47 protein-coding genes and 1 tRNA gene are annotated in these 57671 nt (G+C 60.6%); 15 read left to right on the top strand and 33 right to left on the bottom strand.

What is annotated here, in order from left to right; genetic code table 11:
• Positions 1-107 precede the first annotated feature (107 nt).
• The 7 genes from BFP96_RS19790 (at position 108) to BFP96_RS19760 (ending at position 8124) form a co-directional block, all read left to right on the top strand.
• Positions 108-183, top strand: a tRNA-Lys gene (locus BFP96_RS19790).
• A gap of 373 nt (positions 184-556) precedes the next feature.
• Positions 557-2251: a 2-isopropylmalate synthase gene (gene leuA / locus BFP96_RS19785; protein ID WP_065896398.1), complete on the top strand. Its 1695-nt coding sequence runs from the start codon at positions 557-559 to the stop codon at positions 2249-2251.
• Position 2252: 1 nt separating this feature from the next.
• The gene (locus BFP96_RS19780; protein WP_065895076.1) at positions 2253-2993 is read left to right on the top strand and encodes an AraC family transcriptional regulator; all 741 of its coding nucleotides are present in this window, start codon (positions 2253-2255) and stop codon (positions 2991-2993) included.
• Positions 2994-3201: 208 nt separating this feature from the next.
• Positions 3202-4704, top strand: a complete 1503-nt coding sequence (locus BFP96_RS19775; RefSeq protein WP_065936869.1) for an efflux transporter outer membrane subunit — start codon at positions 3202-3204, stop codon at positions 4702-4704.
• A complete protein-coding gene (locus BFP96_RS19770) occupies positions 4701-5873 on the top strand; it encodes an HlyD family secretion protein (RefSeq protein WP_065936868.1) in 1173 nt (390 codons plus the stop codon). The genes BFP96_RS19775 and BFP96_RS19770 overlap by 4 nt, the downstream gene beginning before the upstream one ends.
• Positions 5866-7410 carry an MDR family MFS transporter gene (locus BFP96_RS19765; RefSeq protein ID WP_065936867.1) on the top strand — a complete coding sequence of 515 codons (1545 nt, stop codon included), beginning with the start codon at positions 5866-5868 and terminating at the stop codon, positions 7408-7410. The genes BFP96_RS19770 and BFP96_RS19765 overlap by 8 nt, the downstream gene beginning before the upstream one ends.
• A 246-nt stretch (positions 7411-7656) precedes the next feature.
• Positions 7657-8124: an SRPBCC family protein gene (locus tag BFP96_RS19760; RefSeq protein WP_065936866.1), complete on the top strand. Its 468-nt coding sequence runs from the start codon at positions 7657-7659 to the stop codon at positions 8122-8124.
• Positions 8125-8225: 101 nt separating this feature from the next.
• Here BFP96_RS19760 and thrS read toward each other — a convergent pair whose 3' ends face one another.
• The 15 genes from thrS to BFP96_RS19690 all read right to left on the bottom strand — a co-directional run bounded on the left by thrS (position 8226) and on the right by BFP96_RS19690 (position 29243).
• Positions 8226-10139 carry a threonine--tRNA ligase gene (gene thrS / locus BFP96_RS19755; RefSeq protein WP_065936865.1) on the bottom strand — a complete coding sequence of 638 codons (1914 nt, stop codon included), beginning with the start codon at positions 10137-10139 and terminating at the stop codon, positions 8226-8228.
• A gap of 126 nt (positions 10140-10265) precedes the next feature.
• Entirely contained in the window at positions 10266-11684 is a 1419-nt protein-coding gene (locus BFP96_RS19750) for a chorismate-binding protein (RefSeq protein WP_065936864.1), read from the bottom strand.
• Positions 11681-12856, bottom strand: a complete 1176-nt coding sequence (locus BFP96_RS19745; protein ID WP_083216667.1) for a 3-deoxy-7-phosphoheptulonate synthase — start codon at positions 12854-12856, stop codon at positions 11681-11683. Before BFP96_RS19745 ends, BFP96_RS19750 begins: the two co-directional genes overlap by 4 nt.
• 17 nt (positions 12857-12873) lie before the next feature.
• Positions 12874-13644 carry a 2,3-dihydro-2,3-dihydroxybenzoate dehydrogenase gene (locus tag BFP96_RS19740; protein WP_065936862.1) on the bottom strand — a complete coding sequence of 257 codons (771 nt, stop codon included), beginning with the start codon at positions 13642-13644 and terminating at the stop codon, positions 12874-12876.
• Positions 13641-13907, bottom strand: coding sequence for a phosphopantetheine-binding protein (locus tag BFP96_RS31025; RefSeq protein ID WP_065936861.1), 267 nt, complete (start codon positions 13905-13907; stop codon positions 13641-13643). The genes BFP96_RS19740 and BFP96_RS31025 overlap by 4 nt, the downstream gene beginning before the upstream one ends.
• Entirely contained in the window at positions 13904-14548 is a 645-nt protein-coding gene (locus BFP96_RS19730) for an isochorismatase family protein (protein WP_065936860.1), read from the bottom strand. The genes BFP96_RS31025 and BFP96_RS19730 overlap by 4 nt, the downstream gene beginning before the upstream one ends.
• A gap of 42 nt (positions 14549-14590) precedes the next feature.
• Complete coding sequence (locus BFP96_RS19725) at positions 14591-20323, bottom strand: non-ribosomal peptide synthetase (RefSeq protein WP_065936859.1); 5733 nt, start codon at positions 20321-20323, stop codon at positions 14591-14593.
• A 41-nt stretch (positions 20324-20364) separates the two neighbouring features.
• Positions 20365-22068 (bottom strand): thiamine pyrophosphate-binding protein, encoded by a 1704-nt coding sequence (locus BFP96_RS19720; protein WP_065936858.1) that lies wholly within the window; start codon positions 22066-22068, stop codon positions 20365-20367.
• Positions 22065-23387 (bottom strand): hypothetical protein, encoded by a 1323-nt coding sequence (locus BFP96_RS19715; RefSeq protein ID WP_065936857.1) that lies wholly within the window; start codon positions 23385-23387, stop codon positions 22065-22067. The genes BFP96_RS19720 and BFP96_RS19715 overlap by 4 nt, the downstream gene beginning before the upstream one ends.
• The gene (locus BFP96_RS19710) at positions 23384-24640 is read right to left on the bottom strand and encodes a chorismate mutase (protein WP_065936856.1); all 1257 of its coding nucleotides are present in this window, start codon (positions 24638-24640) and stop codon (positions 23384-23386) included. Before BFP96_RS19710 ends, BFP96_RS19715 begins: the two co-directional genes overlap by 4 nt.
• Positions 24637-26202, bottom strand: coding sequence for an aminodeoxychorismate synthase component I (pabB, locus tag BFP96_RS19705; protein ID WP_139113425.1), 1566 nt, complete (start codon positions 26200-26202; stop codon positions 24637-24639). The genes BFP96_RS19710 and pabB overlap by 4 nt, the downstream gene beginning before the upstream one ends.
• Positions 26138-26737: an anthranilate synthase component II gene (locus tag BFP96_RS29420; RefSeq protein ID WP_083216665.1), complete on the bottom strand. Its 600-nt coding sequence runs from the start codon at positions 26735-26737 to the stop codon at positions 26138-26140. The genes pabB and BFP96_RS29420 overlap by 65 nt, the downstream gene beginning before the upstream one ends.
• Before the next feature lie 25 nt (positions 26738-26762).
• A complete protein-coding gene (locus BFP96_RS19700) occupies positions 26763-27713 on the bottom strand; it encodes a diiron oxygenase (protein ID WP_065936855.1) in 951 nt (316 codons plus the stop codon).
• An 87-nt stretch (positions 27714-27800) separates the two neighbouring features.
• Positions 27801-28355 (bottom strand): acyl-homoserine-lactone synthase, encoded by a 555-nt coding sequence (locus BFP96_RS19695; RefSeq protein ID WP_240997037.1) that lies wholly within the window; start codon positions 28353-28355, stop codon positions 27801-27803.
• Positions 28356-28529: 174 nt separating this feature from the next.
• Positions 28530-29243: an autoinducer binding domain-containing protein gene (locus tag BFP96_RS19690; protein WP_065936853.1), complete on the bottom strand. Its 714-nt coding sequence runs from the start codon at positions 29241-29243 to the stop codon at positions 28530-28532.
• Between the two features lie 481 nt (positions 29244-29724).
• On the opposite strand from BFP96_RS19690, the gene nadA reads away from it, so the two are divergent.
• On the top strand, positions 29725-30783 hold the full coding sequence (gene nadA, locus BFP96_RS19685; RefSeq protein WP_065895069.1) for a quinolinate synthase NadA: 1059 nt from the start codon (positions 29725-29727) through the stop codon (positions 30781-30783).
• 504 nt (positions 30784-31287) lie between these two features.
• Here nadA and BFP96_RS19680 read toward each other — a convergent pair.
• The 11 genes from BFP96_RS19680 to arcD (BFP96_RS19630) form a co-directional block, all read right to left on the bottom strand.
• Positions 31288-31776, bottom strand: coding sequence for an RDD family protein (locus tag BFP96_RS19680; protein ID WP_065887617.1), 489 nt, complete (start codon positions 31774-31776; stop codon positions 31288-31290).
• Between the two features lie 94 nt (positions 31777-31870).
• Positions 31871-32083 (bottom strand): cold-shock protein, encoded by a 213-nt coding sequence (locus tag BFP96_RS19675; RefSeq protein ID WP_065887618.1) that lies wholly within the window; start codon positions 32081-32083, stop codon positions 31871-31873.
• Between the two features lie 393 nt (positions 32084-32476).
• On the bottom strand, positions 32477-33601 hold the full coding sequence (gcvT, locus tag BFP96_RS19670) for a glycine cleavage system aminomethyltransferase GcvT (RefSeq protein WP_065936852.1): 1125 nt from the start codon (positions 33599-33601) through the stop codon (positions 32477-32479).
• 97 nt (positions 33602-33698) lie between these two features.
• Complete coding sequence (gene gcvP / locus BFP96_RS19665) at positions 33699-36536, bottom strand: aminomethyl-transferring glycine dehydrogenase (protein ID WP_065936851.1); 2838 nt, start codon at positions 36534-36536, stop codon at positions 33699-33701.
• Between the two features lie 10 nt (positions 36537-36546).
• A complete protein-coding gene (gene gcvH, locus BFP96_RS19660; protein ID WP_005790845.1) occupies positions 36547-36930 on the bottom strand; it encodes a glycine cleavage system protein GcvH in 384 nt (127 codons plus the stop codon).
• A 428-nt stretch (positions 36931-37358) separates the two neighbouring features.
• A complete protein-coding gene (locus tag BFP96_RS19655; RefSeq protein WP_065887621.1) occupies positions 37359-38867 on the bottom strand; it encodes a sigma-54-dependent transcriptional regulator in 1509 nt (502 codons plus the stop codon).
• 221 nt (positions 38868-39088) lie between these two features.
• On the bottom strand, positions 39089-39451 hold the full coding sequence (locus tag BFP96_RS19650) for a DUF5064 family protein (RefSeq protein WP_065895065.1): 363 nt from the start codon (positions 39449-39451) through the stop codon (positions 39089-39091).
• An 18-nt stretch (positions 39452-39469) separates the two neighbouring features.
• Complete coding sequence (arcC, locus tag BFP96_RS19645) at positions 39470-40399, bottom strand: carbamate kinase (RefSeq protein ID WP_065936850.1); 930 nt, start codon at positions 40397-40399, stop codon at positions 39470-39472.
• Between the two features lie 148 nt (positions 40400-40547).
• Positions 40548-41558, bottom strand: a complete 1011-nt coding sequence (locus tag BFP96_RS19640; RefSeq protein ID WP_057723821.1) for an ornithine carbamoyltransferase — start codon at positions 41556-41558, stop codon at positions 40548-40550.
• A gap of 12 nt (positions 41559-41570) precedes the next feature.
• A complete protein-coding gene (gene arcA, locus BFP96_RS19635; RefSeq protein ID WP_065896406.1) occupies positions 41571-42827 on the bottom strand; it encodes an arginine deiminase in 1257 nt (418 codons plus the stop codon).
• 24 nt (positions 42828-42851) lie between these two features.
• Positions 42852-44279: an arginine-ornithine antiporter gene (gene arcD / locus BFP96_RS19630; RefSeq protein ID WP_065936849.1), complete on the bottom strand. Its 1428-nt coding sequence runs from the start codon at positions 44277-44279 to the stop codon at positions 42852-42854.
• Between the two features lie 395 nt (positions 44280-44674).
• On the opposite strand from arcD (BFP96_RS19630), the gene arcD (BFP96_RS19625) reads away from it, so the two are divergent.
• Positions 44675-46102 (top strand): arginine-ornithine antiporter, encoded by a 1428-nt coding sequence (gene arcD / locus BFP96_RS19625; protein WP_065936848.1) that lies wholly within the window; start codon positions 44675-44677, stop codon positions 46100-46102.
• A 634-nt stretch (positions 46103-46736) separates the two neighbouring features.
• Here the strand turns inward: arcD (BFP96_RS19625) and BFP96_RS19620 are convergent.
• The 7 genes from BFP96_RS19620 to BFP96_RS19590 form a co-directional block, all read right to left on the bottom strand.
• The gene (locus BFP96_RS19620) at positions 46737-48086 is read right to left on the bottom strand and encodes a CoA transferase (RefSeq protein WP_065935175.1); all 1350 of its coding nucleotides are present in this window, start codon (positions 48084-48086) and stop codon (positions 46737-46739) included.
• A gap of 40 nt (positions 48087-48126) precedes the next feature.
• Positions 48127-49470, bottom strand: coding sequence for a sensor histidine kinase (locus tag BFP96_RS19615; protein ID WP_065896409.1), 1344 nt, complete (start codon positions 49468-49470; stop codon positions 48127-48129).
• Positions 49471-49539: 69 nt separating this feature from the next.
• On the bottom strand, positions 49540-50013 hold the full coding sequence (locus BFP96_RS19610) for an LTXXQ domain protein (RefSeq protein WP_065887630.1): 474 nt from the start codon (positions 50011-50013) through the stop codon (positions 49540-49542).
• Between the two features lie 157 nt (positions 50014-50170).
• A complete protein-coding gene (locus tag BFP96_RS19605; protein WP_065887631.1) occupies positions 50171-50848 on the bottom strand; it encodes a response regulator transcription factor in 678 nt (225 codons plus the stop codon).
• A gap of 7 nt (positions 50849-50855) precedes the next feature.
• A complete protein-coding gene (locus BFP96_RS19600) occupies positions 50856-51263 on the bottom strand; it encodes a translation initiation factor 2 (RefSeq protein ID WP_065895059.1) in 408 nt (135 codons plus the stop codon).
• 106 nt (positions 51264-51369) lie between these two features.
• Positions 51370-51669, bottom strand: coding sequence for a YciI family protein (locus BFP96_RS19595; protein ID WP_065887633.1), 300 nt, complete (start codon positions 51667-51669; stop codon positions 51370-51372).
• A gap of 1 nt (position 51670) precedes the next feature.
• Complete coding sequence (locus tag BFP96_RS19590) at positions 51671-52267, bottom strand: septation protein A (RefSeq protein ID WP_065896412.1); 597 nt, start codon at positions 52265-52267, stop codon at positions 51671-51673.
• A gap of 87 nt (positions 52268-52354) precedes the next feature.
• On the opposite strand from BFP96_RS19590, the gene BFP96_RS19585 reads away from it, so the two are divergent.
• From BFP96_RS19585 to rluB, 6 genes are all read left to right on the top strand, one after another.
• Complete coding sequence (locus tag BFP96_RS19585; RefSeq protein WP_065936847.1) at positions 52355-53218, top strand: PHP domain-containing protein; 864 nt, start codon at positions 52355-52357, stop codon at positions 53216-53218.
• A 13-nt stretch (positions 53219-53231) separates the two neighbouring features.
• Positions 53232-53861, top strand: coding sequence for an L-threonylcarbamoyladenylate synthase (locus tag BFP96_RS19580; RefSeq protein WP_065887636.1), 630 nt, complete (start codon positions 53232-53234; stop codon positions 53859-53861).
• A gap of 120 nt (positions 53862-53981) precedes the next feature.
• Complete coding sequence (locus tag BFP96_RS19575; RefSeq protein WP_170827597.1) at positions 53982-54680, top strand: segregation and condensation protein A; 699 nt, start codon at positions 53982-53984, stop codon at positions 54678-54680.
• 12 nt (positions 54681-54692) lie between these two features.
• A complete protein-coding gene (scpB, locus tag BFP96_RS19570) occupies positions 54693-55607 on the top strand; it encodes an SMC-Scp complex subunit ScpB (RefSeq protein WP_065887638.1) in 915 nt (304 codons plus the stop codon).
• Positions 55608-55734: 127 nt separating this feature from the next.
• The gene (locus BFP96_RS19565) at positions 55735-55926 is read left to right on the top strand and encodes a DUF1289 domain-containing protein (RefSeq protein WP_065887639.1); all 192 of its coding nucleotides are present in this window, start codon (positions 55735-55737) and stop codon (positions 55924-55926) included.
• Between the two features lie 144 nt (positions 55927-56070).
• Entirely contained in the window at positions 56071-57282 is a 1212-nt protein-coding gene (gene rluB, locus BFP96_RS19560; RefSeq protein WP_065887640.1) for a 23S rRNA pseudouridine(2605) synthase RluB, read from the top strand.
• The last annotated feature ends 389 nt before the right edge of the window (positions 57283-57671 follow it).

Below are 57671 nucleotides of genomic sequence, written 5' to 3'. Positions count from 1 at the left end.
GCCTTCAAACCGCGCCATTTTTAGCTTCAATGGGTTTTTTCTGATTTATTTCAAATAAGGTGTTGAATAATCCTTAGAAATCAGTATTATACGCGCCACCACACAGCGGGTCGTTAGCTCAGTTGGTAGAGCAGTTGGCTTTTAACCAATTGGTCGTAGGTTCGAATCCCACACGACCCACCATTTTTGGCGGTTTAGAAAATCCGGAAGGCCCACGCAAGTGAGGATTTCCGGGTTTTTTTTTGCCTGTCATTCCGCGTCACCCAATCGATACGCATTGCGCCGTGATCGATTCATCTCGCTGGTCAGCCGATACACCATCTTTTGTCTCGCCTCCCTGCCGATCCATCCAAGTTATTGCTCTTAAAATAGACAAGTTGAACAAATTCACCAATATTTTTATAGATATTGGTTGTTTGTGTATTTTTCTTCACGTTGTCGACTCAAATACGCAATTCATGCCAAGCTTTCTTTGTTTAGTATTGGATCCAATGTCGAGCGCGGTCAGCGAGGCCGCCCAGGCAACCGACGATCAGTTCTAAAAAGGAGAAGCCGCATGATGCTCAAGGACCCTTCCAGCAAATACCGCCATTTCACCACCGTCGATCTGCCGGACCGCCAATGGCCCAGTGTCGTGCAGGCTGCGGCGCCGACCTGGTGCAGTGTCGATATGCGTGATGGCAACCAGGCGCTGATCGAACCCATGAATGCCGAGCGCAAGCGCCGCTTCTTCGAGCTGCTGGTGAAGGTGGGTTTCAAGGAGATCGAGGTGGGGTTTCCCGCTGCATCCCAGACCGATTTCGATTACGTGCGTGAACTGATCGACAGTGGCGCGATTCCCGACGATGTGACTATCCAGGTGATGACGCAGGCGCGCAGTCATTTGATCGAGCGCACCTTTGAGGCCTTGAAGGGCGCACCGCGAGCGATCGTGCACGTGTACAACGCCACCGCGCCGGTGTTTCGCGAAGTGGTGTTCGGCGTCGACCGCGCCGGCTGCATCGACATCGCCACCCAGGCGACGCGTGAAATCAAGCGTCACATGGACAACAATCCAGATACGCAATGGACGTTCCAGTATTCTCCCGAAACTTTCTGCTTTACCGAGTTGGACTTCGCGCTGGAGGTTTGCGAGGCGGTGACGGATGCGTTTGGGCCGACGCCGTCGAACAAAATGATCCTGAATCTGCCGACCACCGTGGAAGTCTCTACGGCGAACGTCTTCGCCGATCAGATCGAGTGGTTTTGCCGACATTTCAGCCGGCGCGACAGTGTGGTCATCAGTGTTCACCCGCATAACGATCGCGGCACCGGGGTGGCGACGGCCGAGCAGGCTTGTCTGGCCGGGGCCGAGCGTGTCGAGGGCACCTTGTTCGGCAACGGTGAGCGCACCGGCAACGTGGATATCCTGACGCTGGCAATGAACCTCTACACCAGCGGCATCGACCCGCAACTGGATTTCTCCGACATCATTCATGTGCAGCGTGAGGTCGAGTTCTGCAACCAGCTGCCCACGCACCCGCGCCATCCCTACGCCGGGGAGCTGGTGTTCACGGCGTTCTCGGGCTCGCACCAGGACGCGATCAAAAAAGGTTTTGCGGCGCGCCAGGCCAATCCCGACGGACGCTGGGAAGTGCCGTACCTGCCGATCGACCCGGCCGACATGGGGCGCAGCTATGAGGCGGTGATTCGCGTCAACAGCCAGTCGGGCAAAGGCGGCGTGGCGTACCTGCTGGAACAGCATGGCATTGTCATGCCACGCCGTTTGCAGATGGAATTCAGCAGCCTGGTCCAGCAGGAAGCCGATGCTTCCGGCCAGGAAGTCAGCGGCGAGATGATCCTGGCCTGCTTTACCCGGCACTACCTGGATCAGGGCAACCCTTACACGTTGTTGCAGCCCAAGTTGGTCAGCGAAGGCAACGTGACGTATCTGGAGGGTACGCTGACCGGCGGCGCGAGAGACATCGAACTGAGCGGCGAAGGCAACGGCCCGCTGGCGGCGCTGGTGGACGCATTCGCTCAACGCGGCGTGCACTTCGACATCGCCGATTACCATGAGCATGCCACCCGTGACGGTGCCCAGGCCGAGGCGCTGGCCTACGTAGAGATCCGTGTGAACAACCAGCTGCTGTTTGGTGCCGCCCGCGACGGCAGTATCCTGCTGGCGTCCCTCAAGGCGGTGACGAGTGCGGTCAACCGCGCATCGCGTCTGGGCCTGCTCAGCGTGGTGAGTGCTGCGGTGCCTTCCTGAGATGAATGCGCATACCGCATTGGCGGCGCTCACCGGTAACTTTGGTCACGGTGACATCGTTGCCTCGCATCGACATGAAGAAGGCCAGTTGGTCTATGCCATCAACGGCGTGATGCTGGTATCGGTGGTCGGCACCACGTGGGTGGTGCCTTCCGGACACGCGTTGTGGGTGCCCTCGGGGCAGGAGCATCAGATCCGCATGACCGGCGAGGTGCGCATGCGCACGTTGCTGATCACCCCCGGCGCCCACCGTGCCTTGACCGAGGAGTGCCACGTCATCCGCGTATCGCCACTGCTGCGCGAGTTGATCATCGCTGCGTCCGAGGTGCCTGACAGTGAGTCGGCCGCGGTGCGTCATGTGCAGATTGTCGACCTGATTTTCTCCGAACTCGACCGGGCACAAAGGGTTTTGGCCCATGTACCGATCCCGGACGAGCCGCGGCTCAAGTCGCTGTGTGCCGACTTTATCGACAACCCCTCCCAGGAGTCGAAACTGGAGAGCTGGGCGGTGCAACTCAATATGAGTTCGCGCACCCTGGCTCGGCTGTTCCAGAAAGAGTTGGGCATGAGTTACGGCGAGTGGCGCAAGCGCACGCGGCTGCTGCTGAGCATGCAGCGCCTGGCCTGCGGCGTGTCCATTCTGGAAGTGGCGCTGGAGCATGGTTATCAAAGCCCGAGCGCTTTTACCGCGATGTTCAAACGCACCATGGGTTATACACCGAGCAACTGCCGTCTGGTCTGAGCCGCACCCGGCGTTCACACCCCTCCCACTGGACATGGCCCGCGGCTGCGCAGGGCCATGTTTGCGTCTGCGCGGCCGACGGTTGCTCAGGATTCAACGGTGGCACGCAGGTTGTCCCAATCGAAACGATGGTTGTCTGGAACTCGGGAGATGCGCGACGCGGTGCTCTCTTAATCTGCGTCTCTACTTAGCACTCTGGATTTCTGCGATGGGTTCGCCTTCTTTTTCCGCGCGGCACTGCCGTCTTTCGCTCCTGGGCGTGGCGGTTGTCTGGTTGACGGGGTGTTCCTCCTGGGTCGCCCATACGCCGGCGCAACCCCACCCGCAGCGCATCGATGCCTTGAGTCGCCTGCCGCAAGGCGTATCGGCCCAGGCGTTACCCGACCGTTGGTGGCAGTTGTACAACGACCCCAGACTCGATGCGCTGGTGCAGCAAGCGTTGGCGCACAACCGTGACCTGGCGGCGGCGCAGGCTAATGTGCAGGCGATGCTGGCCGGGATCATGCAGGCCGACGCCGAGCGCTGGCCGTCCACGCAGGCCTCGCTGGGCGCCGTTTACGGCAAGACGGCCGACGATCAGACCCTGGCCAAGGCCACCGACAGCCACGCGCCGTCGCAGTGGGCGTTCAACCCGGGCTTCGAGTTGGCTTACCAGGTGGATGTGTGGGGCCAGGTCCAGCGCAGTATCGAGCGGGCGCAGGTGCAGGCGGCGGCGGCCCAGGACGCCGAAGACCTGCTGCGTATCACGGTCGCTGCGCAAACCACCCGCGCCTACGTGAATGCCTGTGCCCTGGGCGCACGCGCCAAGGTGCAGCGCCATTCACTGGAAGTGGTCGGGCACAGCCTGGCACTGACCGATCGCCAGCGTCAGGCAGGCGTGGTCACGGATCTTGAATACAGCCGCATGCAGGCATTGCAGGGCGAAACCCTGGCCTTGCTGCCGATGCTGGAGGCGCGTCGCCAGGCCGCGTTGTATGAGCTGGCGATGCTGACTGGCGTGGCGGACCTGGAGCAAGGCTCAGGCGCGGCGACCTGCGAAGCGGTGCCGCAGCTCGCCGCCGCACTGCCGGTGGGGGACGGCTGGCAATTACTGGCGCGCCGCCCGGATATTCGCCAGGCCGAGCGGGCATTGCAGGCAGCCACGTTACAAGTGGATATCGTCCAGGCCGACCTGTATCCGAAGGTGACCTTTGGTGCGTCAGTGTCTTCCTCAGCCAGCAAACCCCATGAACTGGGCGACAGCAGCGCGGTGATGTTCGGCATCGGCCCGCTGATCACCTGGCAGTTCCCCAACTGGCGTGCCAATCGCGCACGGGTCAACCAGGCCCGGGCGCTCGAGCAGGTGCAGGTCGCGCAATTCGAGGCCAGCGTGCTCAACGCCCTCAAGGACGTGCGCCAGGCACTGGCGTTGTACGACGGCGAGCGCCAGCGCCACGCCGCCCTGAGCCAGGCGCTGGAGAGCAGTCAGCACGCCTACAGACTCGCGCAGTTCAATTACAACGCCGGCTCCATCGACTTTCTCGACGTGCTCGACAGCGAGCGTGAGCTGATCCGCCTGCAAGCCACGCGCGCCGACGCCGATGGCCAGTTGCTGCAGCGCCAGATCAGTCTGTTTCGCGCCCTGGGCGGCGGTTGGCAGTCCGCTTCCAGCCAGGCCCCGACCGCTGCGCTCACCCATGCTTCCGTCAATTCTTCCGGTACCCAGCCATGAATATCGCTGTTGATGAAAAAAACACTGTGCAGGATGAGCAGGAGCAGGTGGTCGAGCAACTCATGCACGACCGCAAGCAACGCCGCAAACGCAACCTGATCCTGCTCGGTGGTGCTGTTTTATTGATCGCGGCAGTGGCGTTCTGCGTGTATTGGATGACCATCGGGCGCTACCTGGAACAGACCGATGATGCCTACGTGCGCGCCGACTGGATTCCCATCAGTCCGCGGGTATCGGGCTACGTGGCCCAGGTGCTGGTCGAGGATGACCAGCCCGTCAAGGCCGGCGATGTGCTGGTGCGCATCGAGGACCGTGACTACCAGGCGAGGTTGGCCCAGGCCCGTGCGGAGTTGGCTGAAACGCAAGCCTCGATTGCCGCCCAGCAGGCCAACCTGCAAGTCACCGACAGCCTGATCGCGCAACAAAAGGCCGGTATTGCCCAGGCTGAGGCGCACACGCGCAGTGTGGGAGCGGAGTTGCGCCGCGCCGGTCTGGATCAGCGTCGCTATGAAGGCCTGGTCCGTGAGCATGCCGCCAGCGCCCAGCGCCTGGAAAGCGCAGCCGCCAGTTACACCCAGGCCAGCGCTGCGGTGGAAATTGCCCGGGCGATGCAGCGCCAGCAGGAAACCCGGCTGAATGTCGCCATTACCCGGCGCCAATTGGCCGATGCCTCGCTCCAGCAGCAAATAGCCCGGCGCGGCCAGGCCGAGGCGCAGTTGAAACTGGCGACCAACGCGCTTGAAGACACCTTGATCCGCGCGCCGATCGACGGGGTGGTGGGGCAGCGCAAGGTGCGCACGCGCCAGTATGTCGCACCGGGCCTGCCGTTGCTGGCGGTAGTGCCTCTGCACCAGGCCTACGTGGTGGCCAACTACAAGGAAACCCAACTGCGCGACATGCGCGCCGGGCAACCGGTGGATATCAGTGTCGACAGCTATTCGGGACGCAAGCTCACGGGGCATGTGGTGAGTTTTTCGCCGGGCTCGGGAGCGGTGTTCGCGCTGCTGCCGTCGGACAACGCCACCGGCAATTTCACCAAGATCGTGCAGCGCTTCCCGGTGAAGATCGTGATCGATCAGCACGATGAAGGTGGCCCGATTCTGCCGGGCATGTCAGTGATTACCACGGTAGATACCCGTCCTGCCGTGCAGGACGCCAAGCATGACTGAGGTCGGCGAGAAAACCGTCTCCTTTCGCGCCTGGGTGGCGGTGATCGGCGGGCTGTTCGGCTGTTTCATGGCCGGCATGAACGTACACGTAACCAGCGCCGCGCTGCCTGAAATCGAAGGCTCGCTGGGCGCGACCTTTGAGGAGGGCTCGTGGATTTCCACGGCGTATCTGGTCGCCGAAATCGTCATGATCCCGCTGACCGCCTGGCTGGTGCAGGTGTTTTCCCTGCGCCGGGTGATGCTGGTGGGCTCGTTTGTATTTCTGGTGGCTTCCATCGCGTGTTCCTGGGCGCCCAACCTGGAAGTGATGATCATCATCCGGGTCATCCAGGGCGCTGCCGGCGCGGTGCTGATCCCGTTGTCGTTCCAACTGATCATCACCGAACTGCCACCGAGCAAGATCGCCATGGGCATGGCGTTGTTCGCCCTGTCCAACAGCGTGGCCCAGGCCGCCGGGCCGTCGATTGGCGGCTGGCTGACTGACGCCTATTCCTGGCGCTGGATTTTCTACCTGCAACTGGCCCCCGGCATTCTGCTGTTGCTGGCGGTGGCGTGGTCCATCGATGCCAAACCGATGCAGTTGAGTCTGCTCAAGCGCGGCGATTGGGGCGGTATTTTGGCCATGATCGTCGGCCTGGGCGGTTTGCAGATCGTGCTCGAAGAGGGTGGGCGCAAGGACTGGTTCGGCTCCGATTTCATCGTGTGGATGTCCTTGGTCGCAGGCATCGCCCTGGTGTATTTCGTGCTGTCACAGCTCTACGGCAGCCGCTCCTTCATCAACCTGCGCTTGCTCAAAAGCTACAACTTCGGCGTGGCGAGCGCGGCGATGTTCATTTTTGGCGGGGCCACGTTCGGCCTGGTCTTTCTGGTACCCAATTACCTGTCCCAGTTGCAGGGTTACAACGCGCGCGAAATCGGCATCAGCCTGATTGCCTACGGGATGGTGCAACTGGTGCTGGCACCGTCCATGCCGCGCCTGATGAAGTGGCTCAACCCCAAGCTGATGGTTGCCAGCGGATTTTTCATCATGGCCCTGGGGTGCTATCTCGGTGCGCATCTGGACGTGGACAGCGCCGCCAACGTGATCATCCCGTCCACCGTGGTACGGGGCATCGGGCAGCCATTGATCATGGTGGCGTTGTCGGTGTTGGCCGTGTCCGGGCTGGCCAAGGATGAGGCCGGTTCGGCTTCCGCCTTGTTCTCCATGCTGCGCAACCTGGGTGGCGCCGTGGGCACAGCCGGGTTGACGCAGATCGTTGCGATGCGCGAACGCTTTCATTCCGAGCGCGTCGGCGAGTCGATCACCCTGTTTTCCCCGTCATTGCAGGAGCGCCTGCGCGCCAGCATGGCAGACAGTGAAGCATTCATCTTCAACCAGCTATTGCCCGCCCAACAGCAAGTGATTGAAAGCCTGATGCATACGGTGCGTCGCGAGGCCTACCTGATGGCCTACAGCGATGCGTTCTACGTGTCCTGTATCGCGTTGATCCTGTGTGGTGTGGCGGCATTGGCATTGCGTCAACAAGCGAAGCATTGAATGCTCGCAGCTCGCGATATTCGCGACGGCTACAACCCTTGCAACCGGATGACAGAGCGCATCACTTGGTGGTGTTTCGCACTACTGGTCACGATTTCCAGCGGGAGCAGGTGACACAATGGTGGCGGCACCTGTCGACGATCGACGGTGACAATGCGTTATTCGTGTCTGTCGGCGTCTACCCCAAGGATGTTGAGGCACGCATCGGCGATATCGCTCTCATCCAAGCTAAAAAAGGAGCTGTTCATGCTACATCTGGAACCCGATACCCAGGTACGCAACCCCGTGGGCAACCCTGTGGTCGCCAGCGTCACGGTCAATGGCGACGCGCGCAGCGTGTGGAATATCGTCGGAGACTTTTCCGGTTTCGCCAAATTCATCCCGGCGTTGTCCCACATCGAAATGACCGGGGAGGGCGTGCGCTCGGTACGCAAGAAGCTGTTCAAGGACGGCAATGTGGTGATCGAGCAACTCAACAGCCATGACAACGAAGGCATGACCATGACCTGGTCGCTGATCTACACCTCGCTGAATATCGGCAATCTGTGGGCCGTCATGCAAGTGGAGCCGCAAGGTGCGAATCAAAGCCTGGCGACCTGGACCATCATTGGCCAGCCCTATACCGGCGGCCCGGAGGACGTGCCGGCGTTCGAGGCGTTCCTGCAAGGGTTTGCCGATGATGCGATGAAGAACGTGCAAGCGCTGTTTAACTGATGAACAACAGGTGCCAGGGCGCCCGACGCCCCGGCACTGTCGGGACTGTAAAATGCAAAAGGCCATTCGCAGGAATGGCCTTTTGCGTTGCGAACCGATAATCAGCCGCCTGCTGATTGCTCGTTCGACAGGAAGGCGTGCAGCGCCTCCATCGTCATGCTTCCCAAGTCTTCGCCTGCGCGCGAGCGAACGGTGACGGTACCGTTTTCTTTCTCTCGCTCACCGACTACGAGCAGGTAAGGAATACGCTGAAGGGTGCTTTCACGAATCTTGTAGCCGATTTTCTCATTGCGCAGATCGGCTTCCACCCTGAACCCCAGCTGGACCAAGTCATTGCGTGTCTGATCGGCATAATCATTCTGTGCATCAGTGACCGTCACGACAATAGCCTGCACCGGTGCAAGCCAGAGCGGGAATTGACCGGCGTGGTGTTCGATGAGAATACCAAGGAACCGCTCCAGGGAGCCCACGATTGCGCGATGCAGCATGACCGGCTTGCGTCGCTGGGAATGCTCATCGACGTATTCGGCGCCCAGGCGATCCGGCATGTGATAGTCGACCTGCATCGTGCCTACCTGCCATTCGCGGCCGATGGCGTCACGCAGGTGATATTCGATCTTTGGGCTGTAGAACGCGCCTTCGCCCGGCAGTTCCTCCCACTCGACATCACACTCGGACAGGGCCTCACGCAACAGGTTTTCGGCCTTGTCCCACACCTCGTCGCTGCCCAGGCGTTTGCCTGGCTCAGGACGCAAGGCGATTTTGACCGCAATGTCAGTGAAGCCGAAGTCGGTATAAACCTTGACTGCCTGGTAATGGAACGCCTTGATCTCTGCCGCGATTTGCTCTTCGGTGCAGAAAATGTGCCCGTCATCCTGGGTAAATGCGCGCACCCGCATAATGCCGTGCAAGGCGCCCGAAGGCTCGTTGCGGTGGCAGCCGCCGAACTCGCCGTAACGGATCGGCAGTTCACGGTGGCTGCGCAGGCCATGCTTGAAGATTTGGATGTGGCCGGGGCAGTTCATCGGCTTGAGTGCGTACTGGCGGTTTTCGGACTCGGTGACAAACATGTTTTCTTTGTAGTTGTCCCAGTGCCCTGATTTCTTCCACAGGGTGCTGTCGAGTACTTGCGGCGACTTGACTTCACGGTAGCCGCCATCGCGGTAAACCCGGCGCATGTACTGTTCGACCGTCTGCCACAACGACCAGCCCTTGGGGTGCCAAAAGACCATGCCTGGCGCTTCTTCTTGTTGGTGAAACAAGTCGAACTGTTTGGCCAGTTTGCGGTGATCACGCTTTTCAGCTTCTTGAAGTTGGTTCAAGTAGGCCTTGAGCTCTTTTTCGTTGCCCCAGGCAGTGCCGTAAATACGGCTGAGCATGATGTTGTTGGAGTCGCCGCGCCAGTAGGCGCCAGCCACTTTCATCAGTTTGAAGGCGCCAAGCTTTGCTGTGTTGGGGACATGTGGCCCACGGCACAGGTCGGTGAACTCGCCCTGGGTATAAAGCGAGAGGGTTTCCCCGGCGGGTATGGCGTCGATGATTTGCGTCTTGTAGCTTTCGCCCAGTTGTTCAAAAAACGCCAGTGCTTCATCCCGTGGTAATTGCGTACGGGTAACCGGTAGTTGTTCTTTGACGATCCTGGTCATTTCGGCTTCTATGAGCGGAAGATCGTCCATTGTGAAAGGACGAGGTGCCACGAAGTCGTAATAGAAGCCATTATCAATAACGGGGCCTATCGTTACTTGCGTGCCGGGGTACAGGCGCTGAACCGCCTGTGCCATCAAGTGGGCCGTCGAATGGCGTATCAGCTCCAGCGCTTGCGGGCTTTTGGTCGTGACAATCTCTACGGTAGCGTCTGTTTCCAGGAGGTAGCTGGCATCGACCAGCGTGCCGTCGACCTTGCCGCCAATCGTCGCGGCAGCGAGGCCTGCGCCAATGGATTGAGCCAGCTGTTGCACAGTCAAAGCTTCTGGAAAATCTCTGCGACTGCCGTCCGGTAGAGCGATAGTGACCATATGTAAGGGTGCTCGAATATTAATAGTTTCTAACGGGTGAATGCATCGTGTATAGGCACATGAGCTTATAAGCAACACATCCTGTGTATGCTGCCTGAGCGTCTGGAATTGCGGTGTGCAACCATATCACGATATGTTCCATACATATTCATTGGCGAGATAGGGTTTCATTTTGTTAGTGGTTTCCAACCATTCCCTGTAGGGGTCACTGGCCTTGACGATGCCGCTGCCGGCGTAGACATGAATGTGCGATTCGGTGAGCTTGACCGTGCGAATGGCCAGCGCGAAGTTGGCATCATCTCCCAGGGTGAAGTAACCAAGCCCACCGGTAAAAAAGCCGCGGTCGATTTGTTCATAGCGACGAATACGTTCGCCGCAGACGGCCAAGGGTTTCCCCCAGATCGTGGCGGGTGGATAGACCGCCGCCAAGGCATCGAATACGTTCAGCCCTGCTTTTACCGTGCCACTGATCAAGCTTTTGAGGTGTTGCACGTAACCCAGGTCGATTACGCTGCGCGACTCGCGCAAGTCCAATGAGCCGTTCTCGCAGACCGTTGCCAGCTGTTCAAGAAAGAGCCCGGCTGCGGTTTCATGCTCCTCGAGTTCCTTCAGGTCGCTGGTGAGTTCGTGCCGATAGCGGGCGTTTTTTTCACCCTCGCTCGAGCCTTTGCGGGTTCCCGCCAAGGGCTCGACAACCAGCAGGTCGTTGTCCTTGCGCAGCAGCGTCTCGGGTGAAATACCGACCCAGGCGACCTGGTCGGCCCATCGGAAGACGAACTCGTAATGCGGGTTGGGGCGCGGTGCCACCAGGCGCAGCAGCAGTGCGGGTGAAATTGGCCGTTCGAGGGTCAGTTTGACTTCACGGCCAATGACCACTTTGTCTGCATCGGTGCAGGCAAGCTCGTTCAACAAACCGACTAGATCGTTGACGTAGTCGGCACACGCAGGAATGTCTTCGCGTTGGGTGATGCGCGGGTTGGCCGTTGGCGTGAAGTCTGCCGCAGAGGCGATGAGGCGCTCGTCGATGGCGTACCAGATATCGTCGTGCAGACAGCTGAACGTCAGTTGCTCGTCGCTGATCCGGCAGAATAGCCGGGGCAGGGTGAAGACCAGTGGTTCACTCAAGTGTTCGGGATGGGTTGCGCAACGCCAGCCTCCGAGGAAAGTGGCAGAAGCGGGCAAGCCATGCTTTTGCATCAACCATGGGCATAGCTGCTCCACAAAGCGGGCCACCGCATCAAACAACTGTTCATGGAACAATCGCGAAGCGTCCAGTGCCAGCGTCTGCGCCAGACACACCGCCTGCTCGTGCTGCAACTGCAGGCACAGGTGTGCCCCATCATGGGTGACCACTACGCGAAACTCACTGCCCAGGCCGATCATCGACGTTCGCACGCCGTCGGTATTCTGGCTGAACAAGCCCATGAACTCACCGGTCAGCTTTGGAAAACGCCGCTCCAATACCGGCAGCAACGCGGCGCCCAGTTCATGTGCGTTCAGGCTTGGATAAGGATTGGCGTAGCTCGACTGTTTGAGGGTATTCATCGAGACTCCCGATAGGCATGGGCCAGATGACTGCATAGCTGCAAGGTTTTTTGAAAGTCGAAGAACGGCGCCGTGTCTTCATGACGCTCAGGCGCCGGAAGACTGGAGACATGGCTGCGAACCTCCAGCGCAATGCCACTCAACCGGCTGCCGAGGGTCCTGTGCAGATTCAGGGTCTGATCCCATTCCTGGGCGACGTTTTGGGTCAGGCTGCTGGTCGCTGGGTGAGCGGTGTGCCTATTCAGTGGGTCACATAACCAGATTACGGGCGATCGTTGTGTCTGCAGGGCGCGGATCGCTTCGCCCACTGCTTGGGTGCCATCTGCGGTATTGGCAATCAGGAGGATTTTGCCCGTTTGACGCTCAGGGTTTAGGCGCTCCACGATGTTGACCAGCGTGTGCGTATCCAATGGCCCCCCGAGGCGAAGGGCGATGGGGTTGTCCAGGCCACGGGCAAATTCCACGTAGCAACTGTCGCTGAACAGGTTGCACGCGTCGATCCACAGTAACGATGCGCTGGAGGCATAGAAACCCGAATGGCGCGTGCGACGTACCAAGGCTTCTTCATAGTCCAGATGCGCACACTCATGGCTGGTATGGATCGTCGACGCCTTGGCGCGCAGCCGTTGCATTGCCGCTTCAGTGGCCTCATAAGCCCACAGCAGACGATTGGCGTCCGGGCGCCTGGCCCACGGCGTTGCCGCTTGGCAGTTGACCATGTCGCCAAAGTAGCGATCCAGCGTGACGCCATTGACGAGTTCTGTGGCGTCAGCCCGGGTGCGCGCATAACTTCCTGCGACCGAGCCGATTGCCAGTACCGGCAGGCTCAACATCAAAGCGAGGTACCGGCTCAACGATTCAACCGTCTTGAAGCCTTGATCGAACGTGACGTGGGTAACATCGTTCAGGCTTTGTTCACGTTGGCCCATGAGCTGCACGAACGTGTGCCCGTCCGCTGCGTGCACGAGTGCTTGTCGCAGCCGGAGAATGTCGTCTTCACTGACCAGGCTGGGCAGCCGTGACAGTTGCTTGAGCACGGCGGGCAGCTGTTTGCCTTGATAGTCAGGCATGTGCCGGCGCTCTTTATCGCGCCAGCTTCCCGGTCGCCAGGATTGCGACGCGTATACCGAATCGAGATTCAACACTTCAAGCCTCCAGGCAATACTCGACATCAATGGCAATGGGCAACTCACTCAAAGGTGGCCCCACCATCAACGACCAGGTTTTGCAGGGTTATGTGGTTCGCATCGCCAGACAGCAGAAAGGCCACTACCGCAGCAATATCCTGCGGCTCGGCGATTTTTTGCAGCGGAATCCCGAGTCGATATTGCCCGGGGTCGCCCGCAATGATGCGCTGCTCGGTCTGCGGTCCTTCACCGGCAATGTTTGCCAGCATGGACGTGCGGGTCGAGCCGGGCGATACGACATTGCAACGAATTCCCTGAGCGGCGAACTCCAGGCCTATGCACCGGGTGAGCATGGCTGCCGCGGCCTTGGACGAACAGTAAGCACCCATGTTGATGCGCGGCGTGCTGCCGGCATTGGAGGCAACCGTAACGATTGCGCCTTGACCCCGTTCGGCCATACGAGTGGCCACGGCCTTGGAGACGAAGAAGGTACCGTGGACATTCACCTCAAAGGTCGTTTGCCATTCTTCGGCTGACGTAGTGGCAATGCTCTTGGCCACCAGCACACCGGCATTGTTGACCAGCCCGGTCAGCGGGTACTGGTTGTCAATGGCGGCAATGGCCAGTTCCACTTCGTGGGGCCGGGTGATATCGACCACCTTCGGATGCAGCCTGGGTGAGCGTTGTTCGTCTGCCAGCGCTGCCAATGCCTCGACGTTGTTGTCCAGGGCAAACACATCGGCGCCTTCCTGGAGCAGCAGGCGGGTGATGGCGGCACCGATACCCTGGGCCGCGCCGGTAACGACAATCGACTGATGTTCGAAACGGTTCATGGCTGCTCGCACTCCGTCACAGGCATCCGCGCGCTGAGCAGTTCCCACCAGGCGGTAAACCCGGGCCGTTCGGCAAGCTCCATGAAGCTCACGTCAATGCCGCGCTTGCGCCATTTCTCACTGAGCGTCAGCAGGCGAACCGAGTCGACTCCAGCCTCTTGAGGCGACTCGAGTTCGGCAAGCTCCTTCGTGGGGATGCGCAGTATCGCGGCAATCTCGGCATAAAAATCCGCTTTGTCGTAGATCAGCTTGCCCTGGGTCATCGTGCCTTCCCCAGGTCTGCCAGCATGTCGTCGCAGGACATGATTTTGCTGGAGCAACTGGCCATATGGCGTATCGCCATTTCATGCAAATCCAGAGAGAAGTCGCCCATGGCATCCGCCACGACGAAGGGCTGGATATCGCACATGAATGCTTCGGTCGCCGTGACCAGACAACCGATGTGGGCATACACACCACAGATAATCAGTTGGTCGCGGCGGCCCTCCTGCAAACTCTTGAGAAGAGGCGATTTGGCAAAGGCGCTGTAGCGATGCTTGACCAGCACCTCGTCGCGCTCGGCGGTGGGTTCAAGCCCTGCGACGATGTCCTTGGCGTTGCCTTCCTCGGGCATGCCCGGCCCCCAGAAGTCCGTCAGCAAACCGCGGTCGTCCTTGGATTGGTTACCCGGTTGAGCGGTGTAATACACCGGAATATTCAGCGCATGGCAGCATTCCTTGATGGCGGCGATACGTTGTACGACGCCATCAATGAACGTCTTGGAGGCGTAAGGCGCCAGGAAGTAATTCTGCATATCGTGGATCAACAGCGCCGCACGGGACGGCTCGACGGTCCAGTCCAGCGGTTTGCGTTGCAGTGCCACTTCGCGCGGCGCGCGGTATTCCATGATTTTCGGGATTGCCATTATTCAGTCCTTGTAGGTTCAGGTGCCAGTTAAGCCGTGGGTTTATTGACCCAGTTGTACTCGCAGTAATTTCTTGTCGATCTTGCCCAGCGTGGTCTTGGGCAACGACGGGACCAGATGAACCTGATCCGGCACTTTGAAGGCCGCTATGCCTTGCTGGCGAACGAACGACTTGAGGGCGCTGGCAGTCAGCTGCGCGCCGGGCGCCAATACGACCACGGCGCACGACACCTCACCCAGGTACTCGTCCGGCAGCCCGATGATCCCGGCCTCCAGAACGCCTGGATGAGCAAGCAGATAACCTTCTATTTCTTCTGCGGCGATTTTTTCGCCGCCGCGGTTCACTTGGTCCTTGATGCGGCCGGTGACCACCAGATAGCCGTCATCGCGGAACACCACGACATCCCCCGTGCGGTAGAAACCATCTGGCGTGAAGGCCCTGGCATTGTGTTCCGGCGCGTTCAGGTAGCCGCGGATGGTGTAGGGGCCGCGTACCAGCAATTGCCCGGCGACCCCATTGGCCACGGGCTCATCGTTTTCGTCGACGATCAGGATTTCATCGCCACTGCTGATAGGGCGTCCCTGGGTATGCAATACATGCTCCTCGGTGTCACCCACTGCCGTGTAGCAAACCAGGCCTTCGGACATGCCATAGACCTGCTGCAGCTGGCAGTCGAACGAGGTGGCAAGCCGCTCGGCGACGTCATCGCTCAGGCGCGCGCCTCCGACCTGCAGCAACTGCAGGCTGGACAGGTCATGGTCGCGGGAGGCATGCAGCCAGGCCTGGGCCAGGCTTGGAACCACCGACGTCAGTGTCACGCGCTCGCGCTCTATCAGGGCAAAGGCGGCTGAACCGCTGGGGTCCGAGGTCATGACGACGCGCCCGCCGGCGTACAGCACGCCGAGGAAGCCCGGCGAACTGAGCGTGAAGTTGTGCCCGGCAGGCAGCACGCACAGGTACACGCTGTCGCTGTCCAGTTGGCAGATCCGGGCGCTGGCCTTGAAGCTGTAAAGGTAGTCGTCATGGCGGCGCAGGATGAGTTTGGGCAGTGCCGTGCTGCCGCCGGACAAGGTGATAAGCGCAGGCTCGCGCGAACTGCGCTGCGGCCAGGCGGCGGTGCGTCCGTACAGGTTGGCGAACGGGACGAACCCTTCGGCATCACCGACTACGATGACCTGCTTGATCGACGCAATCTGCTGCGTGAGCTCGGTTGCGATACGCCGGTAATCGAAACCCAGCGCCTGGTCCTTGATCACGTAGGCGATCGCACCTGAAATCTCAAAGATGTGCGTGATTTCGTTCAGGCGATCCGAGGGCAGCGCAAACACCGGAATCGCGCCAAGGCGAAACAGGCCGAAGATGGTTTCGATGAACTCCAGGGAGTTCGGCAATTGCACAACCACTCGGTCACCGGCCTTCACACCGAGGGTGGCGAAGCCGTCGGCAATGCGATCGGCATTGCTGTCCAGTTGCGAATAGCTCAAGTTCCGATCGCCGTCGGTAACAGCTACCCGCTGCGGGGCGAGCAGTGCGTGGCGGGTGAGGATGGCGCCGAGGGTTTCCCCGGTCCACCAGCCACTGGCGCGGTAGCGAGATTCGAACTCTTCGGGCCAGTAAGGTGCATCGAGCCCTTCGGTCGGTGCAGGAGGACTGATGAGCGCCTCATGATCGTGGGCTTGCGTGCGGGCCAGGCATTCGCTGTGACTGGCCGGGCCGAACAGGGCAGTCCAGCCTGCCGGCGTGGGCGCAAACTCAGGCCACAAGGAAAGCTGGCGGGCATCGTTGGCGAGTAGGCTGAAGCGGCCCTCGACATCATCGAACGGGTTATGAAACGCGCGCAGGGCACGGGGCGCACGCACGGGCACAACCGGGTTGAGGTGCTTATAGTTCGCCAGCAACACCTGCGCCAACGGTTCGGCAAGATCGGTCACGAAATAATGCCCGCCGCCTTCGATCACTGACAGCGTCACGTCCGACGAATACATCCGCCAATCCTTGTAGCGCTCCTCATAGTCGGGCGTGAGGGGGTCCATGTCGCCGACGATTACATGAATGGGGGCTTGCAGCGTTTGCCGGTTCAGCGCTTCCTCGGCGAAGAAGCGCGCCGTCTGGGTAGCGTCATGCTTGGTCATGCGCGCGATGCTTGCCATGCTGGCATCGTCGAGGACTTCCTTGAATCCGCCGATCTGCTGCAGGAAATCAATAATGCTTTCGCCGCTCTGGTCGGCAACCCTGGCCTGCACGTCGACCGGGTCCTGATCCAGCAGCATACCGCCAATCACCAGGGCCTTGAGGTCGGCGCCGGCCTCTTCGAGGCGGCGTGCGATTTCGATGGCGGTGGCGTTACCGGCGCAGTGCCCGTAGACGATAATCGGCCCGCTCAACGTGGCGAGGATTTCCTGGGTCGCGGCATCAGCGACGACTTCCAGCGCTTGCATGCCTTCGTCCGGGCGCATGATGTCGTGCCCCGGCAAGTTCACCGAGACACAGTTGAAGACACTCGACAGCTGGTTGACCAGGTTACGGTACGCAAATGCATTGCCGCCGGCAAATGGAACGCAGACCAGGTTCAAGCGCTCTTTCTTTGCGCTCTTGTCGAACGCATGCAGCCAGTTGACCGCGCCTTGCGCGTCGTTGTCTTGATGATCGCGCAGGTAGTCTGCGTTGGCCCGGGGGGTGGGGTGGTCGAACAGTTCGGTGACCGGCAGTCCCAGGTCCCGGCAGATCCGAATGGCTTTGATTGAATCGCCGCCGATATCGAAGAAGTTGTCATCGATGCCGAGGGTGTCTATCTCCAGTTGCTCTCTCCAGGCGGCCAGCACTCGCTCGTCCAACTCATCGCGTGGCGCTTCGACCTGGCGTGCGCCCGACAGGGCAATGGTCGGCAGGGCCTTGCGATCAACCTTGCCGCTCAAGGTGACGGGCAGGCGCTCTTGCACGCCGATGGCGCCGGGTACCATGTAGGACGGTAACCGCTCGCGCAGGTAGTCGCGCACCTGTGCGGTGTCGATATCCTCGCAACGGCAGGTGGCTTTGGGGACGACGTGCGCCACCAGCTTGGGATCGCCCGAGGCGTCGGTCACCACCAATGCAATGGCGTCGGACAACAGCGGGTGGCCACGCAGTTGGGTTTCGATTTCGCCCAATTCAATGCGATAACCGCGGACCTTGACCTGCTGGTCGGCCCGCCCGATGTATTCCAGTACGCCACCTTCCTGCAATGCCGCCACGTCACCGCTGCGGTACATGCGCTCACCGGGAGCACCGAAAGGGTCGGCCACAAAGCGCGTGGCATCCAGATCCTGGCGATTGAGGTAACCACGGGCGAGGCCTGCGCCCCGTACGTACATCTCGCCATAACCGCCCACGGGTACCGGACGCAGCGCGTCATCCAGAACCTTGATGTCCAGGTCATCGTAGACCGTGCCGATCAGGCTGCCCTGGTTGGTCTGCACCTGTTCCAGCGTGACGAACTGGTACGTCGCGTTGATGGTCGTTTCGGTGATGCCGTACAGGTTAAGCAAGCGCGTCCGGCTGTGACCGTAGTGTTCGAACCAGGGTTTGAGCCGGCTCAAGTCCAGCGCCTCGCCGCCAAAGCACTGGTAGCGCAGATTCAGTCGAGCGGCCAGCGCTGGTTGATCGGCCTGGGCCTCCATGAAACGGTAGAACGCAGAGGGGATCTGGCCGAATACCGTCACCTGCTCCTGCACCACCAGTTCCAGCAGTTTTTCCGGGTCGCGGGTCGTGTCCACCGGTACCAGCACCAGGCGGGCGCCATGCGCGAATGCGCCCCACATTTCCCACACGGAAGCGTCGAAGATGTAGCCGTGACAGGCCGTCCACACGTCGCTGCTGCGGTAATCAAACCAGTGATGGGTGTTTTCGAACAGGCGCACGACGTTGTGGTGGGTGATGCACACGCCTTTGGGTTTGCCCGTCGAACCTGAGGTGTAGATGATGTAGGCCAGGTCGTTGGCGCGAGGGCCCGATTGCAGGTTGTCGATCGATTGCTGTTGCACTGCATCCATGCACGATGGGGTGTCGATCACCATGACCTTCACGTCGCTGCCCGAGACCAGCGCCTGGCTGGACTGGTCGCAGATCACCAGTGTCGGGCAGGTGTCCTCAAGGATGGTGGTGATGCGTTCGGCGGGTGCATCCGGGTCCAGTGGCACGTAATGCGCGCCGGCCTTCAACACGCCCAGGATGCACACAAAGGTTTGGACCGAGCGCGCCAATAGCAGCGCGACCGGTTGGGGGCTGGTTTGCCCGGTCTGGTCCTGGATCAAATGGGCAAGACGGTTGGCGCGTTGGTTCAGCGCCTGATAGGTGAGGTGTTCGCCGTTGAAGGTCAGGGCGATGGCGTCCGGAGTCGCGTGCACGGCGCGCTCAAAGCGTTCGACCAGGGTCTGCGCCAGCGTATGCGCCTGGTTGACCGGGCTGAAGCAGGCATTGCCCTGGGCGTAGCCCGGGTCTGTTGCATCGTAGGCGTCCAACTGCCCCAATGGCGTGTCGCTGGCCGCGGCGAAACGTTCGACAAAGTCGATGAACCGTTGCACGTGCCGTTCAAGGGCATCGCGGCTGTACAGCGCCGGGTTGGCCATGGCAATGATGTTCAGCGTTTTATCGTCGGCCGGGGTTTGGATCAGCAGCGAGAGATCATCGGCCGGGCCTGCGCTGAGCACATGGACCTCGCCGGGAACGCCGTCGAACGACAGCTTTGCGGAGAAGAAATCGATGTTGATTTGCGGTCCGGTCAGGCGTCGGTTGTCCCCCAGCAGGTTGCAATCGCGGCGGATGTCTTCGGCCCGATAGCGCTGATGAGGGCGCATGCGGTCCAACTGTGCCTGCACGCTGGCGACCAGTTGCTCAACGCTTTGGCCGGGTTTGATGTCCAGGCGCAGCGGCAGCACATTGGCCAGGGTGCAGGGCACGTTGATTGCGCCCGTGGCGAAGCGGTTCATCATGGGGACGCCAACGGTCACCTGCCGGTAACCCGTGCTACGCCCGACAAACGCGCCAAAGGCCGCCAACAGCACGTTGACCCATTGCGAATCCATGGCCTCGGCGCGTTCGCGCAAGCTGGCCATGATGGATTCGTCCAGCACCCGGCGATGTTGGATGGCCTGGTAGGACGGCTGAGCGACATCACTGTTGAGGCTGGCCACTTCGGCCATGTCCTGGCAGTGCTGCTGCCAGAATGCACGGTCCTGTGCAAAGGCCGGCGATGTGCGCCAGGCCTGCTCGTTCTCCAGCACCTGCCGAACGCTGCAGAAAGGCGATGGCGAGCAGAGGTCCGGGGCTTGCCCGTAGAGGTCGGCAACGCGTTTGAACAGCATGGAGAGCGCAACGCCATCCATGGCGATATGGTGGGTTTTGAAGTACCAATAGTTGACGTTGGGCGCAACCTGTAGCAGCGCGCTGGAGAAGATCGGGCCGCTCGACAGGTCAGTGGGACGGGCCAGGTCGCTCTCCATCCAGCTGCGCGCTTGCTCGGCATCCACTGCAAGCACGTTGAGCTCGACGGCCACTTGGGCGAGGATGGTCTGGGTCAGCGCGCCGTCCTGAGTCTCGTCTTCATGAAAGCGCGCACGTAGTGCTTCGATGTCGTCCACCGCCCGCTGCAGGGCGTGCTGAAGCCGCTGGGGATCGATATCGCCGCTCATTTCGATATAGCTGGCAACGTTGTAGGCAGGGCTTTGCGGATCGAATTGATGCCCCATCCAGATCGACTGTTGGGCAGATGTCAAAGCAGTGGTGAATGAGGCTGACATGCCAGTTTAACTCCGGTCGGAAATGGTAAATGCAAGAGAGGTCATGCCTTGGGCAAGTGCTGCTGGCCTTTCACCGCATCGAAAAAACGCTCGCACAAATAGCTGCGCTTGGACGGGTCGACTTGAGCGTCGATCAGTACCGGCCTGTCCATGTTCAAGGCTTCTTCCAGGTGCTGGCGCAGTTCGCCGCCCGTGGTGGCGGTGAACGCCTGGACTTGCAGGAATTGCCCGGCTGCCGAGAAGCTCATGGGCATCTGTTCGGTCAGCGCGATATCTGCCGCATCCGAGGAAAGCGAGGCCCAGCGTTGGTTGTTGAGCACAATCACGATAGGACTCAGGCCAAATTTGGCGGCTCGCATCAGCTCGTTGCCGGTCATATGAAACGCACCATCGCCCACCAGCACGATAGGCCGCTTGCCTGTACCCAATTGGTAGCCCATGGCGCCCGGCACGGCGATCCCCATGCTCATGTACAGTGGCGAGGTCAGAACGTCGGCAGGGAACATGCCCAGGGACATGAAGAACACGTCGCCGCAGTCGACCACCAGCTGGGTATCCGGTTGGGTGACGAAATGACGGTTGAGCTCGTTGATGATGTCGAAGGGCGTCAACGGGCTTTCTTCTGAGGGGTAGAGGCTGGTCGGCGTCGGTACGATGAAGTCCTTTTGCGTCTCAGTCAGTGGTGCCAGCGGTGTCTTGGCGTTGTGGATCACATCGCTGAAGGCAATCAGGAACTCGGCGGTGGAGGCGTTGAAGTGCTGACGCCCGACGCTGATCTTGCCGTCATCGGCGTGGATCAAGCGGCCCTTGGCGATATGACTGGCGATACCCATGTTGACGTCAGAGTTGGGTTCGCCGATGAGCATCAGTACATCGCATTTGGCCAGCAGTTCACGGGTAACCCGAGAGGGTGACGCGGGCCCGGCATAGATGCCGCGGTAGTTGGGGTGCGAAACGGGGATGCCGCCTCGGGACATCGGCGTGGCCACCCACGGCATGGCCAGGCGCTCGCAGACGCGCATGGCCAGGTCCGTCAGCCCGCGCCGCTTGAGATCAAGCCCGGGCACGAACACCGGATCGCGGGCTTTGCGCACCAGCGCGTAAGCCAGCTCCGCGGCCTGGCGAGCGGCCTGGCTATAGCGCGTCGAGGGTTCCAACGGCACCCGACGGGCAGGGCTGTAGCGCACCCGCGCCTGGAACAGGTCTCGGGGAATTTCGATATACACCGGCCTGGAGTGAAGCACCGCCAAGGCCACGGCTTCGCGCAGTTGCTCCAGCACCTGGTGCGGGTCCGTCACACAGACCTGGTGCACCGTAATCTCCTTCATGATGCGATATTGGGTCTGGTGATCCACGATCGTGTGGTGCAGGAATAACGGCGCCTGGCGCTCACGGGTACCTGGGGCGCCGGAAAACACCAGCAATGGCACGCGCTCTACATAGGCTTGGGCAATGGCGTTGGTGGCGTTCAGCACGCCGACGCCGTAGGTGAAACACACGGCGCCGGGCACCCCTTTGCCGACGGCATAACCCAACGCCGCCAGTGTGGTGCCGTACTCATGGGACATCGTCCTGAGTGCGAGCCCCGGCGTAGTCAACAGCTCACGCGACAGCTGCATGGTGAAGTCGCCGGGAATGCAAAACAGGTCATCGATTCCGCTTTCTACCAGCACTCGACCCACCAGGTCGCCCAGGCTGACCTCCTCGGAGGCCAGGTTGATGTGAGTGGATGGGAGGTCGGTCATCGTTGAGCACCCTGATAGACCGCCGCCAGTAACTCATCATCCAGGTAGTTATCGAAGGAGTAAGCCAATGGCGCGAGGGGGAAAGCCTGAAGGAACTCCTTGATCTGTTGCGCGACCTTGGCCGGCTCGGTTTTCTTGAAGTACAGGTCGGCGATGAAGCGTGCGACCACTTCAAAATCTTTCTCTTTCATGCCACGGCGTGTCATCGCCTGAACACCCAGGCGTATGCCATGCACGCCCGGTTTTCCGGGAATTTCGATATTGGTGGAACGAATCCCGCCGGCATGCAGGCTGTTGACGCACAGATCGAGTGCTTTTTGCAGATCACCCACGGCAAAGTGCACTTGGTGGGTCTGGGTGAAACCGAACGACTCTCCGGTCACATCCAGCCCCAACTCATGCAGGTGACGGGCCAGAGTCTTGGCATTGCTCACGATCTGCGCGGCATAGTCCCGACCGAAGAGTTCCATCTCCTTGAATGCCACCCACATCGGCGGCAGTTGTTCGGCGTGGCAGTTGCTCTGCAAATGCGGGCAGACCCACAGCGAGGTGTCTACCAGCAGGGGATGCTGAGCCGATTTGAAGCCGATATAGCCTTTTTGCGGACCGGGGATCGTCTTGTGCGTGTTGCCATGCACGATGTCGGCACCGCAACTGAGGGGAGAATCAAACACGCCTCCCATGATCAGGCCGCCGTCGTGGCTCATGTCATACGTCAGCGTGCAGGAGTCCGGCAGCACGCTGCGGATCTCGGCCAGCGGCTGCCAGCGCAACTTGAATGATTGATCGAGAATGACGATACGGATATGCGGGTTGCGCCGCACCATCTCATCGAGTTTGGCGACGTCAATCAGCAGGCTGATGGGGTTCACCGGCAGGTGGAAAATCTCGATGCCCATTTTCTGCGCCAGGCTCTCCAGCGCGAAGTGGCCACCGTCGCGGTGTGCAAAATGGACAAAACCTTCACCCGGTTTGCACGCCGCGAGCATCAGTGCCTGCTCGGCCGTAGAGCCGCCGTTGGGGCGCCAGTCGAAGGCCTGCGCGCCAATCAGTGTTTTACCCAGGTCACGCACTTGATCGGCGATGGCATTCATGTGCCCAGGTTCCGGGAAATGCCACTCGCCTGCGGGTACTTCAAAGGGAAACGAGCAATGGTAGAACGCACCAGCCGTGGAGCCCGATGTCAGGCGGACCAGGGCGCTGGGATAGTTCTCGTTCGCCGTGAGGCTCAGGCTGTCCTCACGGTACTGGTGGTCCTTGCCCAGGGTTGAGCTCAACCAATCGACGATTTGGGCAGTTTGTTGTTTGACATTGCTCATTGGGTGTTCTCTGCGCTTGAGGTGAAGGCGGATGGGCTGGCTTCGTAAAGCGACTCGCGGGGGCCGCCAATCACGTCGTATTCGATCTGGCAGGCTTCATCGATGATCAGCCCGTAGAGTTGCTCGATCAGGGATTCGCGGATGTGGTGCCGGCGACCCCGCGCCTTGCAACGCTCGACGACCTGGACCACGCGGTTGGGCTGCATGACGGCGGTCTGGTGATCTTTTTTGCTTTGCGCTACCTCTCGAATGAGGCTCAGGCGCTGGCCGAGCAAGTCCACCAATTGATCGTCGATGTGGTCGATACGTTGGCGGTAGTCCGCCAGGCTTTGAGGCGTCCCTTCAATCGATTTCGGCGCCTGGTCAAGCTGTTCAAACAGGTGGCGACTGGTATTTTCAAGACCTGGATTCAGTTGCTTCAGCGCGTTTCTCAGCATTGCCATCGACAAGTGGTAATCCAGGCGTGAGTCGGTATTGACCACGTCGTCCAGCTTGCCCAACTGCGCCAGCATGCGACTGCGTATTTGCTTGGAGTAGGGGTTGTTCGACTGGATTTCCCAGTACACATCGGGATGGTTTTTAGTCATGCGCGCCAGCAGCGCGAGCATGACCTTGAAGGGGGGCGGGGCTAGTTCGAACAAATTCGTTAGAGGGGCAGCGGACTCTTCCAGCGTCAAACCAAATCCCATGACCAACGCGTGGCCAAGGGTCTGCAGGTATGCCATCGTCCGGTCATGCTCGCTGGCGGTCATCTGGAAAACATTCGCTGGCCAACTGTGCAACCACTCGACAAGTCGTGCTACTGCGTCGCCGTCGCGGTAGGTCACCACGGCTACTGGCCTGCCGGCAGGATCCAGGTCGCCGGAAAACATCGGGTTGATGCCGACCATGGGTTGCGTTACATCCAGCGTCGCGACGAAGTCGGCGAATTCGCTTTTGATCGACAGGGTGTCGACGATCAGGCAATCGGAGCGTAAAGAGGGCAACAGGTGAGGCAGCGCTTCGCTCAGGACGTTCTGGGCCAGCGCCAACACGAGGATTTCAGCATCACCCAGTAACTGCTTTATTTCGCTGCTGGGACGCAAGACGTCGCCCTGGATAGCCTTGTGGGGCAGCGCCGATTGATCGTCGACGGCAATATCAATACCGGTGACGCTATACCCGGTAATGCTTAATTGATTGGCCAGTAACTGGCCGATTGATCCGAGTATGCCGACGACAACGGCATGACGCTGCGCGGAGGGAAGGCTCATACTGATGTGTTCCTCAATTGTGTGACGGCCTCGACAACGCCGCTGGCCTTGACGATGGTCTCGATGTATTCGCCCAGTGGGTCAGAGAGCGAGGTAATCGCACCGCCAACGCCGAAGCGGGCGACCTGGGTGTCGACGGTGATGGAGCGAATCATGATGTTGAGATCGCAGGCTCCGCCCAGGCCAAACCAGCCGAGCGAGCCGGAATAGGCCCCACGTGGGCCCTCTTCGAGACGGTCGATGATTTCCATCGTGCGTTTCTTCGGCGCGCCGGTCATTGAGCCTCCCGGAAACGTCGCTCGCACACAGTCAACTGCGTTAAGTGATGGTTTGAGCTGCCCTCTGATGGTCGAGACCAGTTGGTGCACGTGGGAGTAGGTTTCGACCGCAAACAGAGCAGGTACCCTTACCGAACCAATGGTGCAGACCTGCCCCAGGTCGTTGCGCAACAGGTCAACGATCATCAGGTTTTCCGCCCGGTCTTTTTCGTCACCACGCATCTGTTCGATCAGTTCCTGATCTTCTTCGGCGCACCGCCCGCGTGGCCGGGTGCCTTTGATCGGCTTGGCTTCCACTTGGTGGAGGCGGTCGACTTTCAGAAAGCGTTCCGGTGACGAACTGATGATCTGAAAGTCGGGGATCGAAAAATAACCGGCGTGAGGAGCGGGCGTGAGCTCTCGCATTACGCAATAGAGGTCGAAGGATGAGTCGGCGAACGCAAACTCGATCAAGTTGGTCAGGCAGACCTCATAGGTCTCACCGTCGATGATCTCGCGCTGGGCTTCGTTGATCTTGTCGATATAGCGCTGCTTGGAGTGCCGTATGCAGGCGTGCTCTTGTATCCACGCCTCAACCTGAGGCAGCGACAGCTTGCGTTCACGACTGACAGGCTCCGCCCCCCGGGGTTGCTCGTGCAGTCGCGCCTGGACCTGATCGAACCAGTGGGCCGCATCCTGCCGGTCTTTGTCATGTTCAACGAGGTACAGCAGGTAACAGCGCTGCTCGGCGTGGTCGTAAGCGATCATCCGGGTTGTCAGGATGAAGGCTGCATCGTGTGAGTCGGATGCGTAAGCCTGAGCGCCGAGGGTTTCGCACTTGAGTTCATAACCCAGCAGGCCGACATACCCGAGGTTGAAGTCAAATGGCAGCCAGTGCGGCTGTTCGCAGTGGTAATGGTTGAGACGCGCGGCCATCAACTCAAGAAAGTCCGGTGTCGACTCCCAGGTGATGCCGTCGCTGCGTTCAACGCGCGCGCTGTGAGTGGACGTGTCATAGGTGATCGTTTCGGCAAGGCGGCCATGGGAATCGCCCATAAAGGAGAAACGCGAAAAGCCTGGTTTCACTACGCTGCTTTCGAGAAAGAAATGATGCGGCGAAGCAAGAAACTCGCTGCGAAATACACGCAATGGATCGGGGTTGTAATCAAGCGCTCTGACTTCGACATCAAAGGTCGTCATTGCCCACTCCTGATAGTTGTGATGCCGGCATCCGGCAGGTTTAGCGGGGTAGACGCTCGAGCTTGTGCCGATGCGCGATGTCTCGAAAGTTGCGCAGCAGGTCAAGCCCGGAATCGGTACAGATGGATTCGGGATGGAACTGGATGCCGTAGAGCGGTCGTTCGGTATGGCGGATACCGTGGATCATTCCGTTTTCATCCCACGCGCTGAGTTCGAAGGGCCCCTTGAGCGCCTTCACGACGAGGGAGTGATAACGAACCACTGGCATATCCACGGGGAGGCCTTTGAACACGCCTTCATTGTTGTGGCGTATATGCCTGACCCTGCCGTGCATGGGTTCCGGCGCATGGTCCACATCCATGCCATGCACGTGCGCCATGCACTGATGCCCGAGGCAAACCCCCAGCAGAGGTACATGCGCGTCGCGGATCATGTCTTCACTGATCCCCACGTCTTGCCGGCGCTTGGGTGTGCCCGGGCCTGGAGATACGATGATGCAGTCGTAGCGGCCCAAGTCGATATCGTGGGGCGACGCATCATTGGTAAAGACATCAGGTTCTTCCCCCGTTACTTGCCCCATATATTGATAGAGGTTGTAGGTGAAAGAATCGAAGTTATCGATGATCAAAGTCTTGAACATGGGGCCGGCTCTCGTTTCTTAACGCTCAAGTCGTGACATAGTTACGATCTGAAAAAGCATCTTTAACGCTGTCCAGTTCTAATACGCCGATCTGGTTGAGCAGTCGGTAGATACGTTGCAATATCGATTTTTTCATGCGTGCCTGATCCGTCGAGAAGTGCGGATCGGATTCATGAATCACTTGTTCTGCCTGCGCCTCGGTCAAACCGCAATGAGCGAGTATCTTGCGTTCGAAACCACGGCTGAGATCGGCCCCGAGAAAATCATCCAGGTAGGCCGGTAGCATTAAACCGAAGTGTTCTTGAGTTTCACGAGGCAGTTGCGGCCAGCGCTCTTTCATCAGATCCGCGAAAAATCGAGAATGACGGCCTTCGTCGCGTACATGGTCCATCATCAATGTAGTAAACGACTGAGCCAACTCCCGCTCACGGCCCAAGTTGGCAACCTCATCGGTCAAGACGTTTTCGGCGAGCGTGACGGCCAGCAGTTGGAAGTCCATGCGCATACTTTCCGGCAGGCTGGCATAGGCGCGCGCGGTGGCATCAAGTTTGCGATTGGTTTGCGGCACTTCCAGGGGTTCAATGGCGCTCTTTTTCTTCATCTGAATGATGTAGTCAAGCGCAACATGAGCATGGTAGCCCTCGTCAACGATCACCGTCAGCGCCTGCAATTTGGCCGCATCATTGATGTCTTTAATATTGTTGTGAAGCATGTCCAAACAGCACTGGATAACGAACTTTGTTTCGAGTAAGCCGACGCCGTACAAAAACTGATAAGCCGCCTGGGTCAAGATGTACGAGCGTACCTGCGGGCCCAGCTCCAGCACCAAGGGGTGCTCGCAGATAGAGCAGCGCGCCACTGGATAAATGAGCTGTTCGCTGCTGTAGTCGGGCACGAGAATGCGCGGGGTTGAGCGCACGGTCGCTTTGGCGTACCACGTGTCGGTAATTTTATTCAGCAATTGAGATTCAGGCATGACGGCCCTCCAGGGGTTGAGACACGAGGCGCGAACAGCGTCGCGGTCGACTGTGGTGTGTCTGTCAGCTAATAAAAAAGGGGTGAATCACGCGACTGTTATCCACGACGCGAAAATCTTCTTTCCGTCGGAGTGCGTGACTTTTCCGGCACGGCTGGCATGAATGCCGACATTGCGCAGCAACCGTTCAACGCCCAGGGGCGACACCGTAATTAACTTGTTTGCGCCCTGGCCGGCGGCGCTCGCCAGGGTTTCGCGCATCAAGTCGATGGCGATATCGGAAGAAAACTGAGACGCCGCTTTTTTATTTCGCACGTCGAAATCCATTGCCGCGAAGCGCGACAATTCCAGGACAGTTTGCGAATTCGGCGGTGTTTCGCCGCTTAACAACTCGGGAAATACTTCGCTCAATAAATAGGGGCGGGTGGTGCTGAGTAACCGGGCAGTGCCGATGATGTGATCATCGTCATTCCGAGCAACCACATAGACTGTGTCGTCACGATCGAATTGATCGTATTCGAGACCGTCGGTGCAATTCAGCTTCCAACCCAGGTGTTCAACGAACACTTTGTGACGATAGTGTCCTATCGCGGTCATTACAGCGGGCGGCAATGTGGATGATGTTCCGGTAATGAAGTGCACTTTTTATCACCTGGCGAGAGTCTGCCGGGCAATTAGATATAAAAATGGGTCACGGGCCACCTACCATAAATCGTAGGTTGCCCGACTGGGCGCCGCGTGCTAGTTTCGTACATGCCATGATTCTGGCACTCGAAAGCGCTATATTATTGACGCGCTGAGTATTCGATCACTCATTCACACAAGTAAACCGAGCATGGCCGCACGCACGACGGCAGCGGTTTTATTGCAGGTTTTTAGCTTGAGAATGGCATTTTTAATATGAAAGTCTATGGTGTTTTTAGACACGGTAAGAATGTCTGAAATCTCGCCTGCTGATTTTCCATCGGCGGTCCATTTGAGGACTTCCAGTTCACGAAACGTCAGGTTGGGGTCTTGTTCTTTTCGATGACGATGGGTGATGGCTCTCGACAGCGAAGAATGAGCAATGGACACCAGCCAGACAAGTTTGCTTTGAATATCCGCCAGTTCTGATGGGCTCAGTGGCTGTGCGCACCTGGATACGCTGAGCATACCGCCGGCGCCAACCAGATCGATGTGCGACTGCGACCAACCTACTTTAATGCCAAAAGCATTCGCCTCCTCCCACAGTTCAGGAGCGAGACGAAAACTTGATGCACTCCAGACCAGCGGATCCTGCGTGCGGCGCCCATGCAGGACAGCGGGATCACTCTTAACGTAGTGAGCGGCGTTGTATCGGGCTCTCCACGCATCAGGGTAATTGTCGAGAATAATGACCTTGGGCGCGGTCAGCGGCAGAGGCAGTTGCAGGCCATAAGCGCAGTAGTCAAAGCCGAGTTGCTGCGCAGTGGCGGTAATTTTCTTGAAGATGCTTTGTTCACATATGTCGAACTCAAAAATGTTCCACATATCGCTTTTCCATGTATTCATCAGACCTCCTTGTCTCTTTGCCTCAACGGCAAGTCACGTTTTCTGGGACTGTGCCTTGCTCCGCGTTACCTGATGAAGGTGCCGGGAGCGGCATTGTGACCGACCATGCACGCAGCCGATTAGCCCGTCCTTATTTTTTCAGCAGCGCCCTAATGACGCAGATCTGATCTAGCACTCATGCAGCTTTGAAATATTTAGAAACATCGCGGCGAAGATACTATCAACGGGCTGTGCGCACTAGTGAAACTATAGAGTCAAGCAAGTGACGCATCCGGCTTTGACCCACGTGTGTTTGTGGCAGACGGGTAAGCCTTCGTGCACGAGATTAGGCTTTTGAATCCATTCGATATTCTGTAGCCTTGCGCAGCTTCAGCTTTACCCGTGCTTGATGAACACACACTTCGTCCGGCGGCGCCCGAAGGGCTCCAGAGCCGGTGGTACACTCGACTTTCGCGCTACTGCGCCTGCAGGTCTTGCGAACATGACCCATATTTCCGAACGCCTACTGGTTCAAGCCCATCTCGACGCCAAGCAGCCCAAGGCCCTCAGCGCCAGTGAAGAGGCGAGCCTGCGTGCCGCCATCGCCGCCGAGCTCAAAGCGCAAGACGCGGTGCTGGTCGCCCACTTCTACTGCGACCCGGTGATTCAGGCGCTGGCCGAAGAGACCGGCGGTTGTGTTTCCGATTCCCTGGAAATGGCGCGCTTCGGCGCTGCCCACCCAGCCAAAACCGTGCTGGTGGCGGGGGTACGGTTCATGGGCGAAACCGCGAAAATCCTGACCCCGGAAAAACGTATCCTGATGCCGACCCTGGAAGCGACCTGCTCCCTGGACCTGGGTTGCCCGGTGGACGAATTTTCCGCGTTCTGTGACCAGCACCCCGAGCGCACGGTGGTGGTCTACGCCAATACCTCGGCGGCGGTCAAAGCCCGCGCCGATTGGGTGGTGACGTCCAGTTGCGCGCTGGAGATCGTCGAAAGCCTGATGGACAACGGCGAGACGATTATCTGGGGCCCGGACAAGCACCTGGGCACCTACATCCAGCGCCAGACCGGCGCCGACATGCTGCTGTGGGACGGTGCCTGCATCGTCCACGAAGAGTTCAAGTCCAAGCAGCTCGAGGACATGAAGGCGCTGTACCCGGACGCGGCGATCCTGGTGCACCCGGAATCGCCGACCTCGGTGATCGAGCTGGCGGACGCCGTCGGTTCCACCAGCCAGTTGATTGCGGCAGCGCAGCGCCTGCCGAACAAGACGTTCATTGTCGCCACCGACCGCGGCATCTTCTACAAGATGCAGCAGCTGTGCCCGGACAAGGTCTTCATCGAAGCGCCTACCGCCGGCAACGGCGCCGCGTGCCGCAGTTGCGCGCACTGCCCGTGGATGGCGATGAATACGCTGGAACGCACGTTGCAGTGCCTGCGCGAGGGCAGTAACGAGATATTCGTCGAGCCGTCGGTGATTCCGCAGGCGGTGCGGCCGCTCAAGCGCATGTTGGATTTCACCCAGGCTGCGCGGCTCAAACTGGCCGGCAACGCCTGATTCAAGGCTGCCTGGGTAAAAACTGTGGGAGGGGGCTTGCCCCCGATGGCCATAGGTATCTACACAACTCTGTAGCGCTCAACCCTAACCACGATGCGCAGCGAGTCGCTCTTGATCTTGATCTGCTTTTGATCTTGATCTCAGGCGCCCCGTTAAACCACGCTGGCCGAACGCAGGCTTGAATCCGTGGGTAACCCGGCAGGACGCCGGGTTAGCCGCACTGGGCCATGGATGGCCCATTGCGGCGGCCCACGGATTCAAGCCTGCGTTCGGGCACACCGAGCATTAGCGAGGTGCCGAGTGGTGGGGCAAGAGCGTTTTGCTTACTTTTGCGCTTTTCAAAAGTGAGCCGCCGTAAGGGCGGAACCCTAAGCAGCCGTGACCGCAGAAACGGATATGTACTCGTTCCAATCCAGCATCCCGGCCAGCCCAGAGGCCGCCATCGGGGGCAAGTCGAATCGTCGCACCGCCCCTCCCACATTTTGATCTTCACTTGGCTGGTGGTTACTTCTTTTGCTTCGGGATCCGTACCAGTTGCGTGTCCGAATAGATGTCATGCCAGCTGCGCTTTTGCTTGTCGAACAGCGACCAGATAAACCCCAGCCCCACACACAACCACGACGCAATCGACACCACAAAGCGCAACAGCGCCTGCCACAGGCTGATGCGCGTGCCGTCGGCGTTTTGCACGCGTACGCCCCACACCTGCATGCCCAGGGTCTGCCCGGAATGGGTCCAGAACTTGGCGAAAAAACCGAACAGCACAAACAGCAGGATCGTCGACAGCAATGGGTCACCGTCCAGTGCGCCGGACTCGGTGAGTGTGCGCATCTTCGCTTCACCCACGAAGGCGATCCACACCAGCTTGTAGATAAAGGCGGTGACGATCAGCAGGGCGGTGCACAACAGGAAATCATAGAACATCGCTGCCAGGCGGCGGCCCAGGCCAACGGCGGGGAACTCGCCTTGGGGGCGCAACAGGGGCTTGGGCATGGCAGGGCTCTCTGGTGAAAACGTGCAGTTTACGCAATGGCGCCCATAAAAAAGCCCCTGATGTCATATCAGGGGCTTTTTGTCGCAGGAAGGATCAGCCTTCTGCTTGTACTTCGTCAGCCTGCAGGCCTTTCTGGCCTTGCACTGACACGAAGGTGACCTTCTGGCCTTCCTTCAGGCTCTTGAAGCCGTTGCCCTGGATAGCGCGGAAATGCACGAACAGATCCGGACCGCTTTCTGGAGTGATAAAACCAAACCCTTTCTCGTCGTTGAACCACTTGACGGTACCGCTCTGACGATCAGCCATTTTCTTCTTTCCTTTGACGCTAAAAATTAATGACAGCCTCTTTCACACGAAAGAGTACTGGGCTGGGTTGCAGGAAAGTAAGAGACGTCGAACGGGTTGTAGCGTTACTACTTCAGCTACTGCCCAGGTCCAGGTTCCAAGCGACCCATGCAAACACAGTGGGCAAACTCTACGCCAACTAATATGGAAAAAACAAGCCCTGCCAGAAAGCCCGGTTTTGCTCGGGCTGATGACAGTTTGGTGAATAAATTCACGCCGGCTTATTCGATAGGCGTGCTCACTTGTTATAGGGCAATCCCTATAACAAAGACTATCGATTGTGCACTGTTATATGGCGGCTGCGTTACAGTTTAGTGCACGTAGCGCAGCCGCGTTACTTATGGAAACGATCTATCAGCCACGGAAGTAACGTTGCGGTACAAATGGCATTTTACTTACACGTAATGGCACCTTTTTCCCACGCACCAGCGCAGAAACCTCGGTATCCAGTGCGGTAAAGGCGCTGTCCAGGTAACCCATCGCCAACGGTCCGCCCAGAGAGGGACCAAAGCCACCGCTGCACACGCTGCCAATCACCGCGCCCTCTGCGTCGACGATTTCAGCGCCTTCACGTACCGGAGTGCGTTCCTGGGGCAGCAGGCCGACGCGTTTGCGGTTCACCCCGGTTTGCTGCTGGGTGAAGATCCGGTCTGCGCCAGGGAAGTCGCCGGCACGCGCGCCATCGGCACGGCGCGCTTTGGAAATCGCCCACAGCAGGCTGGCTTCGATTGGGGTGGTCTCGGTGTCCATGTCATGCCCGTACAGGCACAGGCCGGCCTCAAGGCGCAGGGAGTCGCGCGCACCCAGGCCGATCGCCTGCACTTCGGCTTCGGCCAGCAGGCTGCGGGCCAGGCTCTCGGCATTTTCAGCCGGTACGGAAATTTCGAAACCGTCTTCACCGGTATAGCCGGAGCGGCTGACGTAGCAGTCCACACCCAGCAGGCGCAGGGTGGCGAATTGCATGAACGTCATCTGGGTGACTTGCGGTGCCAGGCGCGCCAGCACCTTTACCGCCGCCGGGCCTTGCAGGGCCAGCAATGCGCGGGCTTCGAACAACGGTTCGATGCTGCACTGGTCGCCGATGTGCTGGCGCAGGTGCGCCAGGTCCTGGTCCTTGCAGGCGGCATTGACCACCAGGAACAGTTCGTCATTGCCCAGGTTGGCCACCATCAGGTCGTCGAGGATGCCGCCCTGCTCGTTGGTGAACATCGCGTAGCGCTGCATGCCTACCGGCAGGTCGATGATGTCGACCGGCACCAGGGTTTCCAGGGCTTTGGCGGCATTGGCGCCGGTCAGGCGGATCTGGCCCATGTGCGACACATCGAACAGGCCGGCCTGTTCACGGGTGTGCAGGTGCTCTTTCATGACGCCCAGCGGGTATTGCACCGGCATGTCGTAGCCGGCGAAGGGCACCATGCGCGCGCCCAGTTCGAGGTGCAGCGCGTGCAATGGGGTTTTCAACAGGGTTTCGGTGGACATGTTCAGCTCCTGAAACTTATTTTTCGAGGCCGACTCGGTCAAGTGTGGGAGGGAGCAAGCCCCTCCCACATTTTTTGACCCCTTTCAGTCAGGCGGATTACGCGTAGCTCTCGATCGACGGGCACGCACACACCAGGTTGCGATCGCCAAACACGTTGTCGACCCGGCCCACCGGCGGCCAGTACTTGCCTTCGATCAACGAGGCTACCGGGTACACCGCCTGTTCACGGCTGTACGGGTGCGTCCACTCGCCCACCAGTTCCGCTGCGGTATGCGGGGCGTTCTTGAGGGGGTTGTCGTCCTTGTCCAGGGTGCCGTTTTCCACGGCGCGAATCTCTTCGCGAATGGCGATCATGGCCTCGCAGAAGCGGTCCAGTTCTTCCCTGGATTCACTTTCGGTCGGCTCGATCATCAAGGTGCCGGCCACCGGGAACGACATGGTCGGCGCATGGAAGCCGAAGTCGATCAGGCGCTTGGCCACGTCGTCCACGCTGATGCCGCTGCTGTCCTTGAGCGGGCGCAGATCGAGGATGCATTCGTGCGCGACCAGGCCGTTGCTGCCGGTGTACAGCACCGGGTAGTGCTCTTCCAGGCGACGGGAAATGTAGTTGGCATTCAGGATCGCCAGCTGCGACGCGCGCTTGAGGCCCGCGCCGCCCATCATGCTGATGTACATCCAGGTGATCGGCAAAATGCTTGCGCTGCCGAACGGTGCGGCACACACCGCGCCTTCCTTGCGCTCCATGGCCGCATGGCCTGGCAGGAAGGGCGTGAGGTGCGACTTGACGCCAATCGGGCCAACGCCCGGGCCGCCACCGCCGTGGGGAATGCAGAAGGTTTTGTGCAGGTTCAGGTGGGAGACGTCGCCGCCGAACTTGCCCGGTGCGCACAGGCCCACCATGGCGTTCATGTTGGCGCCGTCGATGTACACCTGGCCGCCGTTGTCGTGGATGATCGCGCAGATGTCGCGAATGCCTTCCTCGAACACACCGTGGGTAGACGGGTAGGTGATCATCAGCGCAGCGAGGTGCTCGCGGTGCTCGATGGCCTTGGCGCGCAGGTCCTCGATGTCGACGTTGCCCCGTGCGTCGCAGGCGGTGACCACCACGCGCATGCCGGCCATGTTGGCGGTCGCCGGGTTGGTGCCGTGGGCCGACGATGGGATCAGGCAGATGTCGCGACGCGCTTCGCCACGGCTCTGGTGGTAGGCGCGGATCGCCAGGAGGCCGGCGTATTCACCCTGGGAACCGGCGTTCGGTTGCAGGGAAATGGCGTCGTAACCGGTGGCCGCGCAGAGCATGGCCTCCAGTTCGCTGGTCAGTTGTTGATAGCCGGCGCTTTGTGCGGCCGGGGCGAACGGGTGCAGGGCACCGAATTCGGCCCAGGTCACCGGGATCATTTCGCTGGCGGCGTTGAGTTTCATGGTGCACGAACCCAGTGGGATCATGGTGCGGTCCAGCGCCAGGTCCTTGTCGGCCAGTTTGCGCAGGTAGCGCATCAGCTCGGTTTCCGAATGGTAACGGTTGAACACCGGGTGGCTGAGGATCGGCGACTGGCGCAGCAGGGCGCTCGGCAGGGTGCTTTCGGTGGCGGCAAAGGCGGGCAGGGCCTTGCCGTCGGCGAAGATGGTCCACAGGGCTTCGATATCGGCCTGGGTGGTGGTCTCGTCGATCGACAGGCCAACGCGCTCGCCGTCCACTACGCGCAGGTTAATGCGCTGGGTGCGCGCCTTGTCGTGCAGGGCGGCAGTGTTTGCGCCGGTGTTGAGGGTGATCGTGTCGAAGAAGTGTTCCTGCTCGACCTTCAGGCCCAGGGCGGTCAGGCCCTTGGCCAGGATCGCGGTCAGTTGGTGAATACGCCGGGCGATCTGGGTCAGGCCTTCAGGGCCATGGTAAACGGCGTACATGCTGGCGATGTTGGCCAACAGCACTTGGGCGGTGCAGATGTTGCTGGTGGCTTTCTCGCGGCGGATATGTTGCTCGCGGGTCTGCATGGCCAGGCGCAGGGCCGGCTTGCCGAAACGGTCCACCGACACACCGACCAGACGGCCCGGCATGTCGCGCTTGAACGCATCCTTGGTGGAGAAGTACGCCGCATGCGGGCCGCCAAAGCCCAGTGGCACGCCGAAGCGCTGCGCGCTGCCGATGGCTACGTCGGCGCCGAACTCGCCCGGCGGGGTCAGCAGGGTCAGGGCCAGCAGGTCGGCGGCCACGGCGACCAGCGCATTGGCGGCGTGGAAGCGCTCGGTCAACTCGCGATAATCGAACACATCACCGTTGCTCGCCGGGTATTGCAGCAGGGCGCCGAAGAATGCGCTGACGTCGCTCAGTTCGCGCTCATCGCCCACCACCACATCGATGCCCAGTGGCTCGGCGCGGGTGCGCAGAACGTCGAGGGTTTGCGGGTGGCTGTGCACCGAGGCGAAGAACGCGTTGCTGCCTTTGTTCTTGCTCAGGCGCTTGCAGAAGGTCATGGCTTCGGCGGCGGCGGTGGCTTCGTCGAGCAAGGAGGCGTTGGCGATCGGCAGACCGGTGAGGTCGCTGATCAGGGTCTGGAAGTTCAGCAGCGCTTCCAGGCGGCCCTGGGAAATCTCCGGCTGGTACGGGGTGTAGGCGGTGTACCAGGCCGGGTTTTCCAGGAGGTTACGCAGGATCGGCGACGGCGTATGGCAGTTGTAGTAGCCCTGGCCGATATAGGTCTTGAACAGTTGGTTCTGGCCGGCGATGGTCTTGATCCTGGCCAGGGCCTGGGCTTCGCTCAGGCCGTCTTCCAGGCCGAGCACGCTGGTGCCCTTGATGCTTTCCGGGATCACGCTGGCGCTCAGGGCTTCGAGGGAGTCAAAACCCAGGCTGGCGAGCATGTGCTGCTCGTCTTCCTGGCGCGGGCCGATGTGGCGGGCGATGAATTCGTTGGCGGTGGTCAGATTAACGGTCATGGCGCGCTCCTCAGGCTTCAGCGTTGGCTTTGATCAGGCGGTCGTACGCATCCTGATCCAACAGCTTAGCCACTGCATCGGCGTCGGCTGGTTTAAAGCGGAAGAACCAACCTTCGCCCATCGGGTCTTCGTTGACCAGTTCGGGGCTGCCATCGAGTTTGTCATTCACTTCGAGGACTTCACCGTCCAGGGGCATGTACACACCGCTGGCGGCCTTGACCGATTCCACGGTGGACGCTTCGGCGCCCTTGTCGTAGGCCTGCAGCTCAGGCAGTTGCACGAAAACCACATCACCCAGCGCGTTCTGCGCAAAAGCGGTAATGCCCACGGTGACGCTGCCATCGGCTTCGGCGCGCAGCCATTCGTGATCTTCAGTGAAACGCAACTCGCTCATGGAAACTCCTCAGGGCCAGATTCGTCTGGTGGACGGGATTGGAATAATGGGGAGTTGCTTAGCAATATCGCGGCCAAGGTTATTAAAGTGTTACAAAACAATGGGTTATCAAAATGGGTGGTGATGCTGTGGGTTTTGGCTGTAGCGATTTCGCTACAGTTCGGCCTGAGAAAAAAAGGCTATGTGGATCAAAGCCTTGCATGGCGCGCGAAAAGCAAGGTTGTAGCGATATCGTTACGCTGTAGCGATTTCAGGACAGCGGACGTCGTTCTCAGACCAAAACCTGGAATGCCTTTCAAATGTGGGAGGGGCTTGCCCCCGATTGCGGTGGGTCAGCAATGGATGAGTTGACTGACACAATGCTATCGGGGGCAAGCCCCCTCCCACATGGGTTTGTATTCCACATTTAAATCTGCTGACTTTTGGAGCTAGGGCTTGTTGGGAATGCCGTACTTGCGCAAACGATGGGCAATCGCGGTATGGGAGGTTTGCAGACGGCTGGCCAGTTGGCGGGTCGAGGGGTAGCTGGTGTAGAGCTTTTCCAGCAGGTCGCGCTCGAAGTGTTCCACCGCTTGTTCCAGGCTGTCGATTTCGCCGTCGCTCTGGCGGGCGACGGACGTGCCGGCGATGTCGAGGTCGCCGATGTCCACCAGGCTGCTTTCACAGATGGCGGCGGCGCGGAAGATCACGTTTTGCAACTGGCGCACGTTGCCCGGCCAACGGTTGCCCAGCAGCGCCGGGTAAGTACCGGGCGCCAGGCGGCAGACGGGGCGCTGGATCTGCGCGCAGGCCTGCTGCATGAAGTAGCGCGCCAGCAGCAGGATGTCCTGGCCGCGTGCGCGCAACGGCGGTACTTCAACGTTGAGTACGTTGAGGCGGTAGAACAGGTCTTCGCGAAAGGTGCCTTCGCTGACCATCTTTTCCAGGTCGCGGTGGGTGGCGCTGAGGATGCGCACATTGACCTTCACTTCGCGGTCGCCGCCCACCCGGCGAAAGCTGCCGTCGTTGAGAAAGCGCAGCAACTTGGCCTGCAGGTACGGCGACATTTCGCCGATTTCATCGAGGAACACCGTGCCCTGGTTGGCCAACTCCATCAGCCCCGGCTTGCCGCCGCGCTGGGCGCCGGTAAAGGCCCCGGGGGCATACCCGAACAATTCACTCTCGGCGAGATTCTCCGGCAGTGCGGCACAGTTCAGTGCCAGGAACGGTGCACTGTGACGGGCGCTGATCGCATGGCAGGCACGCGCCACCAACTCTTTGCCGGTGCCGGTTTCGCCCTGGATCAACAGCGGGGCATCCAGCGCCGCCACGCGTTGCGCGCGCGCCTTCAAGGTGCGGATGACCGGGGATTCGCCCAACAGCGCGTCGAAACCTTCGGCATGGTCGTGGTGCAGCGCCGACAGTTGCTCGCCGATGCGGTTGGGCGGGTAGAGGGTGAGCAGGGCGCCGGCATCGGTGATCGGCGTGGCGTCCAGCAACAGGGTCTGGCCGTTGACGCTGATCTCGCGCAACGGCAGGCGAAAGCCATGTTCCAGCAAGGTGTCCAGCAGCCCTGGGTCGCTGAACAGCTCGGCGATGCTTTCCCCGGCCGGTTCGCGCCCGTAGAGGGCGATCAACGCCGGGTTGGCCAACAGGATCGTGCCCGCGCTGTCCAGGGCCAGCACCGGGTCGGTCATCGCCGCCAGCAGCGCGTCGAGTTGCAGGTGGCGGCGCTGGCCGGGAAGGATGTCGACCACCGTCACCGCCTGTACGCCCTGCACGCTGAACAACGCATCGCGCAGTTCCTCGAGCACCTCGGCGCTCAAGGTCGGTGCGTCGATATAGACGTTGGGCGGCACCATCTCCACCGCATCCAGGTTGAGGTTGCGCCCACCCAGCAGGGCCAGGACTTCCTGGGTGATGCCGACGCGGTCGATGAAGCTGACGTGGATACGCATGGGGCGATTGCAATTCTGGGGAGCAGAGGCGGCAAGTATGCCTTGGCGCGGGGCGCAGGTGAAATCTGACAACTGATGGAGATCAAATGTGGGAGGGGCGGTGCGACGATTCGACTTGCCCCCGATGCGGTGTGTCAGCTACAGACTTGTTGGCTGATTCACCGCTATCGGGGGCAAGCCCCCTCCCACATTTTGCACAGTGTTGTGTCAGTGCAGTGGGGTTACTCCAGGTGTTCGGGCTTGACCGGGTCGCCGGATTTCACATCCAGCTGATGGCGCACATCTTCGAACATCAAGTCGTACTGCTTGTGCATCGACCCGTTCAGCACGGCCATTTTCGGCATGCCGTATTTCTGCGCGATGTTCATCGCATGCCGGGCAAAGTCGAACGCCTGGTCCTTGGGCAGGAAGAACTCTTCCTTGAGGTCCTTGCCCTGCACCGAACCGTGCAGCTTGAACAACATGCCCTTGCCTTCCTTGGGGTCCTGGCTGACTTCATAGTCGATGCACAGGTTGTAGCTGTAGTCATGCTCGTTGAGTGCGTGACGTTCGACGTGCAAGTGTCCCGGTTCAAAGGTAGCCATAGGCAAATCTCCTCTACTTCACAGATAGGTGATGCCAGGTGTCGCCGTGCTGATGCGGGTGCCGGCGTGGCCCTGGACGATGGCTTCGATGTCCGAGAGTGAACCGATCACGGCGGTTTTGCCAGTCTGACGGGCGAACTCGCAGGCCGCTTGCACCTTGGGCCCCATGGAGCCGGCGGCGAAGCCGAGTTTTTCCATTTCGTCCGGGTGGGCGTGGCCGATGGCCTTCTGGGTGGGCTTGCCGTAGTCGATAAAGGCGGCGTTGACGTCGGTGGCGATCACCAGCAGGTCGGCGTCCAGTTGCGAAGCCAGCAAGGATGAACACAAGTCTTTATCAATCACGGCTTCAATACCGCGCAGCTTGCCGTCTTCGCCATACATCGTCGGAATGCCGCCGCCGCCGGCGCAGATCACGATGGCGTTTTTTTCCAGCAGCCACTTGATCGGGCGGATTTCAAAGATGCGTTTCGGGCGGGGGCTGGCCACCACACGGCGGTATTTGTCGCCATCCGGGGCAATCGCCCAGCCTTTTTCAGCGGCGAGTTTTTCGGCTTCGGCTTTGGTATACACCGGGCCGATGGGCTTGGTCGGGTTCTGGAAGGCCGGGTCCCTGGCGTCCACTTCAACCTGGGTAAGCAGGGTGGCGAAGGGCACTTCGAAGTCCAGCAGGTTGCCCAGTTCCTGTTCGATGATGTAGCCGATCATGCCTTCGGTTTCGGCGCCCAGCACGTCCAGCGGGTAGGGCGAGACGCTGGTGTAGGCCGCCGCCTGCAACGACAGCAGGCCGACTTGCGGGCCATTGCCGTGGGCGATCACCAGCTCGTTGCCGGCGTGGATCTTGGCGATCTGCTCGGTGGCGATGCGGATATTGGCGCGTTGGTTGCCCGCGGTCATGGGTTCACCACGGCGCAGGAGGGCGTTGCCGCCCAGGGCTACGACGATGCGCATAATGCAATCCTTCTAGAGCTCGCAATCCTGTGTAGGAGCGAGCTTGCTCGCGAAGGAGGTCAACGATAACGCGCCCATTCTGAATGAACGCGGTGCCCTTGAGTTTTTCGCGAGCAAGCTCGCTCCTACAGTGTGATCGCAGCAGGGTTTAGATATCCGCCAACGCCGACACCAGGATCGCCTTGATGGTGTGCATGCGGTTTTCCGCCTGCTCAAAGGCAATGTTGGCCGGCGATTCGAAGACTTCCTCGGTCACTTCCACGCCATTGGCCAAGTGCGGATAGCGTGCGGCGATGTCCTTGCCGACCTTGGTTTCGCTGTTGTGGAACGCCGGCAGGCAGTGCATGAACTTCACCCGTGGGTTGCCCGAGGCCTTCATCATCCTGGCGTTGACCTGGTACGGCAGCAGTTGCTCGATACGCTCGTCCCAGGCTTCCACCGGTTCGCCCATGGACACCCAGATATCGGTGTGGATGAAGTCCACACCCTTGACCGCTTCGGCCGGGTCTTCGGTGATGGTGATGCGTGCGCCGCTTTCTTCAGCGAAGGCCTGGCACTGCTTGATGAAGTCGTCGTGTGGCCACAGCGCTTTTGGCGCGCCGATGCGCACGTCCATGCCGAGCTTGGCGCCGATCATCAGCAACGAGTTGCCCATGTTGTAGCGCGCATCCCCGAGGTAGGCGTAGCTGATGTCATGCAGCGGCTTGTCGCTGTGCTCGCGCATGGTCAGGGTGTCGGCGATCATTTGCGTGGGGTGGAATTCGGCAGTGAGACCGTTGAACACCGGCACGCCGGCGAACTTGGCCAGCTCTTCGACGATTTCCTGCGCAAAGCCACGGTACTCGATGGCGTCGAACATGCGGCCCAGTACACGGGCCGTATCTTTCATGCTTTCCTTGTGGCCGATCTGCGACGACACCGGGTCGATGTAGGTGACGTGGGCGCCCTGGTCATGAGCCGCCACTTCGAACGCGCAACGGGTGCGGGTCGAGGTTTTTTCAAAGATCAGCGCGATGTTCTTGCCTTTGAGGTGTGCACGCTCGGTGCCGGTGTACTTGGCGCGCTTGAGGTCGCGGGACAGGTCCAGCAGGTAGTTCAACTCGCGGGTGGTGTGGTGCATCAGCGACAGCAGGCTGCGGTTGCGCATATTGAAAGCCATGATGGAATCTCCTTAATAGTCGATAGGGTCGCGGATGATCGGGCAGGTCATGCAGTGGCCGCCGCCACGGCCTCGGCCCAGTTCACCGGCGCTGATGGTGATGACTTCCACCCCGGCCTTGCGCAGCAGGGTATTGGTGTAGGTGTTGCGGTCGTAGCCGATCACCACGCCAGGTTCCACGGCCACCACGTTGTTGCCGTCATCCCACTGCTCGCGTTCGGCGGCGAAGCTGTTGCCGCCGGTCTCGACCACACGCAGGGCCTTGAGGTTGAGCGCTGCGGCGACGGTCTCGAGGAAGTTGGTTTTCTCGCGTTGGATATCGATACCGTGCGGCTTGCTCTCGTCAGGGCGCAGGGTGAAGGGCACGATCTGGTTGACCACTTCGGGGAAGACGGTGACCAGGTCGCGGTCGCAGAAGCTGAACACCGTGTCCAGGTGCATCGCCGCGCGGGATTTGGGCAGGCCGGCGACGATCACCCGTTCCACCGCGTTGTTCTTGAACAGATTGCGCGCCAGTTGGCCGATGGCCTGGTGCGACGAGCGTTCGCCCATGCCGATCAACACCACGCCGTTGCCGATTGGCATCACGTCACCGCCTTCCAGCGTGGCGGCGCCGTGGTCCTGGTCGGGGTCGCCGTACCAGATCTGGAAGTCGGCGTTGGTGAATTCCGGGTGGAACTTATAGATGGCGCTGGCCAGCAGGGTTTCCTGGCGTCGCGCCGGCCAGTACATCGGGTTGAGCGTCACGCCGCCGTAGATCCAGCAGGTGGTGTCGCGGGTGAACTGGGTATTGGGCAGCGGCGGCAGGATGAAACTGGCGTGGCCGAGGAAGTCGCGGAACATCTCGATGGTCCTGCCACCGAAGCTGCTCGGCAGATCATCGGCCGACACGCCACCGATCAGGAACTCGGTGATCTTGCGCGGCTCCAGGCTGCGCAGCCAGGAACCGACCTCTTCGACCAGGCCCAGGCCAACCGTATTGGCGGTGATCTTGCGCTGCAGAATCCAGTCCAGCGCTTCGGGGATGGCGACGATGTCGGTCAGCAGGTTGTGCATTTCCAGCACATCAATGTCCCGCTCGCGCATCTTGGTGACGAAGTCGAAGTGGTCGCGTTTGGCCTGGGCCACCCAGAGCACGTCATCGAACAGCAGTTCGTCGCAGTTGTTGGGGGTCAGCCGCTGATGGGCCAGGCCTGGGGAGCACACCATGACTTTGCGCAGTTTGCCGGCTTCGGAATGGACGCCGTATTTCACTTTTTCCGTGGTCATTACAGATCCTCCAGTGAACAACAATTACAGGGTCAGGAAGCCGTCGTAGAGCCCATAGGCCGCCACCAGGGCGCCAATGATCACTGCGGTGAAAATCAGCTTCTCGACGTTGGTGAATATCGGTTTGCCCAGCTCATGCTTGGCCTTGGCGAACAGGATCGCGCCGGGGGCGTAGAGCAGGGCCGAAAGCAGCAGGTATTTGGTGCCGCCGGCGTAGAGCAGCCAGATCGCATAGATCAGGGCGAGGGCGCTGATGAACAGGTCTTTGCGCCGCTCCTTGAAGGCGTTCTCGTAGGTTTCGCCGCGTACCGCCAGCAGCAGGGCGTAGGCCGCCGACCACAGATAGGGCACCAGGATCATCGAGGTGGCGAGGTAGATCAGCGACAGGTAAGTGCTGGCGGAAAACAGCGTGATGATCAGGAACAGTTGCACCATCGCGTTGGTCAGCCACAGGGCGTTGACCGGCACGTGGTTGGCGTTTTCGCGGCGCAGAAACGCCGGCATGGTGTGGTCCTTGGCGGCGGCGAACATGATCTCCGCACACAGCAGCACCCATGACAGCAACGCGCCCAGCAGGGAAATGATCAAGCCGACGCTGATCAGCACCGCGCCCCAGTGGCCCACCACATGCTCCAGCACGGCGGCCATCGACGGGTTCTGCAGCTTGGCCAGTTCCGGCTGGGTCATGATCCCCAGGGACAGCACGTTCACCAGCATCAGGAACAGCAGCACGGTGATAAAACCGATCACGGTGGCCTTGCCGACGTCGCTGCGTTTTTCCGCCCGGGACGAGAAGATGCTCGCGCCCTCGATACCGATGAACACCCACACGGTGACCAGCATCATGTTGCGCACCTGGTTCATCACGCTACCCAAGTCCGGGTTTTTCACGCCCCAGATGTCAGCGGTGAAGATGTCCAGCTTGAACGCGAACAGCGCGATCAACACGAACAGCACCAGTGGCACCACCTTGGCGACGGTGGTCACCAGGTTGATGAACGCCGCTTCCTTGATCCCGCGCAGCACCAGGAAATGCACGGCCCACAGCAACACCGACGCGCCAATCACGGCGGCGAGGGTGTTGCCTTCGCCAAAGATCGGGAAAAAGTAACCGAGGGTGCTGAACAGCAGTACGAAGTACCCGACGTTGCCCAGCCAGGCACTGATCCAGTAACCCCAGGCGGACGAGAACCCCATGTAGTCGCCGAAGCCGGCCTTGGCGTAGGCGTAGACACCGCCGTCCAGGTTTGGCTTGCGGTTGGCGAGGGTCTGGAACACGAAGGCGAGGGTCAACATGCCGATCGCGGTAATCACCCAGCCAATCAACACCGCGCCGACGTCGGCACTGGCGGCCATGTTTTGCGGCAATGAGAAGATCCCACCGCCAATCATCGAGCCCACCACGAGTGCAACCAGTGCGCCAAGCCTTAGTTTTCCGGGTGAATCAGACATTGTGTGACTCCAATGCAGGAGAGAGAGATCACAGAATAATTCCGTGGGCTAATCAAATAGCTGACTCAGATCACTTCATTGGCACATTCCATTGTAAATTAATGACTTGGCATGGAAGTTCGTGGGACGATGAAAATCCCGAAGAAGCGCTTTGCAGAGCGCTTCTTGCGTGTTGATTAATCATTTGGTGTGGCGTGGATGTATGACGCTAGTTCGTATTCGCGAATGTGCAAACTTTTTAATGAAGTTTGACGACTGCGTCATGTCACGCTTATTTAAATTCTAAATAAGCCTGAACTTACTGTTTTTAAATGCCTTTATGTTATGAGTGCACTGCACTCATTAATTGAATTGATGCCCAAGTGACTGCTGAGAAACTTATCCGAGGAACTTTAATGTCCCAACCCGCGCAGAAACTTCGGCTCAGTGCCCTGATCGCCCTGGTGGTGGGTTCGATGATTGGCGGTGGGATCTTTTCCCTGCCGCAAAACATGGCCGCGCGCGCTGGCGTGGGCGCTGTGCTGATCGGCTGGGCGATCACCGCGGTCGGCATGCTGACCCTGGCCTTCGTATTCCAGACCCTGGCCAACCGCAAGCCGGAACTGGATTCCGGCGTGTACGCCTACGCCAAGGCCGGGTTTGGCGACTACATGGGGTTTTCGTCCGCCTGGGGTTACTGGATCAGCGCGTGGATGGGCAACGTCGGGTACTTCGTCTTGCTGTTCAGCACCCTCGGTTACTTTTTTCCGGTGTTCGGCCAGGGTAATACGCCGCTGGCCATCGGCTGTGCGTCGGTGCTGCTGTGGGCCGTGCATTTTCTGGTGATGCGCGGGATCAAGGAGGCGGCGTTCATCAACCAGGTCACCACGGTGGCGAAAATTGTGCCGCTGCTGATGTTTATCGTGATTGCCGCCGTGGCGTTCAAGGCCGACATCTTCAGCCGCGATATCTGGGGCCTGGGCAACCCGCAAATGGGCAGTGTGACGGAGCAGGTGCGCCACATGATGCTGGTCACGGTGTTTGTGTTCATCGGTATTGAAGGTGCCAGCGTCTACTCGGCGCGGGCCGAGAAACGCGCGGACGTGGGCCGTGCCACGGTGATTGGGTTTCTCGGTGTGCTGGCGCTGCTGGTGCTGGTGAATGTGCTGTCCCTGGGGATCATGAGCCAGCCGGAACTGGCGCAATTGCAAAACCCCTCCCTGGCCGGGGTGCTGGAACATATCGTCGGGCCCTGGGGGGCGATATTGATCAGCCTCGGCCTGGCGGTTTCGTTGCTGGGGGCGCTGCTGTCGTGGGCGTTGCTGTGTGCCGAAATCCTCTACGCCACCGCCCAGGACAAGACCATGCCGGCGTTCCTGAAGAAGGAAAATGCCAACCAGGTGCCGGTCAACGCGCTGTGGCTGACCAACGTGATGATCCAGGTTTTCCTGGTCATCACGCTGTTTTCAGCCAGTACCTACACCACCCTGATTTACCTGGCATCGTCGATGATTCTGGTGCCGTACCTGTGGTCGGCGGCCTATGCGGTGCTGTTGAGCGGGCGTGGGGAAACCTACGAAGGCGCCCAGCGTCGACGCATCAAGGACCTGCTGGTGGGCCTGATTGCCCTGGCTTACGCCGTATGGCTTTTGTATGCCGGCGGCCTGAAATACCTGCTGCTGTCGGCGCTGTTGTATGCCCCCGGTGTGATTCTGTTCGCCCAGGCCAGGCGCGAGCAGGGCCAGGCGTTGTTCACCCCGGTGGAAAAAGGCATTTTCGGGTGTGTACTGGCAGGCGCCGCAGTGGCGGCCTACGGGCTGTACAGTGGGGTGTTGTCGTTGTGACATGTCGGAAATTGATAGTGGGTGTACTGGCCCCATCGGGGCATAGGTATCTACACAACTCAGCAGCGCCCAACCGTAACCACGATGCGAAGCGAGCCGCTCTTGATCTGGCTTTTGATCTTGATCTGCTTGTGATCCTAGGCGCCCCGTTAAACCACGCTGGCCGAACGCAGGCTTGAATCCGTGGGTAACCCGGCAGGACGCCGGGTTAGCCGCACTGGGCCATGGATGGCCCATTGCGGCGGCCCACGGATTCAAGCCGGAGAGAGGGCACACCGAGCCTAGGCGAGGTGCCGAGTGGTGGGGCAAGAGCGTTTTGCTTACTTTTGCGCTTTTCAAAAGTGAGCCGCTGTAAAAGCGGAACCCTAAGTAGCCGTGACCGCAGAAACGGATATGTACTCGGTCCAATCCAACATCCTGGTCGACCCAGAGGCCGCCATCGGGGGCAAGCCCCCTCCCACATTTGGACCACGGAGCGCCAGGTAGATACGCGTTAGATCCCTCGCCACAGGTGCGGTGTCGCACCAAAATTGTGTAGGTACCTATGCTCATCGGGGGCAAGCCCCTCCCACTTTTGAATGGGTTCACAAAGCAAAATGTGGGAGGGGGCTTGCCCCCGATGGCGGTCTTCAGATCACCACTGCGCTCGATGCGACCCCAATTCCCCCGCCGGCAAATCCCATTGCAGCGGCGTACCGCTGATCGTCAGCGGCGCCAGCAGTCGATGCGCCGGGCCCCAGGCGGTCTGTTCCACCACCAGGCCTTGATCACCCGCATCTTCGGCCCGCAACGCCGGTTGCTCCGGCACCTGCCCCGCATCCACCAATAACTTCGCCGTACGGGCCAGCGACAATCGCGCCGAACCCCCGCGCCCGGACTTCAAGCGTTCGCTCAAGGCTTGGATCGCACTGGCCGCCATCAGGTACCCGGTCGCGTGGTCCAGCGCCTGCACCGGCAGCGGCGACGGCTTATCCACCTGTTTCCAGGCCATCCCGGCCTCGGCAATCCCGCTGCTCATCTGCACCAGGCTGTCAAAGCCGCGCCGATTGCGCCACGGGCCGCTCCAGCCGTAAGCATTGAGGCTGACATCGATCAGGCCCGGCGCGATGCGTTGCAGCGCGTCGCTCGCGTAGCCCAGTTGCTCCAGCGCATCGGCGCGGTAACCGTGGAACAGAATGTCGGCGTTTCTGAGCAACGCTTCGAAGACCTGCCGACCCTCGGCGCTCTTCAGGTCAAGACGCGCGCAGCGCTTGCCCAGGGTCATTTCCGGCACCACGCCGGGTTCGTCCCAGGTCGGCGAGTCGATGCGCAATACGTCTGCGCCCAGGCCCGCGAGAAAACGACTGGCGACCGGGCCGGCCAGGACGCGGGTCAAATCCAGCACCTTGATACCGGCCAGCGGTCGGGCCGTGGTGCCGAGCCAGGGTTGGTTGCCGGCGGTGGCGAAGGCCTGCCGCTGTATCAGTGGCTCGGCATTCACCGCCAAGCCCTGGGGGTGGCCCTGCCAGGCTTGCCAGGTGCGCATTTGCGCCGCGCAACCGCCTTCGTCGACCACCGCCTGTTCCAGTTCGGCGGCGTTCCACTTGGCGACGTTATGCGCCATTTGCGCGCGTTCGGTGACCTTGCCCAACACCCGTTCGGCCGCGGCGCGGTGATGGGGCGCGTTGGTGTGCAAGCGAATCCAGCCGTCGGCGCTTGCGTAGTCACCGGCTATCGGGTCCCACAGCGGCGGCACTTGCCAGCCCAGTGGGCGAATCGATGAGGAAAACCACAACGAGGCGAGGCGACGGTCTACGCTGATGCTCGGCAAGCGTGCGGTCTGTTGACGGATAAGCTCGGCAACGGCCTGACCGGCGGCGCCGATGCTGGCGGCGGCCAGGTCAGTCACGGCAAAGGCCGAGGGCAGGGCGCCGGGCTCGCTCAGGGTCAGTGGGGTAGGCGGCAGATCGAGTGCGGCTTGGATGGGTGTCAGCAGGTCGGTCATCGAAGGCCCTCCATAAGAGAAGGGCCACTATAGAAGATCGTCAGGCCGGTGTGGCAACCCCGGGCACCAATGGCAGTTCGAGACTGGCGACAAAGCCGCCGCCCTGATGATTGGCCAGGATCAGTTGGCCGCCATGGCGTTCGGCGGCGCGACGTGCGATCGCCAGGCCCAGGCCGTGACCTTGCGCGGTCTGGCCGGGTGCGCGGTAGAACGGCTCGCCCAGTTGGTTCAGGTGCTCGGCTTCAACGCCGGGGCCGTGATCGCGCACACTGATCAGGATCCGTTCACCGTGCCGCTGCGCGTGCAACTCGATGGCTTGGCCGGCCGGGTTGAAGCGCTGGGCATTGCGCAGCAGGTTGTCCACGGCGCGCTCGATCATGGTCGGCCAGCCCTTGAGGCGCAGGTCGGGTTCAGCCGTCAGTTGCACCTCTTGCTCCGGCGCGCTGAGCTGGGCGTCTTTTTGCAGGGTCTTGAGCAATGGGTTGAGGTCGATCTCTTCGGCGCTGGCGTTGTCGGCATCCACCCGGGCCAGGACCAGAATCTCACTGATCAAGGCTTCCAGGCGGTCGCATTCGCGGGTCAGGCGCGGCCAGAGTTTTTCCCGATCTTCGGGGCTGGCGCGTTCGGCCAGGGCCAGGGCGATACGCAAGCGGGCCAGGGGCGAGCGCAGTTCGTGGGAGACGTCGCGCAACAGTTGGCGCTGGCTGCCGATCAGGCTTTGCAGGCGGGCGCCCATGCGGTTGAAGTCGGTGGCCAGGACGCCGAATTCATCGCGGCGGTTGGCCAGTTGCGCCAGGCTGTTCTGTTGATACGTGGCCTGGCCCAGGTCATGCACCGCGCCGCGCAGTCGGCTGAGCGGTCGGGTGATCGACAACGTCACCAACAGGCTGAACAGCGTCAGCACCACCAGGGCAATGGCCAGGGCGCTGAACGGCCATAACAGGCTGCTGCGGTGCCAGGCGTCCAGCTCCGGATGAGGAATGCGATAGATCAGCAGGTAGGTGTCGCCGGTTTTTTCGCTGGTGTATTCGGCGGTCAGGCGGCGCCAGGGCAGGTGGCTGTCCTGGCTGTCATTCTGCCGGGCTTCAAGGGCGGCGGCGCGGCGCGGGAAGGTGCCGCGTACCACCGGCTCGCCGCCCTCGTTGAGCACTTGCACGTCAATGTGGTACTGGCGCTTGCGTTGCTGCAGCAACTCCTGGGCAGCCTCTTCGCCCTGGGCTTCGTAGAGTTGCGTCCACTCTTGCGCCAGATTGTTGAGGCCGGGATGGCGGCTGAGAATCCAGGCGTCCTGGTTCAGCATATGCCCGAGCAGGATCGACAACCCCGCAACCAGGGCGATGGCCAACCAGAAACTCGCCAGGATGCGCCAGAACAATGACCGCACGGGAAACCCTCAAACAGGAAAAGCCCAGCGGCGGGGAGCCACTGGGCTGGGAGCATTAACGCTGGGGCATTATTGCGCTTTTTGCGGCTGTTGCGCTTTCCAGGCCTGGAATTCCTTCCATTCGGCACGACGCTGCTCTTGTTGCTTGACGATCTCGTCGAACTTCTTCTGCTGGTCGGGCTTGAGGATGGCGCGGATATCGGCCTGGGTTTTCTGCTTGCCGGCAGCGATCTCGTCCTGCATGGCTTTCTGGTCGGCGGCCGGCAGTTTGTCCAGGTACTTGCGGGTCAGGTCTTTGCGAGCGTGCCATTGGTCACCCATCAGCTTGCGGATCTGCTCGTGTTGTTCCGGGCTCAAATCCAGCTGGCGGAACGGGCCGCCTTTACCACGCGGGCCGTGTTCACCGTGACCCGGGCCACCCATCATGTGGCCTTCCGGACCGCCCATCGGGCCTGGGCCTGGACCTGGGCCTTCCGGCATGGCGGCCATGGCGACGGTAGGCAGTGCAGCGGCGAACATCAAAGCGATAAGGGTCTTGCGCATGGTGATTCTCCTGTCTCTATTCCGGTGAGTCCGGATGTGAGTAGATTACCCAGGGCAAGGTCAGCCGCCGTCAGCGGAGCGTAAAGGTTTGGTAAGGCCCGATCGTTCCCACGCTCTGCGTGGGAATGCATCCCGTGACGCTGCGCGTCACCCACGCTCAAGGTGCGTAGTAGTAACCACGGCTACGCAGCGCCACGATCCGCGGCCGACCGTCCGGGTGCGGGCCGATCTTCTTGCGCAGGTTACTCACGTGCATGTCCAGGCTGCGATCGTACAGGGTCAATTTGCGGCCCAGGGCGATCTGCGCCAGTTCCTGTTTATCCAGCGGTTCGCCGGGTTGGCGCAGCAAGGCCTCGAGCAGGCGGCTTTCGGAGACCGTCAGGGTAAATTCCTGTTCGTCGATGCTGACCACCCCGCGCACCGGGCTGAAGCACAGGTCGCCCAGCTCCAGTTGGGTCGACACCGCAGCCGGATGACTGCGGCGCAGTACGGCGCGCAGGCGCGCAGTGAGTTCGCGCGGGTCGCAAGGCTTGGCCAGGTAATCGTCGGCGCCCAGTTCCAGGCCGAGGATGCGGTCCAGGGGTTCGCCCCGGGCCGACAGCATCAGCACCGGCAACTCCGGGTGGTCGTTGCGCAACTGCTTGAGCAACTCCAGGCCACTGCCGTCAGGCAGCATCACGTCGAGCACCACCGCCGCCGGAGCGGCTTCGGCCAGGGCCTTGCGGGCGCTGGAGCCGTCATGGCAGGCGCGCACCTGGAAACCTTCCTGGCTCAGCCAACTGACCAGCAGCTCGCAGAGCTCCTGGTCATCATCTATCAGTAACAGCTCGCTCATGACTCACTCAATTTAGCCATTGTCGACGACGACGGTGCCCACCGCTGGCGAAGATGCCACACAGCAGGGCGATCAGTGCGACGCCCGCACCGGTGACAAACCATTGCTGCTGCTCGGTCAACCATCGGGTCAAGGCGCCGTCCTGTGTCTCTTTGAGTTGCTGGGCCAGGCGTTGGTTCTCCTGGCGCAGACGACTCAGTTGCGCGCTTTCGCGGGTGGCTTGCGCGCTTTGCAGCTGCTTGCTCAGTTCTTCGCGCAGCCCTTCGCTTTCTTTCAAACGTTGCTGCAGTTCGGTGACCTGGCTGTGGGGACTCAAGGACAGCGGCGTGGCGCTGCCGCTATTGGAGGTCTCTTCAGCCTGGGCCGTCGCCCCGAGGGTTAACACTGCCAACAGACACAACTGACGTAAGCGCATCGGAACTCCTGATTCCACACGAATATTCAGAACGTTATCGGCAGGTTACCGGGAATAATGAGCCATCAGGCGGGCGCCCAAGCGTTTTGGTCGGGCGCCACCGGGCTCAGGGCAGGACTTGCTTGAACGGCTTGATCACGACATCAGCGTAGACACCCGCCGCGACATACGGATCAGCCTTGGCCCACGCCTGGGCATCGGCCAGGGACGCGAACTCGGCAACGATCAGGCTGCCGGTGAAACCCGCGTCGCCCGGGTCGTTGCTGTCGACGGCCGGGTGCGGGCCGGCCAGTACGATGCGGCCTTCGGTTTGCAACTGCTTGAGGCGTTCGACATGGGCGGGGCGCACGCTCAGGCGTTTTTCCAGCGAGTTGGCAACATCGGTGGCAATGATGGCGTAGAGCATGTCAGTCCTCGGTTTTCGGCGTGGTGGCGGCAGTGTCATGCAGGTGGCGCGACAGGTAGATACCCTGGCCGACCAGGAACAGCAGGGTCATGGCCAGGCTGCCGAACACCTTGAAGTCGACCCAGTAGTCTTGAAAGGTAAACGCCACGAACAGGTTGGCGGCACCGCAGAAGATGAAGAACACGATCCAGGCCACGTTCAAGCGTACCCAGATCGGCTCCGGCAAGGTCAGCGCGTGGCCCATGATCCGCTTGATCAACAGGCGATCACCAATGAAGTGGCTGCCGATGAAGACCAGGGCGAACAGCCAGTTGACCACCGGGGCTTTCCACTTGAGGAAGGTTTCGCTGTGGAAGGCCAGGGTCAGGCCGCCGAATACCAGGCAGGCGACGAGGGTCAGCCACTGGCTTTTTTCCAGCTTGCGCTGGGAGATGAAGATGGCGCCGTAAACCACGATGGAGCTGATGATCAGCACGGCGGTGGCACTGTAGATGCCGCCGAACGAGAGTTCGTGACCGGCGATGTCGATGACCCTGGGGTCGAGTTTGGTAACGATGAAAAACAGCAACAGCGGGATGAAGTCGATGAATTGTTTCACAGTAAGAGCCAGAAGCTGGATGTGGCGGCATAATAACAAACATCCTTGGTTGCGATAGCGCCAGCTGACTTGAGGTTACACACTCCCGTGAATGTTGATTTGCACTGCCACAGCACGGCCTCCGACGGCGCCCTGGCGCCAGCGGTACTGGTTGCGCGTGCGTTTGAAAAAGGCGTGCGAGTGCTGTCGCTGACCGACCACGACACCCTCGAAGGTCTCGACGAGGCCCGCACGGCGGCCCATGCACTGGGCATGCAACTGGTCAACGGCGTTGAATTGTCCTGCACCTGGGGCGGTGCCACCATTCATGTGCTCGGCTACGGTTTCGAGCAGAACGCCCCGGCCCTGGTGGCCGCCATCGCCCAATTGCACGATGGCCGCTGGCTGCGGTCCGAAGAAATAAGCCGCAAGCTCAGCCTCAAAGGCATGCCCGGCGCCCTTGACGGCGCCCGCGCTGTCCAGCAGGAACTGGGCGACAGCGGTAACGCGCCGGCCCGTCCGCACTTTGCCGACTGGATGGTGCGTGAGGGGTTCGTCAAGGATCGCGCCGAGGCCTTCCGTAAATGGTTGGGCGCGGGCAAGCTGGGCGATGTGAAGCAGCACTGGCCGACCCTGGAAGACACCGTCGGCACCCTGCGGGCCGCCGGGGCCTGGGTCAGCCTGGCGCACCCCTGGCATTACGATTTCACCCGCAGCAAGCGCCGCAAGCTGATCGGCGACTATATTGGAGCGGGCGGCCACGCGATCGAAGTGGTCAACGGGCATCAACCTGCCGAGCAGGTTGGCAGCCTGGCGATCCTGGCGCGCGAATTTGGTCTGCTGGTCAGTGCCGGCAGTGATTTTCATGGCCCAGGCGGCTGGTCCGAGATCGGCGAGTATCGCCAGGTCCCGGAAGATCTGCCGCTGTTGTGGGGGCGATTCAAGCATGACCCCATTATTGCCACCGTCTGAACAGGTAGAACACGTGAGTCAATTCTTCCAGATTCATCCGGAAAACCCCCAGGCGCGCCTGATCAAGCAGGCGGTCGAGATCATTCGCGCCGGCGGCGTGGTGATCTATCCAACTGATTCGTCCTACGCCATCGGCTGCCAGATCGGCGACAAGGGCGCGGTCGAGCGGGTCAGACGCCTGCGTGAGCTGGACAAGAATCATAACTTCGCGCTGATCTGCAGCGACTTGTCGCAGTTGGGGCTGTTCGCCAAGGTCGACACGGGCACCTTCCGCTTGCTCAAGGCGCACACGCCGGGGCCCTACACCTTTATTCTCAACGCCACCCGCGAAGTGCCGCGCCTGCTGCTGCACCCGAAGAAGCGCACCATCGGCCTGCGCGTGCCGGAACACCCGATCGCCCTGGCGCTGTTGGCCGAGTTGGGCGAGCCGCTGATGAGCGTGTCGTTGATCATGCCGGGCGATACCGAACCGCTGGAAGACCCGTATGAAATGCGCCAGTTGCTGGAGAAGCAGGTGGATCTGATCATCGACGGCGGCTTCGGGGGCGGCAAGGCGTCTACCGTGATCAACCTGGCCGACGGCGAGCCTGAAGTGATCCGTGTGGGCTGCGGCGACCCTACGCCGTTTATGGTCGAGGCCTGAATGTCGGTCGTGGAAACCGTCGATCCCCAGGCGGGCGCCCAGCAGGAACTGCCATTTGCCATGGTCTATGGCCAGGCGGTCATGGAAATGCCGCTGGATTTGTACATCCCGCCCGACGCCCTGGAGGTCTTTCTCGAGGCCTTCGAAGGCCCGCTGGACTTGCTGCTGTACCTGATTCGCAAACAGAACATCAACATCCTCGATATTCCCGTGGCGGAAATCACCCGGCAGTACATGGGCTATGTCGAATTGATGCAGTCGGTGCGACTGGAACTGGCCGCCGAATACCTGGTGATGGCCGCCATGCTCGCCGAGATCAAGTCGCGCATGCTGCTGCCGCGCTCGGAAGCGGTCGAAGCCGAAGAAGATGACCCGCGCGCCGAACTGATCCGTCGCTTGCAGGAATACGAGCGCTTCAAGGCTGCGGCCGAAGGTATCGACGGTTTGAGTCGGGTAGGCCGCGATGTGGTGGTGCCCAAGCTGGACGCGCCCGAGGCGCGCGCGCGCAAGCTGTTGCCTGACGTCAGCCTGGAAGAATTGCTGATGTCCATGGCCGAGGTGCTGCGCCGTGGCGACATGTTCGAAAGCCACCAGGTCAGCCGCGAAGCCCTGTCCACCCGCGAGCGTATGAGCGATGTGCTGGAGCGCCTCAAGGGCGGCGGCTTTGTGCCGTTTGTCGAGCTGTTCACCGCAGAAGAAGGGCGCCTGGGCGTGGTGGTGACCTTCATGGCGATCCTGGAGCTGGTCAAGGAGTCCTTGGTCGAGCTGGTCCAGAATGAGCCGTTTGCGGCTATCCATGTGCGGGCGCGAGCCGAATAACGAGCTGAATCGATGAATCTGACTGAACCCCGCGAACTGGCGCCCTTGCTGGAAGCTTTCCTCCTGGCCTCGGGCAAGCCGCAATCCCTGGAGCGCCTGTTCGAACTTTTTGAAGAGGCCGAACGCCCCGAACCGCCTGTGTTCAAGAAGGCGCTGGAGATCCTGCGCAAGTCCTGCGACGGTCGTGCCTTTGAGTTGCGTGAAGTGGCGTCGGGGTATCGCCTGCAGATCCGCGAGAAATTTTCCCCGTGGGTGGGACGCTTGTGGGAGGAACGCCCGCAGCGTTATTCACGGGCGATGCTGGAGACCATGGCGTTGATCGCCTATCGCCAGCCGATCACCCGGGGCGAGATCGAAGATGTGCGGGGCGTGGCGGTCAACAGCCATATCGTCAAGACGCTGCTGGAACGCGAGTGGATTCGCATCGTCGGCTACCGTGACGTGCCGGGCAAACCGGCGATGTTCGCCACCACCAAAGTGTTCCTCGACCACTTCAACCTGAAAAACCTCGACGACCTGCCGCCGTTGGCCGAGCTGCGCGAGATGGAAGCCGAGCCGGTGCTGGACTTCGACGACGCGCCGGTGCCGCAGAGCCTGCAGGAGCTGGCCGATGCCAGTGCCGAGCCGGAGGAGCCCAAGGACGAAACCAGTTTCCATACCTTGCTGCTGGAACTGGACGACATGGAGCAGGGGATCAAGACCGACTTTGATGATTTGCTGCGTGATGGCGCCGCTGAGCCGCAAACCGAGGTGAACGTTGAGCCCGAGCCCGACGTCGAAGAAGATATCCTCGGCGTCGCCGATGCCCGCGAAAAACTGCTGGCCGCCGTCGCCGCCCTCGAACAGCCGCCGCTGAGCGACGAGGAAGACGAAGCCCGGGCGCTGGCCGAGGCGATCGAAAACGAACGCCGCCAACTCGAAGACTGACAAGATCCAATGTGGGAGGGGGCTTGCCCACGATTGCAGTGTGTCAGTCAGCACAACCATCACTGATACACCGCAATCGGGGGCAAGCCCCCTCCCACATTTTGATCGCCGTTGTCCGAGAGCAACTATGACTTCGACCAAAGACCCCTGCATCAGCATCTGCAAGTTCAGCGACGACATCTGCGTCGGCTGTGGCCGCAGCAAGCGTGAAATCCGCGCCTGGAAGAAACTCGACAAAGTCGACAAGCGCACCGTGCTGGCCGAAGCCGAACTGCGCTTGCTGGCGTTGGGCGCCACCGGTCGGCGGAAAAGCAAATGACTTGGGTGTTATCGACTACTCTCTGATGCGCAACACGCGCCATGCGCGTATGATTCGCGACCCTTTGCCGACCTATTCGGCCAAAGCCCCGCTTTCAACACTCTTCAGGCCACGCCTGAATCGACCCACCGGGAGGTGCTTAAGATGAACGACAAAGACCAGAACGACAGCCAGGAAATCGGCCCAGCAGGCGAAAAACTGCAAAAGGTGCTGGCGCGTATCGGCGTGGGCTCGCGCCGCGACGTCGAAGCCTGGATCACCCAGAAGCGCATCAAGGTCAACGGCGTCGAGGCCACCCTTGGCCAGCGCGTCGACCTGCATGACGCGATCACCATCGATGGCAAGGTCATCAAGCGCGAAGAAGCCGCCGAATCGGTACGCCGCGTGATCATGTACAACAAGCCCGACGGCGAGATCTGCACCCGTGACGACCCGGAAGGCCGTCCAACCGTGTTCGACAAAATGCCCAAGCCCAAGGAGGGCCGCTGGATCAACATCGGTCGCCTGGACATCAACACCACCGGTTTGCTGATGTTCACCACCGACGGTGAATTGGCCAACCGCCTGATGCACCCCTCCTACGAGATGGACCGCGAATACGCCGTGCGCGTACGTGGCGAAGTCGATGACGAGATGATCGAGCGCTTGAAAGCCGGTGTGGTCCTTGAAGACGGCCCGGCCAAGTTCACCGACATCAAGCAGGCGCCGGGTGGCGAAGGGTTCAACCACTGGTACCACTGCGTGGTGATGGAAGGCCGCAACCGTGAAGTCCGTCGCCTGTGGGAATCCCAGGGCCTGGTGGTCAGCCGCCTGAAGCGCGTGCGTTTCGGCCCGGTGTTCCTCAACTCCGACCTGCCGATGGGGCGCTGGCGCGAAATGAGCCAGTACGAAGTCGACATCCTCAGCGCCGAAGTCGGCCTGACGCCGGTCGCGATGCCGCAGATGAACGCCAAGAGCAAAGACAAGCTTGAGCGTATGCAGCGTAAATCGTCGCGCCCTGTGCCGCGTACCGAGCGCGTTGCCCGCACCCTGCGCCCGGCGTTGAATGCACCGGCAACCGGCGGGCGTATTTCCCGCGAGCCGCAGATTGAAGGTGAGCGCCGTCCAACCGCGCCATCGCGCCAGGAAGGCGAGCGTGCTCCACGCGCCCCGCGTCCGGCTCCGTCGGGTGGTCGCAGCAACCGTGGTGAAGCCGACCGTCCGGCCGACAACGCCAGCACCAAGCGTCCGGCCAAGCCAGCGGCGAACAAGCGCCCTGGCCCGAAGCTGGTGGCTGACGAGCCGTCGGGCAAGCGCCGTGGCGCGCCGGCGGGGTCCGGTCAGCGTCCGGGTTTTGGTCGTAAGAAGCCGCAGTGAGGCCGTAGCCGCTGCATAAAAAAGCCAACCCTGGGGTTGGCTTTTTTTTCCCCTAAATTTGAAATGCAATCAACTGTGGGAGGGGGCTTGCCCCCGATAGCCATAGGTATCTACACAATTTTGGTGCGACACCGTACCTGTGGCGAGGGAGCTAACGCGTATCTACCTGACGCTCCGAGGTCCAAATGTGGGAGGGGGCTTGCCCCCGATGGCGGCCTCTGGGCCGACCAGGATGTTGGATCAGATCGAGTACATATCCGTTTCTGCGGTCATGGCCACTTAGGGTTCCGCCCTTACGGCGGGTCACTTTGGAAAAGCCCCAAAGTAACCAAAGGGCTCTTGCCCCACCACTCGGCACCTCGCCTAGGCTCGGTGTGCCCGAACGCAGG

Source organism: Pseudomonas sp. 34 E 7 (genome assembly GCF_900005715.1).
GTDB classification, from domain to species: domain Bacteria; phylum Pseudomonadota; class Gammaproteobacteria; order Pseudomonadales; family Pseudomonadaceae; genus Aquipseudomonas; species Aquipseudomonas orientalis_A.
The sequence above is the reverse complement of the archived record's forward strand: the minus strand, read 5'-3'. Positions and strand labels throughout refer to the sequence as shown.

Coding starts and splice junctions, on each gene's coding strand:
- leuA (WP_065896398.1), top strand. CDS start 557: ATGATGCTCAAGGACCCTTCCAGCAAATACCGCCATTTCACCACCGTC.
- BFP96_RS19780 (WP_065895076.1), top strand. CDS start 2,253: ATGAATGCGCATACCGCATTGGCGGCGCTCACCGGTAACTTTGGTCAC.
- BFP96_RS19775 (WP_065936869.1), top strand. CDS start 3,202: ATGGGTTCGCCTTCTTTTTCCGCGCGGCACTGCCGTCTTTCGCTCCTG.
- BFP96_RS19770 (WP_065936868.1), top strand. CDS start 4,701: ATGAATATCGCTGTTGATGAAAAAAACACTGTGCAGGATGAGCAGGAG.
- BFP96_RS19765 (WP_065936867.1), top strand. CDS start 5,866: ATGACTGAGGTCGGCGAGAAAACCGTCTCCTTTCGCGCCTGGGTGGCG.
- BFP96_RS19760 (WP_065936866.1), top strand. CDS start 7,657: ATGCTACATCTGGAACCCGATACCCAGGTACGCAACCCCGTGGGCAAC.
- thrS (WP_065936865.1), bottom strand. CDS start 10,139: ATGGTCACTATCGCTCTACCGGACGGCAGTCGCAGAGATTTTCCAGAA.
- BFP96_RS19750 (WP_065936864.1), bottom strand. CDS start 11,684: ATGAATACCCTCAAACAGTCGAGCTACGCCAATCCTTATCCAAGCCTG.
- BFP96_RS19745 (WP_083216667.1), bottom strand. CDS start 12,856: ATGTCGAGTATTGCCTGGAGGCTTGAAGTGTTGAATCTCGATTCGGTA.
- BFP96_RS19740 (WP_065936862.1), bottom strand. CDS start 13,644: ATGAACCGTTTCGAACATCAGTCGATTGTCGTTACCGGCGCGGCCCAG.
- BFP96_RS31025 (WP_065936861.1), bottom strand. CDS start 13,907: ATGACCCAGGGCAAGCTGATCTACGACAAAGCGGATTTTTATGCCGAG.
- BFP96_RS19730 (WP_065936860.1), bottom strand. CDS start 14,548: ATGGCAATCCCGAAAATCATGGAATACCGCGCGCCGCGCGAAGTGGCA.
- BFP96_RS19725 (WP_065936859.1), bottom strand. CDS start 20,323: ATGTCAGCCTCATTCACCACTGCTTTGACATCTGCCCAACAGTCGATC.
- BFP96_RS19720 (WP_065936858.1), bottom strand. CDS start 22,068: ATGACCGACCTCCCATCCACTCACATCAACCTGGCCTCCGAGGAGGTC.
- BFP96_RS19715 (WP_065936857.1), bottom strand. CDS start 23,387: ATGAGCAATGTCAAACAACAAACTGCCCAAATCGTCGATTGGTTGAGC.
- BFP96_RS19710 (WP_065936856.1), bottom strand. CDS start 24,640: ATGAGCCTTCCCTCCGCGCAGCGTCATGCCGTTGTCGTCGGCATACTC.
- BFP96_RS29420 (WP_083216665.1), bottom strand. CDS start 26,737: ATGTTCAAGACTTTGATCATCGATAACTTCGATTCTTTCACCTACAAC.
- BFP96_RS19700 (WP_065936855.1), bottom strand. CDS start 27,713: ATGCCTGAATCTCAATTGCTGAATAAAATTACCGACACGTGGTACGCC.
- BFP96_RS19690 (WP_065936853.1), bottom strand. CDS start 29,243: ATGAATACATGGAAAAGCGATATGTGGAACATTTTTGAGTTCGACATA.
- nadA (WP_065895069.1), top strand. CDS start 29,725: ATGACCCATATTTCCGAACGCCTACTGGTTCAAGCCCATCTCGACGCC.
- BFP96_RS19680 (WP_065887617.1), bottom strand. CDS start 31,776: ATGCCCAAGCCCCTGTTGCGCCCCCAAGGCGAGTTCCCCGCCGTTGGC.
- BFP96_RS19675 (WP_065887618.1), bottom strand. CDS start 32,083: ATGGCTGATCGTCAGAGCGGTACCGTCAAGTGGTTCAACGACGAGAAA.
- gcvT (WP_065936852.1), bottom strand. CDS start 33,601: ATGTCCACCGAAACCCTGTTGAAAACCCCATTGCACGCGCTGCACCTC.
- gcvP (WP_065936851.1), bottom strand. CDS start 36,536: ATGACCGTTAATCTGACCACCGCCAACGAATTCATCGCCCGCCACATC.
- gcvH (WP_005790845.1), bottom strand. CDS start 36,930: ATGAGCGAGTTGCGTTTCACTGAAGATCACGAATGGCTGCGCGCCGAA.
- BFP96_RS19655 (WP_065887621.1), bottom strand. CDS start 38,867: ATGCGTATCCACGTCAGCTTCATCGACCGCGTCGGCATCACCCAGGAA.
- BFP96_RS19650 (WP_065895065.1), bottom strand. CDS start 39,451: ATGGCTACCTTTGAACCGGGACACTTGCACGTCGAACGTCACGCACTC.
- arcC (WP_065936850.1), bottom strand. CDS start 40,399: ATGCGCATCGTCGTAGCCCTGGGCGGCAACGCCCTCCTGCGCCGTGGT.
- BFP96_RS19640 (WP_057723821.1), bottom strand. CDS start 41,558: ATGGCTTTCAATATGCGCAACCGCAGCCTGCTGTCGCTGATGCACCAC.
- arcA (WP_065896406.1), bottom strand. CDS start 42,827: ATGACCACGGAAAAAGTGAAATACGGCGTCCATTCCGAAGCCGGCAAA.
- arcD (WP_065936849.1), bottom strand. CDS start 44,279: ATGTCTGATTCACCCGGAAAACTAAGGCTTGGCGCACTGGTTGCACTC.
- arcD (WP_065936848.1), top strand. CDS start 44,675: ATGTCCCAACCCGCGCAGAAACTTCGGCTCAGTGCCCTGATCGCCCTG.
- BFP96_RS19620 (WP_065935175.1), bottom strand. CDS start 48,086: ATGACCGACCTGCTGACACCCATCCAAGCCGCACTCGATCTGCCGCCT.
- BFP96_RS19610 (WP_065887630.1), bottom strand. CDS start 50,013: ATGCGCAAGACCCTTATCGCTTTGATGTTCGCCGCTGCACTGCCTACC.
- BFP96_RS19605 (WP_065887631.1), bottom strand. CDS start 50,848: ATGAGCGAGCTGTTACTGATAGATGATGACCAGGAGCTCTGCGAGCTG.
- BFP96_RS19600 (WP_065895059.1), bottom strand. CDS start 51,263: ATGCGCTTACGTCAGTTGTGTCTGTTGGCAGTGTTAACCCTCGGGGCG.
- BFP96_RS19595 (WP_065887633.1), bottom strand. CDS start 51,669: ATGCTCTACGCCATCATTGCCACCGATGTTGCCAACTCGCTGGAAAAA.
- scpB (WP_065887638.1), top strand. CDS start 54,693: ATGAATCTGACTGAACCCCGCGAACTGGCGCCCTTGCTGGAAGCTTTC.
- BFP96_RS19565 (WP_065887639.1), top strand. CDS start 55,735: ATGACTTCGACCAAAGACCCCTGCATCAGCATCTGCAAGTTCAGCGAC.
- rluB (WP_065887640.1), top strand. CDS start 56,071: ATGAACGACAAAGACCAGAACGACAGCCAGGAAATCGGCCCAGCAGGC.